The sequence below is a fragment of the Microbacterium sp. Z10_103 genome, from assembly GCF_058310455.1.
This window is the reverse complement of sequence record NZ_JBZEGK010000001.1, coordinates 628,017-681,371: the sequence shown is the minus strand read 5'-3', so window position 1 is coordinate 681,371 and position 53,355 is coordinate 628,017. Positions and strand designations below refer to the sequence as shown.

59 protein-coding genes, 1 tRNA gene and 1 riboswitch (2 of these 61 running past the window's edge) are annotated in these 53,355 nt (G+C 68.7%); of the genes, 32 read left to right on the top strand and 28 right to left on the bottom strand.

Going from position 1 to position 53,355, the window contains the following annotated elements; translation table 11 throughout:
• Positions 1–319, bottom strand: partial view of a sugar ABC transporter ATPase gene (locus AC4FS2_RS03065; protein ID WP_491153617.1) — the 5' portion only. It extends 20 nt beyond the left edge of the window; 319 of the gene's 339 nt are visible here — the first part of the coding sequence; its start codon is at positions 317–319; its stop codon lies off the left edge, out of view.
• Positions 320–481: 162 nt separating this feature from the next.
• Between AC4FS2_RS03065 and AC4FS2_RS03060 the strand changes: the two genes are divergently transcribed.
• A complete protein-coding gene (locus tag AC4FS2_RS03060) occupies positions 482–1,321 on the top strand; it encodes an SDR family oxidoreductase (protein WP_491153618.1) in 840 nt (279 codons plus the stop codon).
• Between the two features lie 45 nt (positions 1,322–1,366).
• On the opposite strand, the gene AC4FS2_RS03055 is transcribed toward AC4FS2_RS03060, so the two are convergent.
• Entirely contained in the window at positions 1,367–2,125 is a 759-nt protein-coding gene (locus AC4FS2_RS03055; RefSeq protein ID WP_491153620.1) for a LuxR C-terminal-related transcriptional regulator, read from the bottom strand.
• Between the two features lie 221 nt (positions 2,126–2,346).
• Here AC4FS2_RS03055 and AC4FS2_RS03050 point away from each other — a divergent pair, with 221 nt between their 5' ends.
• The 4 genes from AC4FS2_RS03050 to AC4FS2_RS03035 all read left to right on the top strand — a co-directional run bounded on the left by AC4FS2_RS03050 (position 2,347) and on the right by AC4FS2_RS03035 (position 6,785).
• The gene (locus AC4FS2_RS03050) at positions 2,347–3,879 is read left to right on the top strand and encodes a thioester domain-containing protein (RefSeq protein WP_491153621.1); all 1,533 of its coding nucleotides are present in this window, start codon (positions 2,347–2,349) and stop codon (positions 3,877–3,879) included.
• 86 nt (positions 3,880–3,965) lie between these two features.
• Positions 3,966–5,375, top strand: a complete 1,410-nt coding sequence (locus AC4FS2_RS03045) for a thioester domain-containing protein (protein ID WP_491176361.1) — start codon at positions 3,966–3,968, stop codon at positions 5,373–5,375.
• Between the two features lie 106 nt (positions 5,376–5,481).
• The gene (locus AC4FS2_RS03040) at positions 5,482–6,309 is read left to right on the top strand and encodes a universal stress protein (RefSeq protein ID WP_491153624.1); all 828 of its coding nucleotides are present in this window, start codon (positions 5,482–5,484) and stop codon (positions 6,307–6,309) included.
• 68 nt (positions 6,310–6,377) lie between these two features.
• Positions 6,378–6,785: an HIRAN domain-containing protein gene (locus AC4FS2_RS03035; RefSeq protein WP_491153626.1), complete on the top strand. Its 408-nt coding sequence runs from the start codon at positions 6,378–6,380 to the stop codon at positions 6,783–6,785.
• Between the two features lie 33 nt (positions 6,786–6,818).
• Here the strand turns inward: AC4FS2_RS03035 and AC4FS2_RS03030 are convergent, their stop codons facing one another.
• The 4 genes from AC4FS2_RS03030 to AC4FS2_RS03015 all read right to left on the bottom strand — a co-directional run bounded on the left by AC4FS2_RS03030 (position 6,819) and on the right by AC4FS2_RS03015 (position 12,259).
• Complete coding sequence (locus tag AC4FS2_RS03030; protein WP_491153628.1) at positions 6,819–8,027, bottom strand: Fic family protein; 1,209 nt, start codon at positions 8,025–8,027, stop codon at positions 6,819–6,821.
• A gap of 17 nt (positions 8,028–8,044) precedes the next feature.
• Complete coding sequence (locus AC4FS2_RS03025) at positions 8,045–10,804, bottom strand: cation-translocating P-type ATPase (protein WP_491153630.1); 2,760 nt, start codon at positions 10,802–10,804, stop codon at positions 8,045–8,047.
• 136 nt (positions 10,805–10,940) lie between these two features.
• On the bottom strand, positions 10,941–11,111 hold the full coding sequence (locus AC4FS2_RS03020) for a CsbD family protein (protein ID WP_484509786.1): 171 nt from the start codon (positions 11,109–11,111) through the stop codon (positions 10,941–10,943).
• A 101-nt stretch (positions 11,112–11,212) separates the two neighbouring features.
• Entirely contained in the window at positions 11,213–12,259 is a 1,047-nt protein-coding gene (locus tag AC4FS2_RS03015) for a YihY/virulence factor BrkB family protein (RefSeq protein ID WP_491153632.1), read from the bottom strand.
• A 210-nt stretch (positions 12,260–12,469) separates the two neighbouring features.
• Between AC4FS2_RS03015 and AC4FS2_RS03010 the strand changes: the two genes are divergently transcribed.
• From AC4FS2_RS03010 to AC4FS2_RS02990, 5 genes are all read left to right on the top strand, one after another.
• Positions 12,470–12,652: a hypothetical protein gene (locus tag AC4FS2_RS03010; protein ID WP_491153634.1), complete on the top strand. Its 183-nt coding sequence runs from the start codon at positions 12,470–12,472 to the stop codon at positions 12,650–12,652.
• A gap of 114 nt (positions 12,653–12,766) precedes the next feature.
• The gene (locus tag AC4FS2_RS03005; protein ID WP_491153635.1) at positions 12,767–13,705 is read left to right on the top strand and encodes a DUF1990 family protein; all 939 of its coding nucleotides are present in this window, start codon (positions 12,767–12,769) and stop codon (positions 13,703–13,705) included.
• 142 nt (positions 13,706–13,847) lie between these two features.
• Complete coding sequence (locus tag AC4FS2_RS03000; RefSeq protein WP_491153637.1) at positions 13,848–14,042, top strand: hypothetical protein; 195 nt, start codon at positions 13,848–13,850, stop codon at positions 14,040–14,042.
• A 168-nt stretch (positions 14,043–14,210) separates the two neighbouring features.
• A complete protein-coding gene (locus AC4FS2_RS02995; RefSeq protein ID WP_491153639.1) occupies positions 14,211–14,945 on the top strand; it encodes an alpha/beta fold hydrolase in 735 nt (244 codons plus the stop codon).
• Between the two features lie 101 nt (positions 14,946–15,046).
• Positions 15,047–15,814, top strand: coding sequence for an SDR family oxidoreductase (locus AC4FS2_RS02990; RefSeq protein ID WP_491153641.1), 768 nt, complete (start codon positions 15,047–15,049; stop codon positions 15,812–15,814).
• A gap of 317 nt (positions 15,815–16,131) precedes the next feature.
• Here the strand turns inward: AC4FS2_RS02990 and AC4FS2_RS02985 are convergent, their stop codons facing one another.
• The 4 genes from AC4FS2_RS02985 to AC4FS2_RS02970 form a co-directional block, all read right to left on the bottom strand.
• Positions 16,132–16,875, bottom strand: a complete 744-nt coding sequence (locus AC4FS2_RS02985; protein ID WP_491176359.1) for an SDR family NAD(P)-dependent oxidoreductase — start codon at positions 16,873–16,875, stop codon at positions 16,132–16,134.
• Positions 16,876–16,879: 4 nt separating this feature from the next.
• On the bottom strand, positions 16,880–17,641 hold the full coding sequence (locus tag AC4FS2_RS02980) for an SDR family oxidoreductase (RefSeq protein WP_491153645.1): 762 nt from the start codon (positions 17,639–17,641) through the stop codon (positions 16,880–16,882).
• Between the two features lie 79 nt (positions 17,642–17,720).
• Positions 17,721–18,140: a sigma-70 family RNA polymerase sigma factor family protein gene (locus AC4FS2_RS02975; protein ID WP_491153647.1), complete on the bottom strand. Its 420-nt coding sequence runs from the start codon at positions 18,138–18,140 to the stop codon at positions 17,721–17,723.
• Complete coding sequence (locus tag AC4FS2_RS02970; protein WP_491153650.1) at positions 18,137–19,030, bottom strand: RNA polymerase sigma-70 factor; 894 nt, start codon at positions 19,028–19,030, stop codon at positions 18,137–18,139. The genes AC4FS2_RS02975 and AC4FS2_RS02970 overlap by 4 nt, the downstream gene beginning before the upstream one ends.
• Before the next feature lie 242 nt (positions 19,031–19,272).
• Here AC4FS2_RS02970 and AC4FS2_RS02965 point away from each other — a divergent pair, with 242 nt between their 5' ends.
• The 3 genes from AC4FS2_RS02965 (at position 19,273) to AC4FS2_RS02955 (ending at position 21,788) form a co-directional block, all read left to right on the top strand.
• Positions 19,273–20,019 carry an alpha/beta fold hydrolase gene (locus tag AC4FS2_RS02965; RefSeq protein ID WP_491153652.1) on the top strand — a complete coding sequence of 249 codons (747 nt, stop codon included), beginning with the start codon at positions 19,273–19,275 and terminating at the stop codon, positions 20,017–20,019.
• A 66-nt stretch (positions 20,020–20,085) separates the two neighbouring features.
• Positions 20,086–20,868 carry an SDR family oxidoreductase gene (locus tag AC4FS2_RS02960; RefSeq protein WP_491153654.1) on the top strand — a complete coding sequence of 261 codons (783 nt, stop codon included), beginning with the start codon at positions 20,086–20,088 and terminating at the stop codon, positions 20,866–20,868.
• Positions 20,868–21,788 carry an alpha/beta fold hydrolase gene (locus AC4FS2_RS02955; protein ID WP_491153656.1) on the top strand — a complete coding sequence of 307 codons (921 nt, stop codon included), beginning with the start codon at positions 20,868–20,870 and terminating at the stop codon, positions 21,786–21,788. Before AC4FS2_RS02960 ends, AC4FS2_RS02955 begins: the two co-directional genes overlap by 1 nt.
• Positions 21,789–22,670: 882 nt before the next feature.
• Here the strand turns inward: AC4FS2_RS02955 and AC4FS2_RS02950 are convergent.
• From AC4FS2_RS02950 to AC4FS2_RS02935, 4 genes are all read right to left on the bottom strand, one after another.
• Positions 22,671–23,909, bottom strand: a complete 1,239-nt coding sequence (locus AC4FS2_RS02950) for a Fic family protein (RefSeq protein ID WP_491153658.1) — start codon at positions 23,907–23,909, stop codon at positions 22,671–22,673.
• A 179-nt stretch (positions 23,910–24,088) separates the two neighbouring features.
• Complete coding sequence (locus AC4FS2_RS02945) at positions 24,089–24,490, bottom strand: hypothetical protein (protein ID WP_491153660.1); 402 nt, start codon at positions 24,488–24,490, stop codon at positions 24,089–24,091.
• Positions 24,491–24,931: 441 nt separating this feature from the next.
• Positions 24,932–26,131, bottom strand: a complete 1,200-nt coding sequence (locus tag AC4FS2_RS02940) for a hypothetical protein (protein WP_491153661.1) — start codon at positions 26,129–26,131, stop codon at positions 24,932–24,934.
• On the bottom strand, positions 26,094–26,693 hold the full coding sequence (locus AC4FS2_RS02935) for an RNA polymerase sigma factor (protein ID WP_491153663.1): 600 nt from the start codon (positions 26,691–26,693) through the stop codon (positions 26,094–26,096). Before AC4FS2_RS02935 ends, AC4FS2_RS02940 begins: the two co-directional genes overlap by 38 nt.
• Positions 26,694–26,892: 199 nt before the next feature.
• On the opposite strand from AC4FS2_RS02935, the gene AC4FS2_RS02930 reads away from it, so the two are divergent.
• The 4 genes from AC4FS2_RS02930 to AC4FS2_RS02915 all read left to right on the top strand — a co-directional run bounded on the left by AC4FS2_RS02930 (position 26,893) and on the right by AC4FS2_RS02915 (position 29,335).
• A complete protein-coding gene (locus AC4FS2_RS02930) occupies positions 26,893–27,255 on the top strand; it encodes a PadR family transcriptional regulator (RefSeq protein WP_491176358.1) in 363 nt (120 codons plus the stop codon).
• Positions 27,256–27,560: 305 nt separating this feature from the next.
• Entirely contained in the window at positions 27,561–28,613 is a 1,053-nt protein-coding gene (locus AC4FS2_RS02925) for a hypothetical protein (RefSeq protein ID WP_491153667.1), read from the top strand.
• A gap of 154 nt (positions 28,614–28,767) precedes the next feature.
• Entirely contained in the window at positions 28,768–29,223 is a 456-nt protein-coding gene (locus AC4FS2_RS02920; protein WP_491153669.1) for a DUF6578 domain-containing protein, read from the top strand.
• On the top strand, positions 29,141–29,335 hold the full coding sequence (locus tag AC4FS2_RS02915) for a hypothetical protein (protein ID WP_491155736.1): 195 nt from the start codon (positions 29,141–29,143) through the stop codon (positions 29,333–29,335). Before AC4FS2_RS02920 ends, AC4FS2_RS02915 begins: the two co-directional genes overlap by 83 nt.
• Before the next feature lie 145 nt (positions 29,336–29,480).
• Here AC4FS2_RS02915 and AC4FS2_RS02910 read toward each other — a convergent pair whose 3' ends face one another.
• Both AC4FS2_RS02910 and AC4FS2_RS02905 read right to left on the bottom strand, forming a co-directional pair.
• Entirely contained in the window at positions 29,481–30,182 is a 702-nt protein-coding gene (locus tag AC4FS2_RS02910; protein WP_491153670.1) for a hypothetical protein, read from the bottom strand.
• Positions 30,183–30,201: 19 nt separating this feature from the next.
• Positions 30,202–30,381: a DNA-binding protein gene (locus AC4FS2_RS02905; protein WP_474591279.1), complete on the bottom strand. Its 180-nt coding sequence runs from the start codon at positions 30,379–30,381 to the stop codon at positions 30,202–30,204.
• Positions 30,382–30,508: 127 nt separating this feature from the next.
• Between AC4FS2_RS02905 and AC4FS2_RS02900 the strand changes: the two genes are divergently transcribed.
• Entirely contained in the window at positions 30,509–31,093 is a 585-nt protein-coding gene (locus AC4FS2_RS02900; protein WP_491153673.1) for a hypothetical protein, read from the top strand.
• Between the two features lie 63 nt (positions 31,094–31,156).
• On the top strand, positions 31,157–32,281 hold the full coding sequence (locus AC4FS2_RS02895) for a site-specific integrase (protein WP_491153674.1): 1,125 nt from the start codon (positions 31,157–31,159) through the stop codon (positions 32,279–32,281).
• A gap of 25 nt (positions 32,282–32,306) precedes the next feature.
• On the opposite strand, the gene AC4FS2_RS02890 is transcribed toward AC4FS2_RS02895, so the two are convergent.
• The 6 genes from AC4FS2_RS02890 to AC4FS2_RS02865 form a co-directional block, all read right to left on the bottom strand.
• Positions 32,307–32,382, bottom strand: a tRNA-Arg gene (locus tag AC4FS2_RS02890).
• Positions 32,383–32,468: 86 nt separating this feature from the next.
• Complete coding sequence (locus AC4FS2_RS02885) at positions 32,469–33,758, bottom strand: hypothetical protein (RefSeq protein ID WP_491153675.1); 1,290 nt, start codon at positions 33,756–33,758, stop codon at positions 32,469–32,471.
• Between the two features lie 108 nt (positions 33,759–33,866).
• On the bottom strand, positions 33,867–34,187 hold the full coding sequence (locus AC4FS2_RS02880) for a DMT family transporter (protein ID WP_491153677.1): 321 nt from the start codon (positions 34,185–34,187) through the stop codon (positions 33,867–33,869).
• 8 nt (positions 34,188–34,195) lie between these two features.
• Positions 34,196–34,260, bottom strand: a riboswitch (guanidine-III (ykkC-III) riboswitch).
• A gap of 154 nt (positions 34,261–34,414) precedes the next feature.
• Complete coding sequence (locus tag AC4FS2_RS02875) at positions 34,415–35,287, bottom strand: CPBP family intramembrane glutamic endopeptidase (RefSeq protein ID WP_491153679.1); 873 nt, start codon at positions 35,285–35,287, stop codon at positions 34,415–34,417.
• Positions 35,284–36,018: a tRNA (guanosine(46)-N7)-methyltransferase TrmB gene (gene trmB, locus AC4FS2_RS02870; RefSeq protein WP_491153681.1), complete on the bottom strand. Its 735-nt coding sequence runs from the start codon at positions 36,016–36,018 to the stop codon at positions 35,284–35,286. Before trmB ends, AC4FS2_RS02875 begins: the two co-directional genes overlap by 4 nt.
• Before the next feature lie 105 nt (positions 36,019–36,123).
• Complete coding sequence (locus tag AC4FS2_RS02865; protein WP_491153682.1) at positions 36,124–36,957, bottom strand: DUF3097 domain-containing protein; 834 nt, start codon at positions 36,955–36,957, stop codon at positions 36,124–36,126.
• A 114-nt stretch (positions 36,958–37,071) separates the two neighbouring features.
• On the opposite strand from AC4FS2_RS02865, the gene AC4FS2_RS02860 reads away from it, so the two are divergent.
• The 4 genes from AC4FS2_RS02860 (at position 37,072) to AC4FS2_RS02845 (ending at position 41,399) form a co-directional block, all read left to right on the top strand.
• The gene (locus tag AC4FS2_RS02860) at positions 37,072–39,126 is read left to right on the top strand and encodes a TPM domain-containing protein (RefSeq protein ID WP_491153684.1); all 2,055 of its coding nucleotides are present in this window, start codon (positions 37,072–37,074) and stop codon (positions 39,124–39,126) included.
• A 95-nt stretch (positions 39,127–39,221) separates the two neighbouring features.
• A complete protein-coding gene (locus AC4FS2_RS02855) occupies positions 39,222–39,983 on the top strand; it encodes a PspA/IM30 family protein (protein ID WP_491153686.1) in 762 nt (253 codons plus the stop codon).
• Positions 39,984–40,137: 154 nt separating this feature from the next.
• On the top strand, positions 40,138–40,947 hold the full coding sequence (locus AC4FS2_RS02850) for an arginase family protein (RefSeq protein WP_491153688.1): 810 nt from the start codon (positions 40,138–40,140) through the stop codon (positions 40,945–40,947).
• Positions 40,944–41,399, top strand: a complete 456-nt coding sequence (locus AC4FS2_RS02845; RefSeq protein WP_491153690.1) for a Fe-S oxidoreductase — start codon at positions 40,944–40,946, stop codon at positions 41,397–41,399. The genes AC4FS2_RS02850 and AC4FS2_RS02845 overlap by 4 nt, the downstream gene beginning before the upstream one ends.
• Positions 41,400–41,806: 407 nt before the next feature.
• Here the strand turns inward: AC4FS2_RS02845 and AC4FS2_RS02840 are convergent, their stop codons facing one another.
• The 3 genes from AC4FS2_RS02840 to AC4FS2_RS02830 all read right to left on the bottom strand — a co-directional run bounded on the left by AC4FS2_RS02840 (position 41,807) and on the right by AC4FS2_RS02830 (position 43,549).
• Complete coding sequence (locus tag AC4FS2_RS02840) at positions 41,807–42,271, bottom strand: SIP domain-containing protein (RefSeq protein WP_491153691.1); 465 nt, start codon at positions 42,269–42,271, stop codon at positions 41,807–41,809.
• A gap of 79 nt (positions 42,272–42,350) precedes the next feature.
• Positions 42,351–43,076, bottom strand: a complete 726-nt coding sequence (locus AC4FS2_RS02835) for a tyrosine-protein phosphatase (protein WP_491153693.1) — start codon at positions 43,074–43,076, stop codon at positions 42,351–42,353.
• A complete protein-coding gene (locus tag AC4FS2_RS02830; protein WP_491153694.1) occupies positions 43,073–43,549 on the bottom strand; it encodes a carboxymuconolactone decarboxylase family protein in 477 nt (158 codons plus the stop codon). Before AC4FS2_RS02830 ends, AC4FS2_RS02835 begins: the two co-directional genes overlap by 4 nt.
• Before the next feature lie 79 nt (positions 43,550–43,628).
• Here AC4FS2_RS02830 and AC4FS2_RS02825 point away from each other — a divergent pair, with 79 nt between their 5' ends.
• The 8 genes from AC4FS2_RS02825 (at position 43,629) to AC4FS2_RS02790 (ending at position 51,172) form a co-directional block, all read left to right on the top strand.
• Complete coding sequence (locus AC4FS2_RS02825) at positions 43,629–44,576, top strand: alpha/beta fold hydrolase (RefSeq protein WP_491153696.1); 948 nt, start codon at positions 43,629–43,631, stop codon at positions 44,574–44,576.
• 128 nt (positions 44,577–44,704) lie between these two features.
• Positions 44,705–46,219 (top strand): ABC transporter substrate-binding protein, encoded by a 1,515-nt coding sequence (locus AC4FS2_RS02820; RefSeq protein ID WP_491153698.1) that lies wholly within the window; start codon positions 44,705–44,707, stop codon positions 46,217–46,219.
• Positions 46,216–47,166: an ABC transporter permease gene (locus AC4FS2_RS02815; protein ID WP_491153700.1), complete on the top strand. Its 951-nt coding sequence runs from the start codon at positions 46,216–46,218 to the stop codon at positions 47,164–47,166. Before AC4FS2_RS02820 ends, AC4FS2_RS02815 begins: the two co-directional genes overlap by 4 nt.
• Complete coding sequence (locus AC4FS2_RS02810; RefSeq protein WP_491153702.1) at positions 47,163–48,050, top strand: ABC transporter permease; 888 nt, start codon at positions 47,163–47,165, stop codon at positions 48,048–48,050. The genes AC4FS2_RS02815 and AC4FS2_RS02810 overlap by 4 nt, the downstream gene beginning before the upstream one ends.
• Entirely contained in the window at positions 48,047–48,850 is an 804-nt protein-coding gene (locus AC4FS2_RS02805; protein WP_491153704.1) for an ATP-binding cassette domain-containing protein, read from the top strand. The genes AC4FS2_RS02810 and AC4FS2_RS02805 overlap by 4 nt, the downstream gene beginning before the upstream one ends.
• Entirely contained in the window at positions 48,847–49,638 is a 792-nt protein-coding gene (locus AC4FS2_RS02800; RefSeq protein ID WP_491153706.1) for an ATP-binding cassette domain-containing protein, read from the top strand. Before AC4FS2_RS02805 ends, AC4FS2_RS02800 begins: the two co-directional genes overlap by 4 nt.
• Before the next feature lie 126 nt (positions 49,639–49,764).
• Positions 49,765–50,826 carry a M4 family metallopeptidase gene (locus tag AC4FS2_RS02795; protein WP_491153708.1) on the top strand — a complete coding sequence of 354 codons (1,062 nt, stop codon included), beginning with the start codon at positions 49,765–49,767 and terminating at the stop codon, positions 50,824–50,826.
• Complete coding sequence (locus AC4FS2_RS02790) at positions 50,807–51,172, top strand: protealysin inhibitor emfourin (RefSeq protein WP_491153710.1); 366 nt, start codon at positions 50,807–50,809, stop codon at positions 51,170–51,172. The genes AC4FS2_RS02795 and AC4FS2_RS02790 overlap by 20 nt, the downstream gene beginning before the upstream one ends.
• Positions 51,173–51,174: 2 nt before the next feature.
• Here the strand turns inward: AC4FS2_RS02790 and AC4FS2_RS02785 are convergent, their stop codons facing one another.
• The 3 genes from AC4FS2_RS02785 to AC4FS2_RS02775 form a co-directional block, all read right to left on the bottom strand.
• The gene (locus AC4FS2_RS02785) at positions 51,175–51,786 is read right to left on the bottom strand and encodes a GNAT family N-acetyltransferase (protein WP_491153712.1); all 612 of its coding nucleotides are present in this window, start codon (positions 51,784–51,786) and stop codon (positions 51,175–51,177) included.
• Between the two features lie 141 nt (positions 51,787–51,927).
• Complete coding sequence (locus AC4FS2_RS02780) at positions 51,928–52,623, bottom strand: uracil-DNA glycosylase (protein ID WP_491153714.1); 696 nt, start codon at positions 52,621–52,623, stop codon at positions 51,928–51,930.
• Position 52,624: 1 nt separating this feature from the next.
• Positions 52,625–53,122 carry a phosphoribosyltransferase gene (locus AC4FS2_RS02775; RefSeq protein ID WP_491153716.1) on the bottom strand — a complete coding sequence of 166 codons (498 nt, stop codon included), beginning with the start codon at positions 53,120–53,122 and terminating at the stop codon, positions 52,625–52,627.
• Between the two features lie 179 nt (positions 53,123–53,301).
• Between AC4FS2_RS02775 and AC4FS2_RS02770 the strand changes: the two genes are divergently transcribed.
• A protein-coding gene (locus AC4FS2_RS02770) for an MFS transporter (RefSeq protein WP_491176356.1) crosses the window boundary here: on the top strand, positions 53,302–53,355 show its 5' end (the start). The gene runs 1,440 nt beyond the window's last position; 54 of the gene's 1,494 nt are visible here — the first part of the coding sequence; its start codon is at positions 53,302–53,304; its stop codon lies off the right edge, out of view.

Here is a 53,355-nt window from a genome sequence, read left to right as displayed (position 1 = left end):
GGTCGCCGTTGCCGTCTTCGCCGAGCTCGGCGATCTCGGGGTCTTGGCCCTGGGTCTCCGGCCGCTGCCACCCGGCGGCGAGGTCCTCGGCCGGGATCTGGTCGTCCGGGCCGGGAATCTGCGCCGGGTCGTCGCCCGTCGCTGTCGCCGGATCGAGGTCCTCCGGCGCGACGCCTTCGTCGAGAGCAATCGTCCGGTCCCACTCCGCCTGAGCGGGGTCGGCATCCGGATCGGCCTCCAACGATGCGTCGCCGTCCTGCAGCGGCTGGATGCCCACGTCCTCGGTTTCTGCGAACGAATCTGAACTGCTGTCGCTCATGGTGCTCCTCTCGTTGATTCCATCGAACGAGGTCGCAGCCTGGCGGAGGGGGGCCTTGACAAGGAGCGGGGCCGTGCGCCCTGTCAACCCCGCTGAAGAAATCCGGCGGATGCGGTCGAGTCGACAGGAACACACGTTCCGATCATTTTCAGGAGGTCGCGCATGAACCAGCCCGCGCAGCAGCAGCCGGTACCCGGATCCGACCAGAAGATGGACCCGAAGCCCGACTACGGCGAGGACAGCTACCGCGGTTCCGGCCGGCTCGAGGGCAAGGTCGCGCTCATCACCGGTGGCGACAGCGGCATCGGCAAGGCCGTCGCACTGGCTTATGCCCGGGAGGGCGCGGACGTCGCGATCAGCTATCTCAACGAGCATGAGGACGCCGAGGAGGCGAAGAGATTCATCGAGGACGCCGGCCGCAGGGCACTCCTCCTCCCTGGCGACATCTCCGACCCCGCGCATTGCCGATCGCTGGTCGCGAAGACGATCGAAGAGCTGGGCGGCCTCGACATTCTCGTCAGTAACGCCGCATTCCAGATGGATCACCCGAGCCTCGAGGAGGTCTCCGACGAAGAGTGGGACTACACCTGGGCGACCAACGTCAGCGCCTTCTTCCACCTGGTGAAAGCGTCGTTGCCACACCTCAAGGCCGGGGCATCCATCATCGGGTCGTCCTCGATCCAGTCCGATCAACCCTCGCCGAACCTGCTGCCCTACGCCGCGACCAAGGCCGCGATCGCGAGCATGGTCGCCTCCCTCGCCCAGATGCTCGGCGACCGCGGCATCCGTGCCAACAGCGTCGCGCCCGGGCCGGTGTGGACGCCACTGATCCCCGCCACGATGCCGCCCGATACCGTCGCCAGCTTCGGGGAGCAGACACCCCTGGGTCGCGCCGCACAGCCGGCCGAGCTCGCGCCGGTGTACGTGCTGCTGGCGTCGGATGAGGCGAGCTATGTCTCCGGTGCCCGCATCGCTGTGACCGGCGGCAAGCCGATCCTCTGAGGCCGGTCGGCGGCGGTACAGGTCGAGGTCCCGCCGCCGACCTTTTCAGAACGACGCGCCGGGTCGACGCACCAGGTCACCGTTCCCCACCGGCTGAGTTTCACGCGGACTCTCGTTCGCGTTCTGTCTCATCTGGTAGATCGCTGCCTGAGTGCGGTGTTCCACGTGCAGCTTCGCCATCAGCGCGGAAACGTAGTTCTTCACCGTCTTCTCCGCCAGGCCGAGCCGCCCACCGATCTCCCTGTTCGTCAGCCCGGTCGCGATCAGGCCCAGCACCTGTTTTTCGCGGGTGGTCAGGTGTGGATCCTGTGCCGAGACGGCCGCGGGTGTCAACGGGGGCTGCACATCGCCCGTCGGTCTCGTCGTCATGCGCTGACCGCGTGCCACCCTGCGGATGACCTCGAGCAGTACGCGCGCTCGCACGTCGTCCGTCAGGAAACCGTCAGCACCGCTGGCGGCCGCGGCGCGGCGTGTCTCCTCCCGGTCGGTGCAGCCGATGAGCACGCACCGGATACGCCGATTCTTCAGGCGGATCCCGCGCGCGAGATCCACCACGTCGTCATCGGGCGGACACGCGTCGATGATCACCACGTCGGTGCGGGTCTGGGCGATCCGCCGGCTGCTTCCGCTTTGGAGCGGGGCCTCTCCGACCAGCACGAGGCCGGGCGTGCTCTCGACGAGCTGTCGCAAACCGCGCCTCATGAGCTCTCGCGCGTAAACGACGAAGATCCTCACCGTCGGTGTTTCGGGGCTCGATGAGCACACATCTTCGGCCGTCCGTGCGACCTCTTCGTCTCCGAACATGGGGGCACCCTCCCGTCCAGGTGGGCACAGAGTAAGCGCACATCCGGCGCCCGTCTAGGGGCAGGTGCGGCACGTCGTTTCGTGCCTTAAGTCCTCAGGACCTTCGACCCTTCTACCGCCGTACCGCCCGCGATTCACTGAGGATGCGTCATCAATCTCCCTGGATGCGAACGACGCGGAATCGCCTCCGTCGCCCCTCGTCACCGACGAAAGGTCGCCCCGTGACCGGACAGCGCCGCCTTCGGTCCCGTCGGCCCCGTCAACGCACCACAGCCACAACCGCCTGGCTCTCCGCGATCACCGCGGTGGGTGTTCTCGCCTTGGCGATCTTCCCCGCCGGAGGAGCGGCGAACGCGTGGATCGAGGACGGGGCGCCGGTCATCGAGTCGCCGGACGGGCCGGACACCGCGATCGAGCTGGCGTCGACCGGCGCGGGCCAGAGGATCAGCGGCGGATATCCGGCCACCGCCGTCGTGCCGGATCCGCAAGCGGACTACCCTGCCGCACCCCCCGCGGGGTATACCGTGCGGAGCGGGTTCGCCGGCGTGCTCAACGTGGCCCGCGTCTCGGATCTGAGCCAAAGGGGGCAGGTGTTCTGCATCAGCGCTCGCACCCCCGCGTACGTCGGTGTCGGGTACGAGTCCGGCTCCTGGAGCGAGTCGGAGGTAGCGAACCTCGGGCAGGTGGCCTACATCCTGAACAACTACTACCCGGCCGTCCCCGGCGCCCCGGCCACGCTGGGCACGCCGAACCAGCGCGCCGCCGCGGTACAGGCGGCGATCTGGTACTTCACCGACGGCTTCGTGCTCGACCCTGCCGACAGCGTCCGTGCCGCCACGGCCGAGATCATCGCCGACGCGCAGGGGAACTCCCCGGCCCCGGAGCCTGAGCTCCCGCTCGCCATCACTCCGGCCTCGAGCTCCGTGGGGGTGGGCTCCCTCGCCGGACCGTTCACCGTCACCGCCGACGCCGCGGCGGTGACCCTCGCTGTCCCCGCCGGATACGCCATGTACGGCAGTGCGGTCGGGGGCACCCCTCTCCCCAACCCGTACACCACCACCTCGGGCGCACAGGTGTGGGTCGGCAGCGACTCCGGCGCGGCCGATACGACGGTCCTGACCGCGACCGCATCGGTCGCCGTGCCGCGTGGCCGGGTCTACCTCTACGACGGCCTGGCACCGGGCCTCCCGGAGTCCCAGCCTCTCATCCTCGCCGAGACGGCCCAGCTGGAGACGACGGCGACGGCGCAGGCGACCGCCGAGTTCTTCGCCGTGGCCGGCCTCACGATCACCAAGGTCTTCGCCGGTGACGCCGTCGGCCAGCAGGGAGCGATGGAGCTGGTCGTCGACTGCGGCGACGGGGTTCCGCGTTCGACGACCATCCCAGCCGGCGCGTCCACGACTCAGTCGTTCCCGTTCCCGGGTATTCGGGTGGGGGCCACGTGCGTCATCACCGAACCGACGACGGGTGCGACCACCGCGGTGGATGTGACCAGCGACGCGCCTCAGCAGGTCGTGATCACCGACACGGGCGCGACGGCGACGATCACCAACACCGTGACACGGCGTGGGGATGTGCCCGGAGTTCTCCCGGCGACGGGCACGGAAACTCCGTTCCCGCTCTTGTGGGGCGGCCTCGCGGGGCTGCTGGGGGGCGCCCTCCTGGTGGCCGCGCGTCTGACGCTCCTCCGCCAACCCGGGGCGACCGCCTTGGTCGTAGCCGCGCCCCCACACCGACGAAAGGCCTCCCCGTGACCTACTCGCGCCCCCGTCTTCGATCCCGGAACCCCGGCAGACGTCTCCCCGCGTCCGTCCTCTGGGCGACGGCCGCGATGGCCGGGATGGCCGCTCTCACCTTCGTCTTCTTCCTCCCGGTCGGGGGGTCTGCCCAAGCGAGGCTCACCGAGGAGTCTCCCATCATCGAATCGCCGGACGGACCGAACACCGATATCGAGGTGACCGGCGTCGGAACCGGAGCGAGGTTGACGGGAGGGTATCCGGCCACTCCGACGCCGCAGGATCCGACGGCGCCCTACCCCGCTGCACCCCCCGCGGAATACACCCAGGGCGGCGGCCTCACCGGGCTGATCAACACCGCGAGCGTGACTAATCCGGCACTGACCGCGGAGATGTACTGCATCGACGTCCGCGTCGGGACCCTGATCGGCGGCGGTTACGAGAACGCAACGTGGGACGAATCGAACGTCCAGAACCTCGGGTACGTCGCCTACATTCTGAACAACTTCTACCCCGCGGTCCCCGGCGAACCGGCGGGTCTGTCCGAAGGCGAACAGGCCGCCGCCGTGCAATCGGCCATCTGGTACTTCACGGACGGCTTCATCCTGAACGCAGGCTTGCCGATGCGGGCAGCGACGGCAGAAATCATCGCGGCCGCGCAGCTCAACGGCCCTGTGACCGAGCCGCCTCCCCCGGCGGTGTCCATCACTCCGCCCGCTGCCGCCGCGCCGGTGGGGTCGGCGGCCGGCCCGTTCACCGTGGCAACGGACGCCCCCAGCGTGACCCTCTCAGTACCCGACGGGTACACGATGTACGGTGACGCGGCGGCCACCGCTCCTCTCCCCAACCCCTACCCGACCACCTCGGGGGCCCAGGTGTGGGTGGGCAGCGGAACCGACGCGGTAGACGAGACGCTGCTGAGCGCTCGAGCGGTCGTGACCGTCCAGCGCGGGCGGGTGTACCTCTATGACGGTCTGGCACCGGGCGTCGATGAGTTGCAAAAACTCGTCCTTGCCGAGACGGCCACTTTGGAGGCCACCGCCCAAGCGCCTGCGGAGTTCTTCGCGGCGGCCAGTCTGACCGTCAACAAGGCCTTCACGGGCGCCGGAGTGGGCCAACAAGGGGCAAGTCAGCTGACCGTCGATTGCGGTGACGGCGTGGCACGGGTAGCGGACATCCCCCAGGGCGCGTCCACGACCCAGGTCTTCACCTTCCCGGGCATCGCCGTCGGCGCAACCTGCGTCATCGCTGAGCCCGCGACCGGTGCGACGTCCATGGTGGAGGTGACGACCGACGCGCCTCAGGAGGTCTTCATCACCGAGACGGGGGCAACGGCGACGATCACCAACACGGTGACGCGCCGCGCAGAGGTGCCCGGGGTGCTCCCGGCCACGGGAGCGGACACTCCCGCGCCTCTCCTCTGGGCCGGCGCCGGCGGCCTGGTGGTCGGCTCGCTGCTGGTCCTCGCCAGCCTGACGCGACGCAGGCCCTCCGCGGCGGCCCCGCCGCGGTGACACGGGACTCGGTGACGCGCGACGGAGCGGCTGAGCACCGTCCCGGCGCCCCGCGCTGCACGGGGTGTGGATGTCACGCCGATACGCTGGCAGCGGAGGCATACGCATGAACGGAACGATCCTGGTCGGGATGACCGACTCCCCAGCGGCGCGCGCGGCGGCGGAGTGGGCTGCCCAGCGCGCGTCCGATCGCGGCGATCGGCTGGTGCTGATGTCGGTCGTCGGCGGCGCGCTCGGCGTGGTCGGCGAGGGTGACGTCCTGGAACACGCCGTCGAGACGACCCGGGCGCAACTGGAGCGTGAAGCCGAACGGCTCGGCGCCGCGGAAGTGCGCGTCACGCGTGGCAAGCCGGTGGAAGAACTCCTGACCGCGTCCGAGACTGCCGACCTCCTCGTGATCGGCAGCGACTTCCGCGGCCCCCGATCAGGGATCACTCGTGGCCCCCATGGCGTGCGGGTCGCCGCCGCTGCATCGTGCCCTGTCGTCGTGGTACCCCAGTTCGACCTTGCCGGCCGCACCGGCGTGGTCGTCGGAGTCGACGGCTCCGAACTGTCGGAGGCCGCGATCCGATTCGCCGCCACCGAGGCGGATCGGCTGGGCGAGCCGCTGATCGCGGTCAGCGCGTGGACGCCCATCACCGCGACACTCGGCGTGATCACCTACCCCGACGACTATCGCGAGAACGCGCGGCGGCTGACAGAGGAGGCGATGGGGCTCTCCCTCGCCGGTCTTGCCCAGGACTACCCCGACCTCGAGGTGCGACGAATCGTCGAAGCCAGCGATCCCGCGATGCTCATCAATCGCGTGGCAGCCGACGCCCGCCTGGCAGTCGTGGGGTCTCGTGGGCGGGGAGCCGTCGCGCGCTTCCTGCTCGGGTCGACCAGCCACGATGTGCTCCTGACCCTGTCCACGGCCACCGCAGTCGTCCGCTGACACGCCGCGCGGTGCCTGCGGACGGCAGGCCGGGTGGTCTCACAGGCGCCGGCCGATACCGTCGATACATGCCTGTCTGGTGGGAACGCGTCCGACACCTGCTGTCGATGCCTGCGCTCGACCACGGGACGCTTCCCGACCTGCGCGCACTCGAGTCGACCCGAGTGCGGGTCAAGGGCACCCCGTACCGCGTTCACGATCCGGAGCGGGGCATCGCCGGTGATCGTCTGTACGTCCTGCGGCGGGAGCCCGGCAATCGACGCCACTCCGCCGCCATCGCGGTGTATGCGGAGGGCCGTGGAATCGGCTATGTCTCGACCGTGCGAGCCGAGCGGATGGCGCCGTTGCTGGACCGCATCGGTGGTGCTGCCCTGGTGAACGGGGTCGGCGCGGACACGGACAGCATCCGGTTATGGGTCGATCTCCCCGACGAAGATGCCCTCCGGGACTTCGTTCATTCCTACCCGCGGGATTGAGCCCTCACGCCTCTGTTGCCAGACGGTCTCCTGTCACCGGCCGGCGCGCATGCGCTCTTGAATACGGCGGTCGAGGTCGTCCAGCTCGGTCAGCACATCGGTTGCCACCCACACTCGGCCGCGCTTGCGCGCGGTGACCTCGCGGATCACGCCGGCCGCCTCGAGCCGCTCCACCGCCTGGTAGGCCTGCGCGCGCCCTGCCCCGGAGAACTGTTCGACCTCCGCAGCGCCCATTGCCGGGTGCTCCGCGAACGCGGGGATGAGCGCGGCAGCGGCAGACCCGCGTCTCGGCTTCGCCGCGGCGCCCCACGTCTCGGGGAGTTCCTTCACGCGGACGGCACCCACACGCGATTCGGTCGCGGCGACGCGCGCGCAGTTCGCGACCAGGACGATGATCGGCGAGGGGTCGCCGTCTCGGTACGCCACGAGCGATTCGAGGTACTCCGCCGGCCGCGCAAGCAGGCCGCAGGTCACCGGTACGAGCGCATGGCTGCTCACTCCCCTCCGCCGTAAGGAGGCGCCGAGGAGTGCGCGACCGATGCGGCCGTTACCGCGCACGAACGGACGGATCGAGAGGAACTGCGCGTGCCCGATCGCAGCCTGCACGATCACCGGGACGTCGTCGCGGTTGAGATACGCCACCAGATCCGCCAGCAGCGCCGGTACCCGGGCCGCAGTGGGTGGCATGTACGCCGCGTCTCGCGGAGCCCCGGCAGAGCCGATCCAGGTCTGCGTGTCACGCACCTGGCCGGCGACGAAGGCGCCCTCCGCAGCGCCTGCGAGAAGCACCGCATGGGCAGACCGGATGCCGTCGACGGTGAAAACCCCGTGGGCGTCGATGCTCCGGAGGAGGGCGTCCAGCGCCTCGCCGGCTCGAACCGCCCGCGTCGCGTTCTCGTCGTCGCCGAGCCCCGCCTCCGCCTTCGCGTACTCAGTGGGGCTCACCCCGATGCCGTCGATGCGTGAAGAGGCGATCGACTCGCATCGGATCATGAATCGCAGCACGGCCGCCGGCGCGCCTGCAGCTCCGGTGTCTGCCTGCGCGACCGCGATGAGCGCAGCCTCGCAGGTTCCGACGGTGCGCAGCGACGGAGAGTAGTCCAGGGCCGCGATGGTCGGAGGGATCGCGGCATCGACGGGGGCGGTGCCCGAACCATCTGCGGGGTCCTCGTACGCGTCGCGCGGAAGGGTCTCCGATCGGTGCGCCGGCCATACCTCAACGAATTCACCGAAGGAGTTCATAGCCGTACTCTGTCACGTTATTCCGGCTTAGCAGTCCTAACCGAGACTGAACCGCCCCCGGGAGCGTGCCGCCGCGGTCGGCGCTCCGCTGCGATGGCGAACGCCTTCTCCACCTCGACCGCGACGAAAATGGCCGCCGACAGTGCTCCCACGCGGAGCCACTCCTCCGGGCCGAGGGGTGCCGTGTGGAACCAGGACTGCATGAACGGCGCGTAGATCAGAAGCAGCTGAAGAACCACCAGCACACCGATCGAGTACCACACCACGGGGTTCCCGCTCAAGACGCGCCACGTGAAGCCGCTGCTGCGCAGGAACCTCGAATTGAAGAGGTACGCGACCTGGGCGAAGACGAGGAGCGTGACCGCGCTGGTCTGGGCCACCGCGAACGGCGAACCGGTGTTCATCTCGTAGAAGAACACCCCCGTGGATGCTGCGGCGATCAGCAGGGCCGCCCACCCCACGCGAGGAAACAGAATGCGATCGATCACCGGCCCCTTGGCATCCCGGGGTGGACGCTGCATGATGCCCCGCTCAGCCGGCTCGTACGCGAGAGCGATCGACAACGTGACCGCCGTGACGAGGTTGACCCACAACACCTGCGTCGGTTGCAGTGGCGGGACATACCCGACGAGCACGGCGGTGAGGACGACCAGCGCCTGCCCGAAGGTCGTCGGCAGGATGAACATCAGCGACTTCTGGATGTTGTCGAAGATGCGGCGGCCTTCCGACACCGCGCGCTCGATGGTGGCGAAGTTGTCGTCGGCCAGGACGATATCGGCGGCGTCCTTCGTCGCCTCGGTGCCATTGACGCCCATGGCGATCCCGATGTCGGCGCGGGCGAGGGCGGGCGCATCATTCACGCCATCGCCGGTCATCGCGACGACCTGGTCGCGGGATTGCAGCGCCCTCACAACCCTGATCTTGTGCTCGGGGCTGGTGCGCGCGAACACGTCGACGTCAGGGGCGATGTGGGCCAGTTCGGCATCGCTCATGGCGTCCACCTCCGCGCCGGTCACCACGAAGGGCGTAGCACCGAGCGCGATACCGAGGTCTCCGCCGATCGCCGCGGCGGTCACGGCGTGATCGCCGGTGATCATGGTGACGCGGATGCCGGCATCCCGGCACTCGTGGATCGCGCGGATCGCCTCGGGGCGTGGCGGGTCGGCGATGCCGACCAGTCCGAGGAAAGTGAGATCGCGGACCGTAGCGGGGCCGAGCACGTGCGAGGGGGACGCCGGAGCCGAGGCCGCGGCCAGGGTACGCAGACCTGCGCCGCCCAGCTCTGCGATCACGGCGTGCCATCGGCCGGCGTCCAGCGGCCGCACCGTTCCATCGGGGGCGAGCTCATCGCGGCAGCGCTCGAGCAGACGGTCGGGAGCGCCCTTGGCGATCACGTGCACCACGCCGTCGGCATCGCGATCGAGCACAGCCATGAACTTGAGCGCCGAGTCGAAGGGCAGCTCGTCGAGCCGGGTACGGCCCGCCGGGTCATAGCCCAGCTTCCGGGCGAGCACCACCAGGCTGCCCTCGGTCGGCGCGCCCACCACGGTCCACGCGTCGCCATCACGCCGCACCGCCGCGTCGTTGCACCGCGCCATGGCCGATACGAGCTCACCGAGGTCAGGCGCATCCGTCAGCGTCACCACGTCGCCGTCCGAACCGCGCACCTCGCCCTCCGGACGATAACCCTCGCCCGCGACGGCGTAGGTGTCGGCCGGTGTGACGGCAGCTCGCACCGTCATCTCGTTGAGCGTGAGCGTGCCCGTCTTGTCCGAGCAGATGGTCGTCACGGCCCCGAGCGTCTCGACGGCGGTGAGCTTGCGCGTGATCGCCTGCCGCTTCGCCATCTGCTGCACGCCGAGCGCGAGGGTGATGGTCACGATGGCCGGCAAGCCCTCCGGAACCGCGGCCACCGCGAAGGTGATCGCCGAATCCAGCAGCGACTCAGGGGACTGGTCATGCAGAACCAATCCGACGACCGTCATGACCGCCGCAGTGACGAGGATGAGGACCGCGATCTGCGTGCTGAGCGCCGCGAGCTGTCGGGTCAGCGGCGTCGTGAGGGGCTGCGCCTCGGCGATCAGGCTCTGGATGTGTCCGATCTCCGTGTCACCGCCCGTCGCGGTGACGACGCCGTCCGCGCTGCCACGCGTCACGAGCGTCCCCGAGTACGCCATTCCGACACGATCGCCGAGCCCGGCATCGAGGAGCGTCGCCTCGGTCGATTTGGCTACGGGCACCGACTCGCCCGTGAGCGCTGACTCGTCGATCTCCACCTGCGACGCGGACACCAGGCGCATGTCGGCGGGCACCTTGTCGCCCGCCCGGACGCGGACGATGTCCCCAGGCACCACGTCCTCCGCGGGGATCTCTGCCCAGCGCCCATCACGGCGAACGCGCGCAGACAGCGAGAGCATGTCGCGGATACCGGCGAGCGCCCGCTCGGCCTGCCCCTCCTGGAGGAACCCGATCAGTGCCGTGACGACGGCGACGGCGAGGATGACGCCGAAGTCCAGCCAGTCGCGGTAGACCACCTTGATGACCGCCGAGGCGAGCAGGATGTAGATGAGGATGTTGTTGAAATGGCCGAGCAGCCGCACCAGCGCTGGGCGGCGTCGCTGCTCGGGCAGCCGGTTCGGTCCCCCCTCCGCCAGCCGTGCCGTCGCCTCTGACGTCGACAGGCCCGCGCGGGACGAACCCAGCTCCTCCAGCACCGTCCGGGGAGCCTGGGCGTAGGCGTGGTCCGCAAGAGTACGGACACGTGCATCGAGGGCCATGGCCTCTGCACCCTACGCGTGCGGGGAGTCCGCGGGTAGGGTCCACGGTGACTTCGTTGCCCCTCGCCGGCCCGTGCTGAGGCGAAAAAGAGGAACGCCCCGACCGCGTGACGGTCGGGGCGTTCCTGGCTTCTGCTTACTTGAACGCGTCCTTGACGTTCTCGCCAGCCTTCTTCAGGTTGGCCTTCGTCTGGTCGGCCTTGCCCTCACGCTCCAAGTTCTCATCGTCGGTACCCTTACCGGCGGCTTCCTTGGCGTGACCGGCGGCGTCCTGGGCGGCGTTCTTGATCTTGTCATCGAGTCCCATGTGGTCTCCTCTCTCTGACGGCCGGGGGTGTATCCCCCGCGCTCTTACGCTACCCGCGGCAGACGTGCCGAAGATAGGCTCGCCAACCGGGGGATCGTGCGCTATGAGTCGTGATGCTCGCCGTGCTGCAGGCGGATGCGGCGGCCCTCCTCGATGTCCTTCTTCTCCTTCTCCGCCGCTTTGTCGCTCTTCTTCGTGTCGCGTGGCGGGAGCTGGATGTCCTCCTCCGCAGCGATCCCGGACTGCAACTGCCGCCCCCGCTCGAGCTCCGCGTCGAACTCGGCGCCGAACAGGATGGCGAGGTTCGCGATCCACAACCACAACAGGAACACGATCACGCCCGCGAGCGATCCGTACGTACGGTCGTAGTTGGAGAAGTTCGAGATGTAGAAGAGGAAGCCCGCCGTCGCGATGGCCAGGACGACGATCGCGATGATGGCCCCGATACTGATCCACCGGAACTTCGGCTGCTTGGCGTTGGGCGTTCCGTAATAGAGGAGCGCGATCGTCAGGACGACGATGATCAGCAGGACGGGCCACTTCGCGATCTGCCACACCGTCAGGGCGACCTCCCCCAGCCCGATGGCGCCGCCGATGGCTTCGGCGATCGGCCCGGAGACGACCAGAATGAGGGCGGAGAGGGTGACCAGGATGACGATGACGACGGTCAGCAGGAGCTGAACGGGCTTGAGCTTCCAGAAGGGTCGGCCCTCCTCGATCTCGTAGATCCGGTTCATCGCACGACTGAAGGCGCCGACGTACCCCGAGGCAGACCAGATCGCCAGCACGATACCGCTGACGAGAGCGAAGCCGGCGCCGGGCGAGGACGCGATCTGCTCGATCGGCCCGCGCAGGGCGTCGGCGGTGCCTCCCGGAGCGACCTGCTCGACGATGTCGAGCACGGCGTTGGCGGTCTGGTCGCCCTGCCCGAACACCCCCAGGAGGGAGAACACGGCGATCAGCCCGGGGAAGATCGCGAGCACGCCGAAGTACGTGAGCGCCGCCGCGATATCGAGACATTGATCCGAGGAGAACTCCCGGATCGCCTTGACGAAGACGTACTTCCAGGAACGCTTCGTGAGGTCGTTCGGAGAATCCGGCTTGGCGTCGCTCTCGGGGTGGGGTGCTGTCTTCTGGTTTTCCGACATGGTGGTCCTCTCGGATGCCGGTGGGGGCACCGGGCGTATCCGGTTTACGCGGAGCGAGCCCACTCGTCGGGCGGGTTGACTGCGCGCGAACGGTGTGTAGCGAGAAGGAGGGACCAGGCCGCACGCGGGAGACCGCTCGCGCAGTCGTCCGCAAGCCCCCCTTCACGCCGCGCGACGTGCGGTTGGCTGGGGCGAACCGAAAGGAGCACCATGACCGAATCCACCTCGCCCGACCGCCCCCAGAACGCCGGAGGCCAGCAGGACGACTCCTCCGCCGCCGACGACACTGCCGCCGAGACCGGCTCCGAGTCGCCCGAAGAGGGCGCCGCCGCCGAGGAGGCCGCCGCGGATGCGGTCGTCGACCCCGACACCGGGGGCGCCACGAGCATCTAGGCGCCGATCGGCCCCGTCATGTCCCGCTTTTGCAGCATCAGGCCATTGGAAAGCTGCAGAGACGGGACATGACGGGGCCGCCGGGGGGACGGGAGCGGGTGAGAGGATCCCAGGGTGCCGAGTCGATTCACCCTCCACACCGCAACCGATGCGGCGCAGCAGCGGTTATTCGACGCCTCCCTCAGCATCGACGCCCATGTCGACTCGATGAGCGGATCCCGCGAGCGCGCCGTGGGTGGCGTCACGAGCGGGAACATCGGGCTCGGCGAGTACGTGACGTGGCGGGCGCGGCACTTCGGCGTCTGGTTCCGGATGACGTCACGCATCACTTCGCTCGAGTCACCGAACCGCTTCGTAGATGAGCAGGTGAGCGGCCCCTTCCGGTCCTTCCACCACGAGCACGTCTTCGATCGATCCGGCGAGGTCACCGTTATGACGGACACGCTGACGGTCGCCTCTCCCGTCTTCGGACGGCTGGCCGAGGGGCTCGTCCTCGTCCCGTACTTGCGCCGGCTCATCCGCCGCCGCAACGAACATCTCGTTGCCTCCCTCGGCGCCAACATCCGCCACCGAGCCGACACCGCCCCCGGCGTGGAACCCTGGCAGGTCCCGGCATCCCGGCTCCGCAGGTATCAGCGCACGGTGACCCTCGGAGCCGGTGAGGAACTCTGGTCTCGCGCATCGGCCGATCTCCTTCGATGGAGAGTCAAGACGCGGAGCGGATTCGACGTCGCCCCCTCCGCCCCCGCGCAGGTGGGCGCACGGCCTACCATCACGGTGCGGATCGCAGGTCTCCGCATCCGCGAGCCGGTCGAGGTGGTCGACGTCGTGGAGCGGCCGGATCGGGTGGGATTCGCGTACCGCACGCTTCCGGGGCATCCGGTGCGCGGAGAGGAGGCGTTCATCCTGGCACGGGCCGGAGATACGGTGACCCTGACGATCCGCTCTCTCACCGGCCCTTCCCGCTCGCCCGGGTGGTTCGTGCTCTACCCGCTGCTGCGGGTCGCGCAGCTGATCGCCCGTCGCCGGTACCGGTCTGCGCTCATCCGGTGAGGCCGGCGGGCGAGCCGCACGGCCTCGGATGCGCGGCGAGACCGGCGTGCCGAGGCCGGCTCGGCCACCGGCCTCGGCTTCGTCAACCCGTTGCCGGTCTCCAGCCCGAAATGACACGCTTCAGGAGACGAAAGGGAGCGCCATGAGCAACTCAGCCGACGCCGACGAACAGCGCAACGACGACGACATGCCCTCGACGGACGACCTTCAGGAACCGAGCGTCGCCAAGGAGCCCGGGGAGGAGCAGAAGGCGGACAAGCCCCTCGACCCTGAACCCGACCACGAGGCCGTGGGGATCGGCGTCATCGACAGCGCCGACCCGGATGGGGAAGCCTGAGGCCGCCGGGGCACGAAAGGTCAACCGAACACCTCGCTCGTCCACCGCGCTCTGGCGGCGGACGGCGCGAGGCTCTATCGTGACGGCCAAGCGCCAGGGGACATTGACACGACGCGACTCGCACCATCCACACTCTCGCCGCTCGGCGACGTCATGGAGGAAAGTCGAATGTCTTCGAACACCAAGCCCACGATCGTGCTCGTCCACGGCGCCTGGGCAGACGCATCCAGTTGGAATGCCATCGTCCGGCCGCTGCAGGCGGAGGGCTACACCGTTCTGGCGCCGCCGAACGAGCTTCGGGGGCTGACCGCGGATGCGGCCTACATCGCGTCCTTCCTGGCGCAACGCACGAGCGGCCCGGTGGTCCTGGTCGGTCATTCGTACGGGGGTGCGGTGATCACGAACGCCGGTGCGCAGGCGGGTGATGTGCGGGCGCTCGTCTATGTCGACGCTTTCATCCCCGATGAGGGCGAGACCGTGGTCGGCATCCTGGAGGGCTCCGGATCGGCGCTGGCCGTGGCCGACCCGACAACGGTTCTCGATCTCGCCGGCTACCCCGGCGCCCCCGAAGGTGCCGCGGATGCGTTCCTCAAGCCCGACGCCGTGCACACGGCGTTCGCTCAAGACCTCCCCGAAGCCGACCGCTGGCTGATCGTCGCGACACAGCGGCCCGCCTCGCTCGTCGCGAACGTCACCCCGTCCGGCCCCCCGGCGTGGAAGTCGATCCCCAGCTGGGCGGTGCTCGGCACTGACGACCTCACCATCCCGATCGAGACGCAGCGCCGCATGGCCGAGCGCGCCGGCGCGACCATCACCGAGGTGAACGCGTCCCACGTGTCGATGGTGTCGCAGCCCGAAGCCACCCTCGCTGCGATCCGGGCGGCTGCCGACTCCATCGCCTGAGCGACAGACGCTCCTGTCACAAATCCAGCCCGCTTCCGGTCAATACTTCCGAGAGGCGAGCGCTGCCCACCGGCGCCGCCGAGAGCGGAGGGGCGTGCGTCATGAAGGTCGTCGTTGTGGGAGGAACAGGGTTGATCGGCACGCGCACAGTGGCACAGCTGCGTGCGCGAGGACACGACGTCGTGGCCGCATCGCGCGCCACGGGTGTGAACTCCTTCACCGGAGAGGGACTCGACACGGCGCTGGAGGGCGCCGCGACCATCATCGACGCATCGAACTCGTCCTACGCGGACGAGGCGGGTGCCCGGGAGTTCTTCTACGGCTCCACGCTGAATCTGCTCACATACGGAGCCGCGCACCGGGTGGGCCATCACATCACGCTCTCGGTCGTCAATACGGATCGTCTCGCGCGTGCTGAGGGCGCGTACTTCCAGGCGAAGGCCGAGCAGGAGAGGCTCGTCGTCACAGCGGGCCGCCCCTACACCCTGGTGCACGCGACGCAGTTCTTCGAGTTCATCCGCAGCATCACGGATGCCGCCACCCGCACCGGCATCGCCCATGTCGCCGACCTTCGCTTCCAGCCCATGGCCGCGGACGATGTGGCGGCGGCGCTGGTCACGGCCGCGGAGGCAGGCCCCGGAGACGGCATCGTCGAATACGCCGGTCCGGAGATCTTCGAGCTACGGGATCTGGCCGAGCGGGAAATGAGGATCGGCCGAGACGAGAGGGAGGTGGTGGCGGATCCCCTGGCCACCTACTTCGGCGCCCGACTCACCCGCGACGACCTGCTCCCCTCCCCTGCCGCGCACATCGCGCCGACCCGATTCGAACAGTGGCAGCGGCGGGCGCGTCCTGTGCCCGCCGGATGATCCGAGATCGCTGCGGCCCTCCCCGGTGGTCTCCGCCGTCGGGGCGCGAACAGCAGCGTGACCGCCGACCCAGCCGACCTCGCGGCCCCCGCTCCTGAGCAGATCGCAGGGATCCTCGAGGTCAGCCCGGCGAACGCCCGACAGCTCGTCAGCCGCGCTCGACAACACCTCAAGAGGCGAGGCGACGCCGGGTGGGCGGGGAACAACGCAGCCGCCTGTTCCGCGCCTTTCTGGAGGCTGCCCGCGGTGGTGACCGCCAGCGCTTGGAGACCCTGCTCGCCGAGGATGCGGTCAGCTACACCCTGACCGCCACCCGGTCAACGCGTCTGATCGGTGGGCCTGACGAGTATCTCGTTCACGGCCACGTGGTCGGGCTGGGTGAGGGCGTACACGATCGCGTTCGCGATGTCGTCCGGCTGGAGGCGCCGCATCCCGGCCGCCAGCTCCGCGGCTGCCGCCCGCATCGACGGGTCTGTGATGTGCTCGGTCAATTCGGTGTCGACGAAGCCCGGCTGCACGACGATGACCCGGACGCCGCGCTCGGTCACCTCCTGTCGCAGCGACTCCGTGAAGGCGGAGATGCCGAACTTCGTCGCGGCGTACACGCCGCTGCCGAGGGACGCGATCCGGCCGGACGTGGAAGACACCTGAACCACTGCGCCGCGGCTGTCGAGAAGATGGGGAAGCGCCGTGTGGACTGCGTACATCGACCCGAGGAGGTTGGTGGCGACCATCCGGTCCCACTCCCCGAGGTCGCCGCCCAGGATCATCCCGCTTTGCATCAGCCCTGCGTTGTTGACCAGCACGTCCAGTCGGCCGAATCGGTGAACCGTGGCCTCGACAGCTCTACGCACCGACTCCCTGTCGGTCACGTCCAGCGGGAGTGGCAGGATCTCCCCGTCCACGGCCGCTGCGATCGAGGAAAGCCGGTCCGACCTCCTCGCCCCCAGCGCCACGGAGGCGCCCTGCCGTGCGAGCGCCACGGCGGTGGCACGGCCGATTCCTGATGACGCTCCCGTCACCAACGCCACCTTCCCCTTGAGCGGGTGCCCCGCACTCACCTCGTCACCCGCGGGGCGGGTTGGCCGGGAGCCAGTCCTCGAGCCGGGTCTCGAAGATCTGCGCGCCGTCGACGGGGATGAGGGTGCGCTCGTCGATGTGGGCGCCGTAGTACTGCGCATCGGGGTCCTGCACGACGCTGCGCGCATCGTGGCGGAAAGCCAGCCCGCGACGGACGAATTCGTCCATGGTGAAGGTCTCCGGGCCGGCGATCTCGATATCGCCGTTGACCGGCTCGCCCGCCGCTGTGCGCGCGACAGCGGTCGCGACATCCTCGGCGGCGATCGGCTGAATCAGAGCGCCCGGCAGGTGGACGGCGCCATCATCCTTCATCGAGATGTCGGCGATGCTGCCCAGGAACTCGAAGAATTGCGTCGCGTGCACCAGCGAGTACGGGACTCCCGATTCGCGAATGAGCTTCTCCTGCGCCGTCTTCGCGTGGAAGTACGGGATGTTCTGCGGGCGATTGGTGCCGACGATCGTCAGGGCGACGTGGTGCCCGACTCCCGCTGCCGCTTCCGCCGCCAGCAGGTTCTTCGTCGACGTCGTGAAGAAGTCCATGACGTCCTGTGCCGCGAACGAGGGCGAGTTCGAAACATCGACGACCACCTGCGCCCCCTGCAGCGCTTCGGCGACGCCCGCGCCGGTGATGCTGTCGACTCCCGTGTTGGGTGAAGCAGCGACAGCCTCATGTCCGTGTTCCGTGAGTTTCGCGACGACCTTGGACCCGATGAGCCCCGTGCCGCCGATGACGACGATCTTTGCCATGTCCTTGCCTTTCGTTCCGATGGCACCCAGTAGCGCCTCGATAGTTCTGACCAGGAGCAGGACACATGTGTGACGGTGGCTACTGCCCGTTCCAGTGGTGCAGTTTGTCGGGGTTCGCGACCACCCAGACGTCGGAGATGCGGGGACCGTGCATGTGAGCGACGACGACGGCGACGGCAGTGTCGCCTCGCCGATAGACCAGCGCCGGCGAGCCGTTCACCGAGGCCACCGTCGAGGAGCCGCCGAGGGCTCCGCCCAGCATCTGGAGCAGGATCGCGGCCACTTCGGAGCGCCCGCGTACGGGTACCGGGGGTGCGGGTACCCGGCCTCCGCTGTCAACCACGAGCGTCACGCGGCGGCGGAGGGCGGTCTCCAGACGCGCGCGATCACCGTCTCTGAGTGCACCGCGCAGGTGCTCGACGACGACTCGCAGGTGCCGCGCGGAACGCTCGGTGCGGGAGACTCGGTGCGACCACGGCCGGGCTGGTCGTGGGGTCATGCCCCAGCCGGAACGACGTGCCGCAGTTTCGCGGGACTCATCACCCACAGGAGCTGCGCGATCCCGTCCTCCGCCGCCGTCACCGTGACCACCGTCGTCACGGTGCCCTCCTCGGACAGTGTGGCGGCCGGTTGACCGTTGATCTGCACCCAGCCGATCGTCTTGCCGGTCCAGAAGTGTCCGGAGAACGCCGCGACGAATGTAGCCACCCGCGTTCTTCCCGACACGGGGATGCGGGCAGCCAGCTTCACACCGTTGCCGTCGGTGTAGCTCACGACGTCTGCCGTGAACAGGTTCTCCAACGCAGCGACGTCGCCGCCGCGCGCAGCGACGAGGAACGCCTCGAGCAATCGCTTATGGTCGGTTGGGGGCACGGGAGTACGACGCTCCTCGGCGAGGTGCTTCCGCGCCCGGCTGACCAGCTGGCGGGCGGCAGGAACCGATGATCGTACGATGTCGGCGATCCGCTCGTACGGGTAATCAAGTGCCTCGCGCAGCACGTACGCCGCTCGCTCGGTGGGGGTGAGCTTCTCCAAGAGCAGCAGAACCGCGAACTGGAGAGCCTCCCCGCGCTCCGCGCCGAGCGAGGGGTCGTCCTCCGTATTGACCGGCTCGGGGAGCCACGGGCCGATGTACGTCTCCCGACGGGAGCGGGCCGACTGCATCTCGTTGATGCAGAGCCTCGTTGTCACCGTCGTGAGGAAGGCCGCCGGTTCACGCACCGACTCATGGTCGGCATGCTGCCACCGGAGCCATACCTCCTGCAGGATGTCCTCGGCGTCCGCGACGCTCCCCAGCATGCGATAGGCGATGCCGAACAAGCGTCTGCGCTCGCGTCCGAAGACCTCTGTGGGCAGCGTCCCGAAGCCCGTCGCATCTGCAGGGCGCATGTCAGACCTCATCCTCTTGGCTCGAGGGCTCACCGCACGCCCCTCGTAGGAATGACCGGACAGCGCCCTCAGATGTGACGGAGAGCAGCTCCCGGCTTCCACCCTGACGCACGGATCTCCTCGACGTAACCCACGCGCCGTCACATCGCCGGCGTGGTACCGGTCGTAACTCTCAAGAAGCCTTCTGCTCTCCCGGGCGAAGGACGGAAGCCGCACAACCCGTAGTGAAAGGAACCGAACTCATGTCCGAACCCAAACCCACCGTCGTCCTCGTCCACGGCGCCTTCGCCGAATCGGCCTCCTGGAACGCCGTGATCGCCGAGTTGCTGGCGCACGGCATTCCCGTCGTGGCGGCGGCCAACCCGCTGCGCAGTCTCTCCGGCGACGCCGCATATGTGCGCGATGTCATCGCGTCGGTCGACGGGCCCGTCGTTCTCGTCGCTCACTCGTATGGGGGCATGGTGATCACCGAAGCGGCATCTGCGAACGACTCCGTGGTCGGCCTCGTCTACGTCGCCGCGTTCGTCCCCGATACGGGACAAAGCGCGTTCGACCTTTCCACCAGCGAGCCGGGGAGCACCCTCGGCGACGCCCTGGTCGCCTATCCGGTAACCACCGGGGGCAACGAGTTCGCGATCCGCCCCGATGTCTTCCATCACCAGTTCGCCGCGGATGCCTCGGACGCCGACGCCGCGCTGATGGCCGCGACCCAGCGTCCCGTCACACAGGCCGCGCTCTCCGAAGGGCTCCTCACCGACCGACCGGCGTGGAAGGACATCCCGTCCTGGCACGTCTTCGGCGACCAGGATCTCAACATCCCCGTGGCTGTTCACCGCGCCGGGGCTGAGCGCGCAGCATCCCGCGGCATCCGCGAGATCAGCGGCGCCTCCCACGCCCTGTCGGTATCGCAGGCCGGTGCCGTCGCGGCGACCATCGCCGAAGCCGGCAGGGCGTACATCGCTGAGCACTCTGCGACCGCCAACGTCTGACACCCACCGAGATGGCGCCGCCGGCATGAAGGGAGGCGCCATCTTCCGAAGGAAGGTAAGAAGCTCATGAAGATCGTCATCGTAGGCGGGACGGGGCGGATCGGGTCGCGAGTCGCGGCGAAGCTGACCGGCCACCAGGTCGTGATCGCCTCACCATCGACCGGAGTCGACTCCGTCACCGGCGCGGGGCTTGGTGAGGCCCTCGCCGGCACCGACGTCCTTCTCGACGTGACCCGGCCGCGCATCTACGACGCGGAGTCGGTCCGCGTCTTCTTCACCCGCTCCACCGCGAACCTCCTCCGGGAGGGTGCCGAGGCCGGCGTCCGGCACCATATCGCTCTCACGCCGGTCGGCACTCAGCACCGTCCGACGATCCCGTATTACGCGGCCAAACGGGTGCAGGAAGAGCTCATCCGAGCGTCCGGCCAGCCCTACACCCTTGTCCACGCGACGCAGGTGTTCGAGTTCCTGGGCGAGATCGCGGATGTGGCGACGGTCGAGGACACGGTGCGGCTGCCGGGGATCATCGTCCAACCGATCGCCGCTGACGATGTCGCTGATGCGCTCGTGGAGACCGCCAGCGCCCCGCCGCTGAACGGCGACATCCGCATCGCCGGGCCCGACCGACTCCCCCTCGACGACTTCGTCCGCCGGGGGCTCGTGGCGCGCAACGACTCCCGTCGGGTGCTGCGAGACCCCCGCGCACTGTACTTCGGCGGACGTGTCGGAACGCGCGATCTGCTCCCCGGCCGCGGCGCGAGAGTGTTCCCCACCCACTTGGAGGCCCTCCTCTCACTGCTGCGTGACTCCGCGACGACCGGCTCGAACCCTCTCCCCGAGGACCTGTGATGTCGCTTCCCTTCACGACCGTCGCCGCCGGCGACCTGTCCGTCGGGTACGTGGATACTGGGGACCCGACCGCTGCGCCTGTCGTGCTCCTCCATGGATTTCCCTACGACATCCACAGCTACGTCGATGTCGTGCCGTTGCTCGCCGACGCGGGGTTCCGTGTGCTCGTGCCCTACCTCCGCGGGCACGGCCCCACGCGATTCCTCGACGACACGGGTTTCCGCTCGGGTCAGCAGGCCGCACTCGGCGCGGATCTCCTGGCCTTTCTGGACGCGCTCGACCTCTACGAGCCGATCCTCGCCGGCTACGACTGGGGCGGCCGTGCGGCCTGCGTCGTCGCCGCGCTCCAACCGGAGCGCATCTCCGGCCTGGTGTCGGTGAACGGGTATGTCATCCAGGACATCGCCGCATCCCGCACTCCGATCCGCCCCGACCTCGAAGCCGGATTCTGGTACTTCTGGTATTTCGCGACGGAGCGGGGCCGGGCAGGGCTCGACGCCAACCGTCGACAGATCGCCGAGGTGCTCTGGAGACGCAACTCGCCCGACTGGCGGTTCACCGAGGATGATCTCGCCCGCGCTGCAGCTGCGTTCGACAATCCCGACTACGTCGACGTGGTGATCCACTCCTACCGGCACAGGCTCGGGCTCTCACCCGGGGATGCACGTTATGAGGATGCGGAACGGCGGCTTGCGACGCTGCCTCCGATCCCCGTTCCGACCGTGACGCTCGATGGGCTCGCCGACGGGAACTTCCCGGCGACGGACGGCTCACAGCACGCACGTTTCTTCACCGGCTGGCGGGAACACCGGCAGGTTCCACGCGCCGGTCACAATCTTCCCGCCGAGCAACCGCGCGCGTTCGCCGATGCGATCCTCGCGGTTGCGGAGCCGCCGGGCAACGGCGCCGGCACACCGTGAGCGCCCCGCGTTTCCCATAAACCCGGCACCGCGGACCTGTTCACCGGGTGCTGTAACGAGAAGGGACCGCGGGGTCTGAATGACCCGCGGTCCCTTTTCCGACTGGTGCCCCCGACTGGAATCGAACCAGCGACCTTTGGTACCGGAAACCTCATTCACGTCGGCGAATGGCGGCGATCACCAGCGAAAACCGCATGATTCCGCGGAGCCACAGACCTTTTGGATCATCGGTCTGCGGATAGATTCTCAAAGAGTGTTGTCACGATGTTGTCACGCGTAACAGAGAAAGACGGCGGTCGGCGGCCGTTGAGCACCCCCCGGCTCACCGCCTCTGACGTCGTGCGCCCAACACGGCCTTTCGCTCGCCGAAAAACAGTCGACGAACGAGGGCCAGCTTGTACGAACTGCCGAGTGTGAGCGGCGCTGAGAGGTCATTGGTGGGGCGTCGGCTCGATAGGCGGCTAGCCACGGCCGGAGCGCCGGGGATGTCAATGTGGAGCACGCGCAGCGAAGCGAGCATGAACGACATTGACATCGCCAAGCGCAGGCCGAGGATGGGCCGTCGAGGCGATGGCCTGTCGTGATCACTGCCAGCCCGCGGCGAAAACCGTGTCCGAAACGATGCCGGATCCAAGGGAGCACAGGATCGGGCATTCGAACTCCGATCTTTCTGGGTGCAAATAATGACCCAACTGACTAGGACTGGCTCTGTTCGGGATCCGCTGTCGCCGCCGAGACCTCCTTCGTCACCGCCGGGGCCGTCGCCGAGGTCATGACGACGTCATGACGAGGTCACGGTGTTGATCATGTTGATGACGATGATTGTCGCGACGACGATCATGTCGATCTACACGATGCTGACGTCGTTGACGACGTCGGACCTCATCGCAGCGACATCCGCCGGATCTTCTCGGCGTAGCCGTCGAGCACGTCGAGGATCCCGCGGTGCTGCCACACGCGGTTCCGGCTCTTCCCCGTGCTCTCGGTGAGCACGCCGCGATCGGTGAGGGTGTCCAACGCGCGAAGCGCGCCCATCTCACCCAAGCCGAGGTTGCTCATGAGGTACTTCGTGTTCACCGCGGGTTGACCGACGAGAGCTGGGAGGATCCTCCACGCCGCCGCATCGGAACGCAGACCCTTCAACTTTTGGCGGGAATCGTCGAGTTGTGCAACGAGGTCGTCGACGAGCTGGGTCCCTGTGGTGGCGGCGATCCGACTGGCCGAGGCGAACTCGCTAACGATCGGCTCGGCATCTCCGGACCGGAACGCGGTGAGCGCAGCGAAGTAGCGCTCGGTATCGACCAGGAGTCCAGCCGATATCGGCACGGCAGTGGACCCGACGAGTCCCTTGTTACGCAGGATCGACTGGGCGAGCGCACGCCCCGTCCGGCCGTTGCCATCGGGGAAGGGGTGGATGGTCTCGAATTGGGCGTGCGCGACGGCGACCTGCACAAGCACGGAGATGTCCTGGCGCTTTGCGAAGTCCACCAGGTCCGCGATGGCGCCGGGAATGCGGTCATGGTGGGGAGCTACGAACTCTGCGAGGCGGGGGCCAGCCTCACCGGGGCCGATCCACACTTGCTCGGAGCGGTAGCGGCCGGCGTCCTCCTCGAAGCCCGGTTGGTGGAGCATCAGCGCCTTGTGCATCGCGAGGATCGAGTCCTCGCTTATGTGATCCGAGAGTCGCAGCGCTGCTTCCATGGCGCGGACGTTGCCGATGACGGTGAGCGCGTTTGCCTTGTCGCCCTCGTCGATCTCGGCGAGGGCGAGCTGCTTCGCCGACGTCGTCAATTGCTCGATCTGCGAACTGGACGCCGACTCTGTGCGCAGCAGGATCGCCGTCATCGGCCCCAGCGCCGGGTTGTCGGTACCCAGCCGGCTCTTTGCGTGCTTGTCGAATGTCACGAGCTCCCGTGTCGCGTCCTCGACGTCAGCGGAGACATCACCAGGGATGCGTGGATTCCAGTCCAGGATCGGTGCCGTGACGGTGGCGTCATACGGGCCGGTCTGGCGCAGTACCTCAGCACGCGAGTGCATCTCGGGCGCCTGCGGCTTCCAGTCGAATGTCTCGTACGAGACCGCCCCGATGGGAATGCTCGCAGGGGTGGAAGGTGTGGGCATAGATCAATCCTACCAACACTTATGACGCTAAATGTTGGTAATGGCCTTGCCCCCCGACAGAACTCAAGGTCAGCGCGCTGTGGCGAAGTGTTGATACCACCAACCGATACCAACATTTAGCCGTGTAGCTGTTGGTGCCGTCTCTGATACCCCGCACTTGCGGTGTCACCATGCGTCCACTATTGGAAGTCTTCGGGGCCCTCTTTGGACGATGGTCGGGTCGAAATCGGTCGCTTACTGAGCGCCTGGCGGCTCAGACCCGACCACGTGGATAGCAGCGCCCACGAGACGTCGACTCGTCGCAGAGCGTGCACCAACTCGTCGCGTTCCCGAAGAAGGGCGAGTTCCGCTCGGTGCAGCTTCTCGAGCTGGCGTGAGATGTCACGAAGCCGCGAGAGTCCGTCTTCGCGGCCACCCCACACGAGTCGGAGATCTCGCTGTGCTGCGACCGAGCGCTCCGCTTCCACCAGCGCCTTTGCTCGCTCACGTGCCACCTCGGCGGCCGCGTCGTTCGCCTCTCGTTGCCGGCGATATGCTTCCTCGCGTCGCGCTCTTGGCTTCGTATACCTGCTTCGTGCCATGCAACCTGGTTTACACGGCATCCCAGACATTGCAAGGAATCAGGAGTCGCTCACTCAAAGTGCCTGCGTGCATTGCTCATAGGGCTGCTCTCAACTTCTGCCCGCTGTCGTCGTGCGTCGTGGTGGAGGATCTTGCGGTCGCCGATGTTGTCTTGACTTGGTGCGACCAGTTCGTTCTCGTGCCATCGCATCTTGTTGCATATGACGCACCTTGCCGCGAATCAGGTTCGGGCAGGTCTTGCGGACATCAGCCCCGCCACTGGTGCGCCTCTTCATGAACGCCAGCGATGAAGGACCCCTCTGCGGACGTTTGGACGGGGTCACCTTTCCCTGTGGCGGACAGGAGTCAGGTGAGGTCGATCTGGGCGGTGGGCGGAAGCGTGATGTCGGACGGGCTGATGGGCTGCACGCTGGATTGGTTGTTCACCGACACACCCTCGGTCACATGCTGCAGGTGGACACGTCGGTCGGCGCAGCGTCGACGATCTCGGTCGTGACAGCCGTCCATCCAACAGTGGTGCCAGCGGCTGGGTCGTCGCCCGCGGCTATGGCGCCGTAGCCTTCTAGCGCTATCGTCCGCTCTCCGATGAATTGTCCGGTTGCGGGGTCGATGATGATCTCTTGTCGGAAGCTATTGTTCGTTTCATCACGCCCGATGGCCGTGCCGGTGCTTCCGTTGAGGGTCGCCTGTTCGTCTGTGATGGTCACGCCCGGGATCAGCGCGGCCGCCTGATACATGGCGGCGCGGTATTCAGCCGGCACGGCGCCCCCCCGGAGGGTGTCCGCGATCCAGACAAGTGCTTCGCCGTCGGGGGACGGGCCTTGCCCCGTGGTCAGACGATAGATCTCGGCAAGTAGCTCGCTTGGTTCCAAGGGAAGCTGGCTGAAGTCATCGCTCGATCCACCCGGGACGGAGAACCCGTTCCACGGGTCGCTGATCTTGACCCCCCCGTCTGGCAATTCGTACTTGATTCTCCCGGCGGGCAGTTCAATCAGGTTCCCGATGGGCCCTTCCGTAAATATGGGGCTCTGCTTCGCCGCTAGCTCGGATTTCGGGCCGAAGGTCTGGGCCACGCTAGTCCGGCACTGGATCCGCCACCAGGTGTCGTTGCGATCCGCGGGGCGGAACAATTCCAACTGCTCCCGTGCCATGAAGTACTGAGCCTCGACCGTGTTGAGATCCTCCACCGCGCCGTCCACGCGAGCGGCGTCTACGTCCTCGTCGAGATATGCCTGTGTCATGTACACGGCGTCAGTGCGCACGCGCAAAAACTGCCCGGGGCTCAGCGTGGGGTCGGTGACTTGGAGGGTGGCGATGGCGGCGGCGTTCAGTGCGTCGGCGGCTGCCGGATCGGCTCCGCCATGCCAGCCTCCGATTCCGAACAAGTTGCCGCTAACGAGCGCGACGGTCAGGGCGCCGGCGCCCAGAGCAGAGAACCCGGTCCACGCCACAGTGCGGCGTCGACGGCGCCGCAGCGGCAAAGGGGTGAAGGATGTGTCGTCCCCTACAGCTGAAAACGGCGCGTACGGTGTTTCTGCCTCGATCTGAGCGAACAGCGCCGCCCGCCCGCGAGCAACACTCGCCGGAGTGCGCTCGGGGATATCAGTCCGCGCTCGGCGCAGGAGCGAGATTTCGTCCATGGCTCTGTTCCTTCTCTTGATTCAAAATCGGTTCGACAGCAGCGCGCAGCTTGCGGCGCACGCGGTTCAGTCGTGAACGGACGGTGCCGACCGGAACGCTCAGCGCTTCGCTGATGCCCTCGTAATCGAGATCCCCGAACGTGTGCAGCAGAAGGGTGTCGCGGTCGCCGGCAGGTAGGCGGGCGAGTGCTCTGCCGAGGCGGCGGGTGAGGCGCTTCGCGTCGAGGCGAGCGTCGGCGGCGTCAATCTGGTCAATGTCGGTGCGGGCCAAGTCCGACGCGAGCATGCCCCGCCACGCCTTCGCTTCCGTCCGCGCGTGCTGCCGCATCAGTGTGGTGGCAATCCCGAGCAACCACGGGCGCGCGTCCTCGCTGCCCGTGAAGGCTCGCCGGCGCGTGAACGCGACGAGAAACGTCTCCGAGGCGATGTCATCCGCCTCGCCCGCACCGATCCGACGGGCCGCATAGCGAAAGATGACGCGCTCGTGCCGGTCGTACAGCTCGGCGAACGCCGCTGGCTGCTCGAGGGAGCGGCGGATGATCTCGCCGTCGTGGGTGGTCACACTAAGTATTGTCCGATTCGGCCACTTGAGTTCACGGCAGATTTCTGCGGCCCGGCCGAGGTGACTCGTTCGCGGTAGCCGATCGGTCACCGCGACGCTCCCGATTTTGCCTCTCGAGGTCAGATCGAACGTGGATGACTTGAGTCCTTCTCGTCATTGGTGCATAGAGGAACGGCTAGCATATTCTTGTTTCTGGAATATGCTTGAGTTCATGAGCGCTTCCTTGTCGCAACCATCGTTCTGGATCCTTACTGCTCTCGCTTCGGGGCGGCGGCACGGTTATGAGATTCTCAGGGAAACGACGAAAGCTACTGGCGGTCGGGTCTCGTTGAAGGTGGCTAGCTTGTATGCGGCACTGGAGAGGCTTGAGTCGGAAGGTTCGATCGCACCGGACGGTGAAGAGATCGTGGCTGGCCGCGCGCGTCGGTACTTCGTGATCACGGAGGGCGGCGCAGCGCGATTGTCGGCGGAGGTCGATCTCATGGAACGGTCTGCTCGAGCGGCGCGGACGCGACTCGCCGTGCATGGGTTTGCTCAGACGCCGGCGGGGGGATTCGCGTGACAAGCCCCCAGAAGCAGGACGAGTTTCAGCGACCGTTGCGCTGGTATCCGGCATGGTGGCGGCGGGCAAATGGTGACGTGTTCGTCGATAGCTTGCGGGATCACGCGGATCACGAACGCCGCACCGCTCCGTCACGGGCCGACCGGTTCTCTGCGTTCGTCAACGGAGTGGGTCTCCGTTTGGATGCGCGGGTGGCGTTGTGGACGTCGTTGCTAGCAATAGCGCTCGGTGCTTTGTCCTGGATAGGACTCTTGGCAGGCGTGAGCGGTGGGCCCGGCCCCGGTTGGGTGGTTTGGCTTGCAAGCATGAGCGTGGCTCCGATGCTGGCCGCGTTCGGGTTGGTCGCGGTCGCCAGGGAGCGACGGTGGGTCACGCCGCCACGTGCACTCCTTGTTCTCCCCGTACTTCTGTTAGCGCTGTTGCTCGCCGCGTTAGCGCAGTTGTCCTGGGCGTGGGGTTTCCGCCTTGCTGACGCTAATCAGCCCGAGACCGGTCTGGCAGCGGCGTGGGGCGTGCTCTTCGTATCGGCTTGGGTCGTCGGGGCTGCGGGCATTGGGCTTGGTGTCGACGGACTCTTCTACCGAACCCGTTGGCCATGGTTCGGCCGGCTCCCTCTGGCCGCCCTCGCCGGCGCGGTGGCCGCACCCGCCCTGGGCCTGTCCCTCATCAATCCCACGTTGTCGACCGTAACTGCGGCAATCGTCGCGATCGTGGCTCTTCGGACGATCAGCAGCCGGCGCGTCCCACTCTCTTCTCCGTCGGTCGCACCGAACAGATCGCGGCCTTCCGAGGTTCGAGGCGCAGTCCGCTGGCTCACCGTCATGAGCGCTGTCTTCGGCGCGGTGGGAGTCGCATATGCGTTCACTGGTGCCGGGTGGTCGGCGGGCGCCGTTGACACAACCATCGCGATGGGCCAGGGCATCACGATTCTCCTCGCCGCAGCGATCCCGCTTCTGACGGCGATCGCTCTTATCGTCCCGACACGCCACCATCGGGTAGCGGTTTGGGGGCCGCTCGGCCTCGTAGTCCTCGGTCTCACAGCCGTCGCCATCGCATACGTTTACGCGCCCGCGGGCCCGCAGATGCCTCTCTGGATGAGCTTGTCGGCTGCCCTTGTCGGCGCTGCTGTCGCCTGGTGGAGCATCCCACGCCTGCGCGGAGCCCTTTCCGTCCGAGTCACTGTCGGCGCCGCCCTGGGCCTCGGGTACGCGGCACTGTTCGGCATGACGGTCGTTCCGATGCTCGCCTTCTCCGTCCCAATCGTGGCGATCATCCTCGCGATCGTGTTCGCCAGATCTCGTCCGAAGACCACGCAGATCGCTCTTCGCGAGCAGGCCGAAATGTCCACCCCATTCTGATCAACCCGCTGCGATAGGCAACATGCAGTTCGCCTGAGTCATCCCCAAAGATGCCCCCGACCCATCGCTAGAACGCAAAAACTGCTGGCGCGCATGCCGATCCGCGAATGCGTCAACCCTGTGCGAACGAACGGGTCGGGTTAGCGTTGCGGCTATGACGCGCGTGTGGCTGACCGAGTGGGAGTGGGCGTGCTGCGGTGATCCGTTCGCCGTGGGAGACGAGGTCGAATTCGGTATCGAGTCGCGGACCGCGTACCCGGCCCTGACTGACGTCCTCGGTCCGGAGGTCCTCGCCACGGTGGATGCGATGGAGTCGCACCACGAGGAGGAGTTTCCCGATCGGGTGCGCGGCCGAGTGGTGGCGGTTTACACGGTTACGCGCGAGGTCATAGAACGACCGTCATTGCGCAGACCCGGCCACGGCGCACCGCCGGACGCGACCATGCCCGCCCGACGGCGGCGAGTGGCCGATGGTCGGTCGCGCGTCCGGAGAAGGCGTGTTCTGGGGTACGCGACCGTCGCGGTACATGATCGAGATCGTGCCATTGCCCGGGACTGCCATGCTGACGCCGACGCGAGGCGTCGGGCAAGCCATCACCGATCAAACTGAGCAACTCTCGTCAGCCGTGGACCCCGCTGCCGATCCACCACCCGAGCAGCGTCGACGCACGCTAGCGGGCTGGCTGGTCGACGTCCAAGAGCAGGCGCAAGAAGTTCGCTGACCGATCCCCTTGCGGCATGGGGACTCGCGATCGACTGAATAGCCGCGGTCGTCGGCCGCTTGCTTCGCCTGCGCTCTGCTAGCGATTGCTCACTCGTTGCTGACCAGAGATTCCTCGTCGGCCACTGGGGTGCACGTCGATGCGGCTACGCGGCGTTTGCACGGGGACGGTAGTCGCATACTGCGCAGGTGCCGTCGACGACGAGCTTGTGGCCATCGACGGCACAGTCCCAACCCAAGCCGGGGATCGTGTTCTGGCGGGCCTCGTGTGCCGTTCTGGCGCGCGCACAGGCACCGCAGGGGTTCGATGTGCCGGTCGGATGCTTCGAGCAGAAAGAGGAGTCTGCGTGACGCGTGACGTGACGCGTCACGTAGGCACCCCTTCTTGTTGTCTCGCTTAAAGAGCCTGAGCCTAGGTTCGCCGTCACGTCACGCGTCGCGTTATGCGTCACGTCACGCATGGCTCGTGGCTCGTGTGCGGTCGCTCGGTCGGACTCGAGGTTCGGACCCCTCAGGCGGTCGCGATACGCCTGCTGGCGGCGCTTGGCGGCGTCTCGGTAGCGGTGGATCTCTTCGGCGGTGGACTGGTGGAGATCATCCGACCAGCCGGCCAGGAGGTAGCCGTCCTCCACACGCGACCACAGGCCGGCGGCCTCCAACTCGTCAAAGGCATCCTGGTCATCGCCGTCGGGATGAAGGTACTTCGTGTAGCGAGCTGGTACTGCTCCGTCGGTTCCTTGCCCGTTGCACCACATCAGTGCGCCGGCGAGGACGCGGAACGCGCGGTCGCTCAGCTTGTCGATTCGGAGGCTGCCCAGCCACTCGGCGGGCAGTCGCGCGTCGACCATGACCGTCGGGTGGTCCGGATCAGGGCTCGACGCCGAAGATCCTCAGCAGCGCCGCGCGGGGGATCATCCGGCGCGGCCCGAGCTGGACGGTGGGGATCGTGCCGCGCTCCACCCCGAGCTTGATGGTCCGATACTCGACGCCTACCAGCAGGGCAGCGTCCTTGTACGTGAGGGCGAGTGAGTTCTGCGAGCGGTTCATTTCTTCTCCTTCGTGAGCCACCTTTGTCAGCGCATGCGCACACCGTAGCACCGAACTGAACCATATGTGTCATGAATGCGTCATGTCATACCTTGTTCGGCAAGTGGATGCCTGAGATACTGGGCGCATGGTGCACCTCGAGAACGTCGACGTCAGCGACGAGCGCGTCGACGTGGGCAACGGGGTGAGTGTTCCGGCGTCGTGGACGATCGTGCTCCGCGGCGAACCGGGGGTGCCCGGCGCCGTTCGTGTGCACGTCGCCTTCGACGCACGCCTGAGTCGCACGGTCGCCGCGGAGGTGAGGGTTCTCCGCGAGGGCGACGGGGATGAGGTGACCAGCCTGACCTTGCGCGAGGTGCGTGTGCAGTACGCGCTCCAGGCGAGCGGTTTGCAGGTATCCGCAGTCGCTGAGCCAGACCACCCGGTCGCAACAGGCGCCGACTATCTTCGACGCATGCAGGAACGCGAAGACCGCGACCTGACGGCCAGTGTTGTGGACGCGTCGACAACCTATCGGCTGGCGGCGGTCATCAATCTGCCGCCACTGAAGGCAGTGGCCGACTGCCTGGGCGTGAGTCAGAGCACGGCAACACGACTGATGAACCGGGCGCGCTTCGAAGGACTCGCACCCGGAATCGATCTCCCGGATACATCCGCGACCGGACCCTTCACGGGCGCACCAGCACCCGGCGGACCCTCAATCGGCAGGTAGGTGGACCGGTGCTGAGTCGCCCCAACGAACACACAACCGTTCAGTTCAAGGAGGTGTGGGGCGATGGGTAGCATTCACCCCTACACAACCGCGGCGGGCAAGCGCATGTACCGGATCAGCTATCGAGCGCCCGACCAGTCGCAGCGCACCAAGCGCGGATTCCGGACCAAGCGCGACGCGGAACTCGCGCTCGCCCAGGTCGCGATCGCCAAGAGCCGCGGCGAGTTCATCGATCCGACCGCCGCCGCGGTGACCGTCGACACGATGGGGGAGGAGTGGCTCCAGCAGCGGCGGGGTGTCCTGAAGCCGTCTTCGTTCCGGCCGCTTGAGTCTGCGTGGCGGAAGCACGTCCAGCCGAAGTGGGGCGCGCGCACGGTGGGCAGCATTCGACACTCCGAGGTGCAATCGTGGGTTTCCGCGATGACGGGTGGATCGACCACAGTGAGGCGTGCGCAGGGAATTCTCGCTGGCATTCTCGACGGCGCAGTCCACGACCGCCGCCTCTCGCGCAACGTCGCCCGCGATATTGCTCTGCCGATCAAGACCCGCAGTGGACGCAGGCACTACCTCGATCACGCTCAAGTGCAGACCCTCGCAGACCACGCCAGACACCCCACGCTCGTGCTCTTCCTGGCCTACACGGGCCTGCGATGGGGCGAGGCCACCGCACTCCGCATCCGGCACGTCGACACGCTCAGGCGTCGCGTGAACGTCGAGGAGAACGCGGTGCTCGTGTCGTCCGAGGTTCACGTCGGCACTCCCAAGACGCACCGCTCCCGCTCTGTGCCCTATCCCGAGTTCCTCGCATTGCCACTCGCGCAGCTCGCTGAGGGAAAGGCCCGCGATCAACTGCTGTTCGGCAATGGGTCAGAACACGTCAAGCTGCCGGCGTCGCGCAACGGATGGTTCACGGTCGCCGTCCGTGCGGCGCAGGAAGACGATCCGACATTCCCGAGGGTCACACCCCACGACCTGCGACACACGGCCGCGAGCCTCGCTGTGCAAGCCGGGGCGCACGTGAAGGCGGTACAGCGGATGCTTGGCCACGCGTCCGCCGCGATGACTCTCGATGTGTACGCGGATCTGTTCGATGACGATCTCGACGCGGTCGCGGCAGCTCTCGATCAGGCGAAGCGCTCCGCAAATGTTGTCACCGCGTTGTCACGAGAAAGGGATCGCAAGGCCTGAACGGCCCGCGATCCCTTGTCCCGACTGGTGCCCCCGACTGGAATCGAACCAGCGACCTTTGGTACCGGAAACCAACGCTCTATCCCCTGAGCTACGGAGGCGTACTGATCGAGGTTATCACCGGCGCAGGGCCGGTCCCGTCCGCGGGAGGGTTCACGCCGCCTCCCCCCGGCGCGCACCTCACGCCTCACGGGTGGTTGATCGTCCACAGCAGCCACACGGCGACCACCTGCAGCGCGAGGCATCCGGCAAGGATGCCGACGCGGCGGCGTGGCGTCGCCGTCAGGCGCTCGTCGCCCAGCAGGGGCGACAGCGGCGCCAGCAGCCGGAACGTGCTGCTCTGCGGCAGGAAGACCGCGAACAGATACAGGCCGTAGCTGAGCGTGTACGCGACGATGACCACCCCGAGTCGGCGCACCGACCGTGACCACAGCAACGCCGCGAACCCGGCCAGAAGCGCTACGACGAGCGCGATCCCGATCACCCCCAGGTGGGTGCCGGCCTGACGGAACCACGGCGTGAACGGCACGAACGGGTCATTGCCGACCGACCCGAGCCACCATCCGAGCTCCGTGCGGATATAGGCGTTGTCGACACCGGTCTTGCGCTCCGCGATCACCGTCCACGCCAGCCCCGCCGCCGCGGTCGACGTGCCGGCGAGGAACAGACCGATCACCTGCGCGGGAGGGAACGGGTCGACACGGCGGCGCAGCATCCGCACGGCGAACAGGATGCCGAGGGCCAGCGCGAGCGCGAGCGCCCCCGGCCGCGTGAACGCGGCGATCACGCCGAGCGGGCCGATCCACACGTAGCGGCGGTCGACGGCGAGGACGAGGGCGGCGAAGGTCAGCAAGAGCGCGAGCCCGTCGCTGTACCCGAGCACGTAGACGAACGCCAGCGGCGCGAAGGAGAAGAACGTGACCCCCCACCAGGCCGCTCGGGGATTGGTCACCCGGCGGAGGAGGACGAACAGCATCCACGTGGCGCCGAGGCTCGCGATGATCGCTACCGTGACGGCTACGAGTTGCCACGGCACTCCCGTGGCGTCGTGCCCGTACCGCGTCAGGTAAGGAAACACGGGGAGAAAAGCCCAGTTGTTCGGCATGATGTCGCCGGATTCGTTGACGGGCAAGCGGTCGGGGTAGCCCTCCATCGCGATCGTGCCGTAGCGATCGGCGTCCCAACCGGTGAGGAAGTCGAGGAACGTGCCGACGCGGCGGTCGTCCGGTCCGAACCCCCAGCGGGCGGCGCGGGCCATCGCGTAGAAGCCGAACAGCAGCGAGAGATTCACCGTGCGGGCGGTCACCCACAGCGTCACGATCCGCGCGACGTCCCGCCGCTCGATCGGCTCCACGCCGCGCGGCGACCGCAGGAGGTCCGCGGCGGCGAGGCGCAGCATCCGTACGGGGCGGGACCGGCGGGGGGAACGGAGCGGGGATCGGACAGAGGCGGGGCGGTCGCTCGGCAGGGTGCTCACACGGAACCTTTCGCGGGGGTCCGCCGCATCCTGCCAGCGGCGTGTGCCCGACCGGTGAACCGCGGGTGGCGCGACGGTGACGCGGTGCGGAGTCCCGGATGCCGCGGGTCAGTGGTCGCTGACGAGCTTGAGCCCGACGATGCAGCCGACGAGACCCAAGATGAGGAGGACCTTGATCAGCGACACGGCTTCGGCGCCGGTGAGCATGCCGTAAACGACGGTGAGGGATGCTCCGATCCCGACCCACACCGCATATCCCGTGCCCGTGGGGATCTCGCGCAACGACCACGCCAGCCCGCCCATGCTCGCTACCACGGCGACCCCGAAGATCACGGTGGGCCACAGTTTCGTGAAGCCTTCGGACTTGCCCAGTGCGGTCGCCCAGACCGCTTCGAGCACTCCGGAGACGATGAGAACGATCCACGACATGACAGCTCCTCGGCCAGTCTTGTCGCTTACCGGGTACTGATCCCTCGTCCGGGGATGCGGTCGGCATCCGCTCCCAGGCTACCCACGTGCCCTGTGCACCCCCTGCGCGCCCGTCGCTGAAGCGAGAAACGACGTTCGGGGTGAGACACAACGCCTCGCGTCGTTTCTCGTCCGGAACGTCGTTTCTCGCGGGCGGGGCGGGGGCGTGCGCGCGGGCGGGGCGGGGGCTAGAGGAGGAAGATCGGGAGGAGGCCGGGGTTGTGGGCGTGCACGAGAACGCCGAAGACGACCGCGTCGAAGAGCAGATGCACGGTGACGACGTATCCGAGGGAGCGGGTGCGGAGGAAGAGGACCGCCTGCACGAGCGCGAACGGGATGGTGAGCGCCGGCCCCCACGCCTGGTAGCCGAGCTCCCACAGGAACGACACGAACACGACGGTCTGCAGCAGGTTCGCCAGCCAGTCGGGGAAGTGCCGGCGCAGCAGCACGAACACGGTGCAGATGAAGAACAGCTCGTCCCAGATCCCTACCGCGCCGACACCGACGAACAGCCGCGCGATCATCTCGGGGGTATCCACGACCGGCCAGTTCATGTACACGCCGGAGGTGATGAAGTAGAACGGCAGGATCAGCCACCCGAGCGCGAGCACGGCGACGAGCCAGCCCCACTGCAACGGCGTCCATCGCCCGCCCCCGCGCCAGGGGAAGCGGATGGCGTAGTCGCGGTACACGTAGCGCGAGATCACGTAGGGCACGACCACCGCTCCCCCGAGCGCCAGACCGAACCTCACCATCGCGAGGTTGTCCAGCTCGGCCTTCAGCGGGATGGCACTGACGATCAGCTGCCCGAGAGCGATGAGCGACAGGTCACGCAGCAGGCTCGGCGGCTCGTCGGCACCGCCGCGGCGAAGGGATGCGGTGCCCGCACGCCGGTCGACGAGCCAGGCGCCGACGAGGGCTGCGGCCAGGAGAATCCACCCCAGCCACGCGATCTGCAGAACGAAGAACGCCGGCGCCGCGAGGCATACGAGAAGCGCGGGGCCGAGCGCCCACGACAGGGCCGGCCGGACCGGGACCGCCGCGTCGGCGTGCGCGGTCATGCTCCCACCCGGCGGTAGGTCAGGTCTCGGATGTCCCGCCCCGCGCGCGCGCCCTTACGCTCGAACGCCGTGAGCACGCGTGCCTCGAACCGCTCCGCCCAGTCGCCGTCGAAGGCGCGCTCGAACAGGGGCGACGCGTCGAGGACGTCGCGCATCTGGCGTGCGTAATCCTCCCAGTCCGTTGCGAGGCGCAGCATCCCCCCGGGCTTCAGGGCGGAGCCGACCACAGGAGGGAATTCGGGGGCCACCAGGCGCCGCTTGGTGTGCTTGTTCTTGTGCCACGGGTCGGGGAAGAACACCCACACCTCGTCGACGGATGCTGCGGGGAGGAGATGCGCGAGCACCTCCGGCGCGTTCGCCTCCACGAGGCGCAGGTTGCGCACGCCGGCACGGTCCGCGTCGAGCATCGTGCGCGCGAGGCCGGCCTTGAACACCTCCACGGCGAGGAAGTCGGTGTCGGGGTGCGCCGCTGCCGCGTGCACGATCGCGTGACCCTGACCCGAGCCGACCTCGACGATCAGGGGCGCCGTCCTCCCCCACACCACCGTGGGGTCGATCTCGGAGCCGGCGCGTACGCTCGTCGCCGCAGCATCCCGCGGCGCCTCCAGAAGGTAGAACGGCGACAGGTCGGCCCAGGCGCGTTCCTGCCCGTCGGACATGCGGCCGCTGCGGCGTACGAACGACACCGGACGGTCGCGGAAGACGCCGGGCGCGGCGGGAGGAGCGGGCATACCGTCCAGGCTACCGAGGCCGCCCGTGGCGTCCGCATCGGCTGCTGCCGCCCGTGCGGCGGAGGGTGAGACCGCCGAGCGGCCGGACGCGCGACCGGCCATCGCCTACGCCGTCACGAAATCGATGAGTTCCTCGACCCGGCCGAGGAGCGCGGGCTCCAGGTCGCGGTACGACGAAACCTTGGCGAGGATGCGCTGCCACGCGCGCCCGAGGTCGGCCTGGTCGTCCGCGGGCCAGCCGAGGGCGCGGCAGACGCCGACCTTCCACTCGATCGACCGCGGCACCTCGGGCCAGCGTTCGATCCCGAGCGAGGACGGGCGCACGCACTGCCACACGTCCACGAACGGGTGCCCGACGATCCGCACGTGCGCCCCGTGCTTCCCCCGCGCGATCGCCTGGGCGACGCGCGTCTCCTTCGACCCCGGAACGAGATGGTCGACCAGCACCCCGTAACGACGCTCGGCGCTGGGCGGTTCGGCATCCAGGACGTCGGCGAGAAGATCGACACCTTGCAGGTACTCCACGACCACGCCCTCCACGCGCAGGTCGTGGCCCCACACCTTCTCCACGAGTTCGGCATCGTGGCGACCCTCGACGAGGATGCGGCTGGGCCGGGCCACACGCGCGCGGGCATCTTCGACGGCGAAGGAACCGGATGCGGTGCGCTTCGGACCGGCGGGCGCGACCGGTTTCGGCGCCGTCAGCACCACAGCAGCGCCATCCACGAGGAATCCCGCGCCTAAAGGGAACAGACGCCGCTTGCCGTGGCGGTCTTCCAGTTCCACCGTTCCGGAGGCGACCTTCGTCACCGCTCCGCAGAAGCCGTCGCCGGCCACTTCCACCACCAGCTCGCGCTCCGCCGGTACCTGGGGCACCACCTTGCGCCCGGCATCGCGCCATCCTTTGGCGAGCACGTCGGTGCCGTAGCGATCGTCCATTGCACCCCTCCTCGAATCCCCGACCCTAACCCGGGCGACCTGGCGGCCGACAGGACCACGCCGCGCGCCAGCGCAACCGCTATCCGCATATTCGTGGTCCTGCATAGACTCGAAGTGGCTGTTTCCGCCCACACCAGGAGAACGATGCGCGCGCGCTGGTCTGCAGTACTGGTCTCGACGCTCGCCGTGGCGATCGGGCTGGCGGCCGCGCCCGCCGCGTCAGCGACCGACCCCCTCCCGCTCGGCAGCGAGTCGGTGCTCGACCAAGCCGGTGTGCTCAGCCCGGGCGCGCGGGATGAGGCCGAGAGCCGCCTCGCGCAGCTGTCGGACGAAACCGACGTCGATCTGTGGGCGGTTTTCGTCGACGACTTCACCGACCCCTCCGACGCGGAGGACTGGGCGAACACGACCGCCGATCTCAATAACCTCGGCCCCAACCAGTACCTCCTGGCGGTCGCCGTCGACGGGCGCGCCTTCTACCTCTCCGGATTCTCCGAAGGGCCGGTGTCGTTCGATCAGCTCGGCGCGATCGAGCAGCAGCGCATCCAGCCGATGCTGAGCGACGAGAACTGGGCCGGCGCGATCGACGCGGCCGCCGACGGACTCACGGACGCGGTCGGCGGGGGCACCGGGGGCACCGGCGCCGCCGCATCCGGCGGGATGAACTGGTCGCTCATCGGACTGGTCGTCCTGCTCGTCGCCGTCTTCGCCGGCGTGCTGATCTGGCTCGCCGCTCGCCGGCGCAAGGGCGCCGCATCCGGTCCGCCTCCCGCGGAGCAACTGAGCCTGGAGGAACTCGAACGACGTTCCGGCTCGGCGCTAGTCGCCACCGACGACGCGGTGAAGGCGAGTGAGCAAGAACTCGGGTTCGCCCGCGCGCAGTTCGGCGACGAGGCCGTGACGGAATTCGCGAGCGTGCTCGCCAAAGCGAAGGCCGACCTCGATCGTGCGTTCTCCCTGCAGCAGTTGCTCGACGACGCGACCGCCGACACCGAACAGCAGGTGCGGGCCTGGCGCGGCGAGATCCTCGCCCTGACCGCAGCGGCCAACGAAGCACTCGACGAGAAGGCCGAGTCCTTCGATGCCCTGCGCGATCTGGAGCGCAACGCCCCGCAAGAACTCGCCCGGACCCAGCAGGAGCGAGCGGCGGTGGCGGATGCTGTCGCCGCGGCCGAGGCACGGCTCACCGCGCTGCACGCCGAATACGCCGACGAGGCCCTCGCCACGGTCGCGGACAATCCCGCCCAGGCGCGGGAACGGATCGCGTTCGCCGACGCGCAGCTTGCCGAGGCGCAGTCCGACCTCGGTGCGGGGCGTGCCGGTGAGGCCGCGGTGGGCATCCGCGCCGCCCAGGAAGCCGTCGCGCAGGCGAAGCTCCTCGAGGACGCCGTGGAACGGGTCGGCGCCGACCTGGCCGCCGCGGGCACCCGTGCCGCGACACTCCTGCGCGAGGTGGAGAACGACATCACGGCCGCATCGGGTCTGCCGGACCCGAACGGGCAGATCGCCGTGGCCGTGGCCGCCGCCCGCGAGCAACTCGTGCGGGGACGTCAGGCCCTGTCCTCCGCCGGCCGCAGACCGCTGGAGGCTCTCGCCGGGCTGGATGCCGCGAACGCGGCGCTGGACGCGGCCATCGCCGAGGGCCGGGATGCGGCCGAACGCCGGCGCCGTGCGGAGCAGCAGATCGACCAGACGCTCCTCCAGGCACGCGCACAGGTCTCCGCGACGGAGGACTTCATCGGCGCTCGCCGCGGGGCCGTGGGCGCCGAAGCGCGCACGCGCCTGGCCGAAGCGAACGCCTCGCTTGCACAGGCCGAGCAGTTGCGCGCATCGGACGCGGCTGCTGCCCTTGCCGCGGCGCAGCGCGCCGCGCAGCTCGCCGCATCCGCTGCCCGCGCCGCACAGGACGACGTCGGGGCCTTCGGCGGCGGCTACGGGCAGGGCTCCGGCGGTGGTTCCGGCGGCGACGGCATGATGGGCGCCATCCTCGGCGGCATCGTGCTCAACTCGATCCTGGGCGGCGGAGGCAGCCGAGGGGGCGGGTTCGGCGGTGGCTTCGGCGGCGGGTCGTCTCGCGGAGGCGGCTTCGGCGGCGGCGGTCGCAGCCGGAGCGGAGGCGGCGGTTTCGGCGGAGGATCCCGTTCTCGCCGAGGAGGTGGCCGCTTCTGACGTCCCGCCATGCGTTACTCATCCGCCGCATCCCACGAATCCCATAGGAAACGCCGACAGACTTGATACGACGTCGACAGGAAAGGAAATCCGCGATGGCCAAGCAGTCCATCTTCGGTCGCATCTCCACCCTCATGCGGGCGAACATCAACTCACTCCTCGACCAGGCCGAGGACCCGCAGAAGATGCTCGACCAGCTGGTGCGCGACTACACCAATTCGATCGCCGACGCCGAGTCGGCCATCGCCGAGACGATCGGCAATCTGCGCCTCCTCGAGCGCGACCACCAGGAGGACGTTCAGGCCGCTGCCGAGTGGGGCAACAAGGCCCTCGCCGCCAGCCGCAAGGCCGACGAACTGCGCACCGCCGGTAACGCCGGCGAGGCGGACAAGTTCGACAACCTCGCGAAGATCGCTTTGCAGCGTCAGATCTCCGCCGAGGGCGAAGCGAAGTCGGCCGAGCCGACCATCGCCTCGCAGACGGAGGTCGTCGACAAGCTCAAGGACGGCCTCAACGGCATGAAGGGCAAGCTCGAGCAGCTGCGGTCCAAGCGCAGCGAACTGCTCGCGCGGGCCAAGGTGGCCGAGGCTCAGATCAAGGTGCACGACGCGGTCAAGTCGATCGACGTCCTCGACCCGACGAGCGAGCTCGGCCGGTTCGAAGACAAGATCCGCCGCGAGGAGGCGCTGGCCGCCGGCAAGCAGGAGCTCGCCGCATCCAGCATCGACGCGCAGTTCAACAGCCTGGAAGACCTCGGTGAGCTGACCGAGGTGGAGGCCCGCCTGTCGGCGCTGAAGTCCGGCGGTTCGGCCCAGCCGCAGCAGGCCATCACCGCGCCGAGCCCCGACACGGTCTGACCCGCTCTCCTTCGATGGGACGCCGCTTCTGCGGCGTCCCATCGTCGTTCATCCGGAGGAATGCCACGGCGGGGCGCGGGTCGGTGCGGGTGAGCGGCCAGCTCGCACCCCGGGGCGGCGAGTCCGTGCCGTCCAACGATGGCAGGATGAACCCGTGACCCGGTTCGTAGTGGTGCCGCAATGGCAGGGCAGTCCGTCGACGCGTGCGATGCTCCTGCACGACGGAGCGGAGGCGATCGCGGGAGACCTCCCCCGCGCGGCGACCGTCGTGCTGGACGTGCCGATGGAAGCCGGCGACTCTCAGGGCACCGGCGTCGCCCGTCTGAGCGCGCTGCGCCGCACCGCGGCCTTGATGGATGACGCGCTCTCCACGACGACCGATCGCGTCGTGGTGGTCGGCGGCGACTGCAGTGTCAGCGTGGCCGCCGCCGCGCGTCACACCGCTGACGATCTCGCCATCGTCTGGATCGACGCGCACGCCGACCTCAACGATCCCGGCAGCTCCCCGTCCGGGTCTCTGGCCGGCATGGCCCTGCGCGCGCTCGTCGGCGGCGTGCCCGACGCTCTCGGCACGGCCGCGGTGCCACCCGCACGGGTCATCCTCGTCGGGGCACGCGAGCGGGATGCGGCGGAGGACGCGTTCATCGCCGAACACGGCGTGCGCCACCTCACCGAGAACGACCTCGCCGACCCGGGAGCGCTGGCTGCCGCGGTGGCCGCGACCGGGGCATCCCGCGTGTATGTCCACCTCGACCTCGACGTCCTCGACCCGTCGGAATTCAGCGGCTCGGCCTGGGGCATCCCCTTCGGTGTCCCGGTAGCCGACCTCGTCGCTTCGCTGCAGCGGCTTCGCGCCGATTCCGAACTCGTCGGTGCGACGATCGCCGGGTTCGCGCCGGTGAGCCCGGCTGCCGTCGTCGACGACCTCGGGGCGATCCTGCGCCTCATCGGAGCCGTCGCGTGAGCCCGATCGCCCGCCCGCCGGCCGGCTGGCGAGAACGGGCCGACGTCGCGGTGGCGCGGAGCCGTCGGATCGAGAGGCTGCTGCCGCAGGTGCTCCTCGACTCGCCGATCAGCCACCTCGGGTACCTATACGGCAGCGCCGTGGGATGGGTCTGGGGGTCGCTCTGGAGCACGGGGCGCGTCGAGCGCCGAGAGGGTCTCTGGGTGTTCCGCGGGATGCCGCGCTGGACGCATGCCCGCGGCGGCGTGACGGTCGGCGGATGCTTCCTCACCGGCTCGGGGCAGGTCACCCCCGCGCTGCTCCGACACGAGGCCGCACATGCACGACAGTGGCGCCGATTCGGGTTCTTGATGCCCGTGCTCTACGGGATTTCGGGCCGGGATCCGCTCCGCAACCGCTTCGAGATCGAGGCCGGCCTGGCCGACGGGAATTACATCCCGCGCGACGCCTGAGCGCGCGCCGCGGCAGCACCCGGGTCCGTCCCGGCCCCCAGCGACCGAGACGAAGGGCGCCACCGGGCCGGTCCCGGCCCCTGAGCGAGGGAGCGCAGCGACCGAGACGAAGGGCGCCTCTGCGGCCTTGACGCTTCGTCTCGCTACGCTCGCTCAGCGTCCGGGGCCCGACGCGCGCGTAGGTCTGGGGGCCGACGCGCAGCGTCCGGGGGCGACGCTCGCGCAGGGTCCGGGGGCGGACGCTCGCTCAGCGTCCGGGGGAAGGGGCGCTCGAGTGCCGTCAGGGGCTCAGCCCGGTGAGCGGAACGAGGAGATCTCGGAAATCGAGGACTGCCGGAGGCGCTGGCGTCCTCGATCCGCGAGATCTCCTCGATTTCCGAGGGGAAGGGCCGGGGGCGACCCGCGGGTCAGCGGGCGGTGGCGAGGCCGAAGCGCTCGGGCGTGTGGATCGAGTCCGACGCCACCCCGCGGCGCTCGACGAGCTCATCGACGATCTCGGCCGTGCCGAGATAACCACCCAGGAGGATCACGCGCGTGGCGTCGTCTTCGGAGCCGAGCATTTCGCCCGCCCAACCGGAGACGGCCCGGGCGAGGGCCTCCCCTGCCGCGCAGCCACGGCTCGTGCCGGGGGCGCCGCTGCGGCGTGAGCGGTCGAGCCACGTCACGGTCATGCGTGCCGGCGCGGAGACGGCACCGACCCAGGACTCGTCGGGAACCTCCACGAAGACGCGGCCGGTCGAGCAGATCGGCAGCGTCGCGAGAAGCGCCTCCAGCTCCGCGAGCGAGTTCTCGTCCGCGGTCACCAGGTGCTGCACGCGCGTGTGACGCGACGCGCGGCAGACAGTCGGGTTGTGTTCGAGGGAGGCAGACATGGCAACATCACTATAACCGAAGCAAAGGGTTGCCTAACCTTGCCTCCACCAACTCGCAGTCGTTGCTCGGGTAACGAACTCAGCCCTCGATGACGAGGATGCGACGCAGCTCCGCGATCTCGTCCTCAGCGAGTCCGTGCGCGCGCAGGTAGTCCGTGGGCGAGCCGAACACCGCATCCAGCTGTCCCAGGAGCTCCCGCATGACCGGAGCGGGCGAGCGAGTCGCCAAGTCTTCGAGATGTATGGCCTCGGGATGCATCGCCCGGAGCCGCGCGACGACGTCCCGGTTGCGGGACGCCGGGAGAAGCGCCTCCGTCCGCGCATAGTCCGCGACGATCGCGTCGGTGTCGACGCCGGCCGCCGCCAGGGTGAGCGCGACCGTCACACCGGTGCGATCCTTGCCGACCGTGCAATGCACGAGCACGGGCTGGTCGTTCAGCACGCCTCGCACGACCTCGACCACCTGATCCGAGGAGTCCTCGATGAGGCTCGAGTACAGCCCCGGGAGGCTCACGTCGTCCTCGAAGAACGACGTGACGGATCCGAGGAACAGCGGCACACGCTGGGTCACGAGGTCGAGTCCGTCGAGGCGGCTCGGCGCCCAGCGCACCTCCTCGTCGTCGCGGAGATCGATCACGCGGCGAAGACCCAGCCCGCGGAGAGCCTCGAAGCCGGCGTCATCCACGTGCGCGAGATTACCCGAGCGGTAGAGCACCCCGGAGCGGGTGCGGCCCCTGCCCGCGGGGAGGCCGCCCACATCGCGGAAGTTCATGGAGCCGGAGACGAGCGACTGCCCCTCCGTCATGGCGTGCGGTCCTCGAGCCGCGGCACCGCGTAGCGCCCGGCGGTCGCGACCCGGTTGAACGCGTTGATGGAGATGAGCACCCAGCTGAGGGCGACATACTCCTCCTCGGTGAAGATGCCGCCCACCCGGTCGTACACCTCGTCGGGAATCCCGGCCTGTGAGATGAGCGTGAACGACTCCGCGAGTTCGAGCGCGGCACGCTCCCGCTCGGAGAAGACGCCCGATTCACGCCACACCGGGATCTGCGAGATGGTGTCCGGCGAGACACCCGCCTCGACGGCCCGATCGAAGTGGATGCGGACGCAGTAGGCGCACTTGTTCAGTTGCGATGCGTGGATCTGGACGAGCTCCTTCAGCGCTGGGTCGATGCCCGCCTCGGCCGCCAAGTATCCCGCCGTCTTCGCTACACCCGACAGCGCGAGGTACGCCTTCGGGGCCGAGCGCGACAGATGCACCCGCTCCTCTTCGCTCATGCATCCAGGGTAATGTGCGCGCGCCCGCTCGGAGCGGGTACCACAATGGTGCCCAGACCTCTGGCCCGAAGGATGCTGCGTGACCGAATCCACCGATGTGTTCGACGAGTTCTCGTTCCTGCCTGCCCAGGCGGCCGACAACGCGATCCCGGGCCCCCTCCCCCGGGTGGAGCGACTCGCCCTGACGCTTGACGACGGGCGCACGCTCAGCGCCCTGCGGTACGGGGATGCCCCACCCCGGGTGACCTTCCTGCACGGCGCAGGGCTGAACGCCCACACGTGGGACACCACCGTGCTCGCGCTCGGCCTCCCCGCTCTCGCGCTCGACCTCCCGGGACACGGCGACTCGTCGTGGCGCACCGACGCGGCCTACGCGGGCCGCGTCCTCGCGCCCGATGTCGTCACCGCGCTCGACGCATGGACCGACCGGCCGCAGCTCCTCGTCGGGCAATCGCTCGGCGGACTCACCGCAGCCCCGGTCGCCGCTGCGCGCCCCGACTCGGTCGGGCAGCTCGTCATCGTCGACATCACGCCGGGCGTCGACCCGGACGCCGGGCCGACGCAGATCCGGTCGTTCTTCGCCGGGCCGACCGACTGGGCCTCGCGCGACGAGCTCGTCGACCGGGCGCTGTCCTTCGGTCTGGGCGGCGGGTCACGCCGAACGGCCGAACGCGGGGTGTACCTCAACTCGCGCGTGCGGCCCGACGGTCGCGTGGAGTGGAAACATCACTTCGCGCACCTGGCCGCGGCCGCGGCCAACGCGAGCGCGGCGGCACCCGCATCCGATGACGCCGTGAGTACCCTCCTGTCGGCAACGGGATGGGAAGACCTCGCCGCCGTGTCCGCGCCGATCACGCTCGTCCGCGGCGAGCGCGGCTACGTGACCCCGGCCGATGCCGACGAGTTCGTGCGCCGCATCCCTGCGGCGCGTGTGGTGACACTCGACGGTGGACACAACCTCCAAGAGGACGCACCGCTGGCTCTCGGACAGCTCCTGCGGGACCTCGCCCGGCCCGGGGAAGAATGACCAGTCCGCTGGCGTTGGGTAATACAACGACCCCGGCGGAAGAGCCCGCAATAGGCTGATAGCACCGAGTTGCCTCCAGCGGCGTCCGACATCATCGATGGCGCCGCTGGCCTGCGAAAGGATTACCCATGCCACGACGCACCGCCCTCGCCGCGTCCGCCCTCCTGCTTGCCGGAACGCTCGCGCTGGCGTCCTGCGCCGGAGGCGGAGGCACCGCCCCGTCCAGCTCATCGGCCGGCGACCCCGACCCGAATGCCACGCTCACCGTCGGCCTGGTGCTGGAGCCGACCAACCTCGACATCCGCCGCACCAGCGGTGCGGCGCTCGAACAGATCCTCATCGACAACGTCTACGAGGGCCTGGTGACGCGCACGCAGGAGAACGAGATCGTGGAATCGCTTGCCAGCGAGTACACCGTCTCCGACGACGGCCTCACCTACACCTTCACCCTCAACGAGGGGGTGACCTTCCACGACGGCACCGCGCTCACCGTCGATGACGTCGTGACCTCGCTCACGCAGGTGAAGGATGATCCGGAGATCGCCGGGAACGCGGAATTCGCCGGCGTCGCCTCGATCACCGCGGCCGACGACTCCACCGTCGTCATCACGCTCACCCAGCCGGACCAGAACTTCCTGTTCTCCCTGACCGGTCCTGGCGGCCTGGTGTTCAAGACGGGTGACACCACCGACCTGCAGACCGCCGCCAACGGTACCGGCCCGTTCACGCTGACGGCCTGGAACCAGGGCGAGAGCATCGAGCTCGCCCGCAATGACGCGTACTGGGGCGACCCGGCCGGCGTCGCCGAGGTGGTGCTGCAGTACATCCCCGACTTCACAGCCGGAGTGAACGCGGCGCTCGACGGTTCGCTCGACGTGCTGACCGCCGTGCAGCCCGACCTCGCTGCGCAGTTGGAGGGCACGGAGTTCACCCTCACGACGGGGCAGACCACCGACAAGGGCACGCTCGCCTTCAACAACACGCGTGCTCCGCTGGACGATGTGCGGGTGCGCGAAGCGCTGCGTCTCGCCATCGACCACGAGGCGCTCGTGGAGGCCCTGGGTGCGGGCGAAACGCAGTACGGCCCCATCCCGGCCCTCGACCCCGGGTACGAAGACCTGTCGGACGTCGCACCGTACGACCCGGCGCGGGCGGTCGAACTCCTCGAGGAGGCCGGGGTCGACGACCTCGATCTCACCCTCACCATCCCGTCGTTCTACGGGACCACGGTGCCGCAGGTGCTCGTCTCGGACTTCGACGAGATCGGCGTCACCCTCGAGGTGGAGTCGGTGGAGTTCCCGACCTGGCTGCAGGACGTCTACACCAACCATGACTACGACCTCAGCTTCGTGCTGCACGTCGAGCCGCGGGACCTCGGCAACTTCGCCGATCCGGAATACTACTTCGGTTACAACAACCCCGACGTGCAGGCGCTGTACGCGCAAGCCCTCAGCACGGTGGATGCGGAGGAGTCGGCCGCGCTTCTGGCCGAAGCCGCACGCCTCGTGTCGGAGGACCATGCCGCTGACTGGCTGTACACCGGCGCGACGGTCACGGCGGTCGGCGCCGGGGTGTCCGGGTTCCCGGAGGACTCCATCAACTCCCGCATCGACCTCGCCGGTGTGACAGTCTCTTCGGAGTGATCCGGTATGCGCTGACCCGGCTGGCCCTGCTGATCGTCGGGCTCGTCGTGGCCAGCGTGCTCATTTTCGTTTCGCTGCGGGTCCTTCCGGGTGACGTCGCGCAACTGATCGCCGGGACCGATTCGTCACCGGAGCAGGTCGCCGCGATCCGAGAGCGTCTGGGCCTCGATGTGCCGCTGCCCCTTCAGTACGTCGAATGGATCGGCGGGATCTTCCGGGGGGACCTCGGTTCGTCGCTGCTCTCGGGCGCGTCCGTGATGAGCGAACTGGCCGACAAGGCCCGTGTGACCGTGCCCCTCGGCATCCTCTCGCTCGTCATCGCCGTGCTCATCGCGGTGCCCCTGGGCGTCCTGTCCGCCGTTCGTCGCGGACGTCCCGACGGCACCGGGATGAGCGTGATCGCGCAGGCTCTGGCCGCCGTCCCCGTCGTCTGGGCGGGGATGATGCTGGTGGTCGTCTTCGCGGTCTGGCTCGGATGGCTTCCCGCGCAGGGCTTCCCGCGCGCGGGGTGGGGCGACCCCGGAGCGGCGATCCGCGCCCTCGTGCTGCCGGCGCTGACGATCGGCATCGTCGAGGGCGCGATGCTGTTGCGGTTCCTGCGCAGCGCGACGCTGCAGGCGATCGGCCAGGACTACGTCCGGACCGCAGCGGCCAAAGGCCTCACCCGCGCTCAGGCGCTGATCCGGCACGGGCTCCCCAACGTGGCGTTGTCGGTGGTCACCGTCCTGGGCCTGCAGATCGCGGGCATCCTCGTCGGCGCGGTCGTCATCGAGCAGCTGTTCACCCTGCCCGGGATCGGGCGGATGCTGGTGACCGATGTCGGCGCTCGCGACCTCCCCAAGGTGCAGGGCGAGCTGCTCGTGCTGACGGGATTCGTGCTCATGATCGGATTCCTCGTCGATCTCCTTCACCGCGCCGTCGACCCCCGCCAGCGGGACAGCGCATGAACGGGCGTGGACGGATGGCGTGGCTCGGGCGACTGTGGGCACTGGGAACCGGGCGTTTCGGGCTTGTGGTGGTGGCCGTCATCCTGATCACGGCGGTCGTGGCAGCGTTCTGGACCCCCTTCCCCCCGCAGCGGGTCGAGCTCGGCGATGCCTGGGCGCCGCCCGGGTGGCCGAATCTGCTGGGCACGGACAACCTGGGTCGCGACATCCTGAGCCTTCTCATGGCCGGGGCGCGCACGACCATCGTGGTGGCCGTCGGCGCCGGCGTCATCGCGACCCTCCTGGGCCTCTTCCTCGCCGCCCTGGGCGCCCTGACCCGACGCTGGGTGCGCGAGAGCGTTGCGGTGCTCGTCGACATCCTCATCGCCTTCCCCGTGCTCATCATCGCCATGATGATCTCCGCGGTGTGGGGCGGGTCGCTGTGGGTCGTGATCTGGGCCGTGGGCATCGGGTTCGGCGTCAACATCGCGCGCGTCACCCGCCCGGAGCTTCGCCGGGTGTTGCACAGCGACTTCGTGCTCGCCGGACGCGCGAGCGGCCTGACCCCCGCCCAGAACCTCTGGCGGCACCTGCTCCCCAACGTCGCTCCGGTGTTCATCGTGCAGTTGTCGTGGGGCATGGCGGTGGCGGTGCTGGCCGAGGCGGGCCTGTCCTACCTCGGGTTCGGCGCTCCCGTGACGGAGCCGTCGTGGGGCGTACTCCTGGCCGATCTGCAGCGGTACATCACGGTGCATCCGCTGTCGGTCGTGTGGCCGGGGCTGGCCATCACGCTCACGGTCCTGGGGCTGAACCTCCTCGGCGACGGGCTGCGTGAGGCCACCGATCCCACGCTCTCCCAACGCTCCCCCACTGCGCGCATCCACGTGCCGGAGGTGGTGGCATGAGCCTCGAAGTCCGCGACCTCGCCATCGAGATCGGCGGCCGCCGTGTCGTGGACGGCATCTCCTTCGACGTCCCGGACGGTGCGCGGCTGGGGCTCATCGGAGAATCCGGCTCCGGCAAGTCGCTCACCGCCCTCGCGATCCTGGGGCTCCTGCCCGACGGGGCCCGCGCGACCGGCAGCGTCCGCTGGGATGACCGCGAGATCCTCGGCCTTCCCGACCGCGAGCTCGCGCACCTCCGTGGGAACGAGATCGGCATCGTGTTCCAGGAGCCGGCGACGGCTCTGAACCCGATCCGCACCGTCGGCCGCCAGATCGCCGAGTCCATCCGCATCCACGAACGCGTTTCCCGCGCCGAGTCGCGGCGCCGGGCGATCGCCGAGGCGGAGCGTGTGGCCCTCCCCGACCCGCAGAGCATCGTGGCGCGCTATCCGCACCAGATCTCCGGCGGGCAGCGTCAGCGGGTTGCGATCGCCATGGCTCTCGCCTGCGGCCCGCGGCTTCTCATCGCCGACGAGCCGACGACGGCGCTGGATGTCACCATCCAGGCCGGGATACTGCACCTGCTCGGGTCGCTCACGGCCCAGGCCGGCATGTCGCTGGTGTTCATCACGCACGATCTGGCGGTGCTCAGCGAGGTCGCCACCGACGCCGTCGTGCTCGAGCACGGTCGCGTGGTCGAATCGGGACCGCTCACGCAGCTGCTGACAGCCCCGGCGAGCCCGATCACACAGGCTCTCCTGCGCGATGCCACGGCCACGCTGTGGCATCCCGAGAACGGCCACCGGGGGGCGGGCGCATGAGCGAAACGCTCCTGCGGGCGCGGGGGCTGACCCGCCGCTTCGTCGCGCCGCGCCGGACCTTGTTCGCCGCTCGCACGGTGACCACGGCGCTGGATGACGCCGATCTCGATGTCGACGCCGGCTCCTCGGTCGGAGTCATCGGAGAATCCGGCTCGGGGAAGACCACCCTGATGCGCCTGCTCCTCGCGCTGGATGTTCCCACCGCGGGCACCGTCCACTTCGACGGGCGCGCCGTCGAGGCAGGCCGCAGCGCCCGGTCGCTGCACTGGTTGCGCCGCGATACCGGAATCGTCTTCCAGGATCCCTATGCGTCGCTGGATCCGCGGATGAGCATCGGCCGGATCGTGGGTGAACCGCTGTGGGCGCTGGACATTCCCGGTGACCGCCGCGCCCGGGTGCGCGAAGTGCTCGAAGAGGTCGGGCTGGAAGCCGGGATGGCCGAGCGGTATCCGCACGAGTTCTCCGGCGGCCAGCGGCAGCGCATCGCGATCGCGCGGGCGATCGTGCATCGGCCGCGGCTGCTGGTCGGCGACGAGCCGCTGTCGGCCCTCGATGTCACGGTGCGCGCGCAGATCCTGCGGCTCCTCGGCGACCTGCGTGCGCGGACGGGGCTGACGCTCCTGATGGTGAGCCACGACATCGGGGTCGTGCAGAACCTGTGCGACCAGGTCGTGGTGATGAAGGACGGTCGCATCGTCGAGGAGGGCCCCACCGAGAAGGTCCTGCTGCAACCGCAAGCCTCCTACACCCGCTCGCTCCTCGCCTCGATCCCCCGCATCCGGACGTAGCGCGCCAACCGGCCGGAGGGCAATGGGCCCGCACGCGGGCAATCGCGTCCGAAGAACCCGCGCCTCGGCCGAAAGCCCGCGTTTCGCGAACGCGACGGAGTCGGGGGTCGGTCGTAGGGTCGGGTCATGACCCCCGGTATCGTCCCGCCGTATCTGCTGACCCGCATCGCGTCTTCGGGCGAACCGCACTTCGCCCGTGCCGCCGCCGCGGCCGCGCGCACCCTCGCGCTCCCACGTCCGCCGCGCGGGCGCACCCGGCTGCGGCTGTCGATCGAGGAGTCCGGCATCCTGGTGGCCGAGACCTCCCCCGCCCCCGACCGGGTGATCTCCGACGCGCAGAACCGGGAACAGCTCCCCGGAGTGCGTGTGCGCGGCGAGGACGACCCTGCGACGGGGGATGCTGCGGCGGACGAGGCGTTCGACGGCCTCGGTGCGACCTTCGACTTCTTCTGGGATGCCTTCGCCCGCAACGCCATCGACGGCGCCGGAGGATCCCTGCTCGCCACCGTCCACTACGGCATCGAGTACGACAACGCCTTCTGGGACGGCGAGCGCATGGTGTTCGGCGACGGCGACGGCGAGGTGTTCACGGGGTTCACCCGCTCGCTCTCGGTGATCGCGCACGAACTGGCCCACGGTGTGACCGAGGCGGAGGGCGGCTTGGAGTATCAGGGGCAGTCCGGTGCGCTCAACGAATCGCTGTCCGACGTGTTCGGCGTGCTGGCCGAACAGCATGCGGCGGGCCAGACCGCCGACGAGGCGTCGTGGCTCGTGGGAGCGGGGATCTTCACGGATGCGGTGGAGGGGGTCGCGCTCCGGTCGGTCAAAGACCCCGGCACCGCCTACGACGACGACGTCCTCGGCCGCGACCCCCAGCCGGGGCACATGCGCGATTACGTCGACACCGCGGAGGACAACGGCGGAGTGCACATCAACTCCGGCATCCCCAATCGCGCGTTCTCCCTCACGGCGGCGAGGCTGGGTGGCAACGCCTGGGAGCGTGCCGGGCGCATCTGGTACCGCACACTCACCGACGGGCTGAGCGCCACGATCGACTTCGCCGGCTTCGCGCGCGCCACGCTCGACGCCGCGGCGTCGGAGTACGGTGAGAACTCGGAGGAGGTCGCCGCGGTCCACGACGGATGGGTGGGCGTCGGCGTCATCGAGGATGGATCACCCGCAACCTGACGACGGATCGCGCGCCCACGACGGTGCGGACGGCCGCGCCGACCCGCCCCACGGGGGCGAGACGCGCATGGTCGTGATCACCGTCATCCGCTCCGGCGGGATCGCCGGGAGGCGGCGCCAGTGGCGCGCCGAGCCGGCGCCGGATGACACCCCGCGCTGGCGGACGCTGGTCGACCGCTGCCCGTGGGACGACGCCGGAGGCGGGTCTGCCGGAGCCGACCGATACGTCTGGATCATCCGCGTCGAGGACGGTCCCACTCCCCTCCACGAGGCGGAGCTGCCCGACGCCCGACTGGACGGCCCGTGGCGCGAACTCGTGGATGCGGTGCGGGCCGCCGCATCCTGACCTCAGCCGCCCAGGAGCGATCGCTTCTTGCGCTTGGGGATGCTCTTCTGCAGGTAGATGACGCCCAGCCAGCGGTTGAACTTGAAGCCGACCCGACCCATCCGGCCCACTTCGGTGAATCCGTACTTCTCGTGCAGGCGGATGGACGCGTCGGCCCCCTTGTCGCTGATCGCCGCCACGACCTCGCGGATGCCGGCATCCTGACACGCGTCGAGGAGGGCTGAGAGGAGGGCCGACCCCAGCCCCTTCCCGGCGGCGGCCTGCCCGAGGTAGATGGAGTCCTCCACCGTGTAGCGGTAGGCCGACTTCGACTTCCACGGCTGCACCAGTGCGTACCCGAGGATCTGACCGGACGGGCTTTCCGCGACGAGGAACGGCATCCCGAGCTTCGCGAGGTGCCCGAATTTCTCTCGCCAGGCGCCGACCTTCCACGGCTTCTCGTCGAAGGTCACCACGGAGTTCGTCACGTAGTAGTTGTAGATCTCGCGGATGTGCGGGATGTCCCGTTCCTCGGCCGCGCGGATCGTGTACGCGAACGGCGTCTCGGGCTTCGGCGCGGGCCGCAGGTGCCGCGGAAGACGGCGGCGGCTCTTGTCGTACTCGTCCTCCAGCACGGCTGCCACTCTAGCCCGCCGCCCGCGTCCCCCCCCGTCGCTCCCGCCCGCTCCTGCCTCGAGAAACGACGTTCGGGACGAGAAACCACGCGCGGCGTTATGTCTCGCCCGCATTGTGGTTTCTCGCTTGAGCGGCGGCGGTCACGCCGCGGGCACGCGCCAGTCCACCGGAGCAGCACCCTGGGCTTCGAGCAACGCGTTCGCGCGCGAGAACGGGCGCGAGCCGAAGAACCCGCGGCTCGCCGACAGGGGCGAGGGATGCGCCGACTCGACGATCGGCGTCTTCCCGAGCATCGGCCGCAGGTTCGCCGCATCCCGTCCCCACAGGATCGCGACGAGGGGGGCGTCGCGCTCGATGAGAGTGCGGATGGCGTGTTCGGTGACGCTCTCCCACCCCCACCCGCGGTGGGACGCAGACGCCCCGGGTGCGACGGTGAGGACGCGGTTGAGGAGCATCACCCCCTGATCGCTCCAGGCCGACAGGTCGCCATGGCCCGCGGGCGCGATGCCGAGGTCTGCCTGCAGTTCCGTGTAGATGTTCGTCAGACTCCGCGGGAGGGGACGGACGTGCGCGTCGACGGCGAACGACAGACCGATCGGATGCCCCGGCGTGGGGTACGGGTCCTGCCCGACGATCAGGACCTTGACGTCGGCGAGCGGACGCTGAAAAGCCCGCAGCACGCGCTCGCCCGCCGGAAGGTAGCTGCGCCCGGCGGCGACCTCGGCGCGGAGCCGGTCGCCGAGAGCCGCAATCTGCGGCGCAACCGGTTCGAGCGCCGCCGCCCAGCCTGCATCCACGAGCCCCGCCTCAGCGAGTTCGGCGAGGCTCATCGCCACCTCAGGCCCCGACGGCCTCATCGAGCACCGACCCGCGGGCCGACCACGGGAAATCGATCCACAGCGGGGTGTCCTTCCACGCGTAGTCCGGCCGCATGATGGTCGTGGGCTTGGTGTAGATCACGACGGAGCGCATGTCGGCGCCGCGGTCGCGCAGCAGCTTCACGGCGAGCGCCAGGGTCCGGCCGCTGTCGGCGACGTCGTCCACGAGCAGCACGCGACGGCCTTCGAGGTAATCGATGTCCAACGCCGGAGGGATCACCTCCGGAGCATCCAGCACCGTCCCGATGCCGGTGTAGAACTCGACGTTGAGTGCCCCGCAGTTCTTGACCCCCAGGCCGTAAGCAATGGCGCCGGCCGGCAGAAGCCCGCCGCGCGCGATCGCCACGACCACCTCCGGTACGAACCCGTCCGCGAGGATGGCGCGAGCCAGATCGCGCGATGCCTCTCCGAACTGGTCCCACGTCAGGATCTCGTGCTCTCCGCTGACCTCGCCCACATGCCCTCCCGGTGCTGCTGTGTTTCAACTCTAGGTCCGGGGAGGCGCACGTCATTCCCGATGCCTCGGCCTCCCGGTGCCGACACGCTGCCTGCGGTCGCGAGCCCCCCCACGAATCCCCGGAGTGTCGTGCGGAGCCGTCGCCGGGCGCCCCGCGAGGCGCGGTGTATCCTCGGCGCGTGACCCGAGCTTCCACGTCTGCGGCCGTGCGCCGCTCCGGGCTGGGCGTCACC

Excerpts from the sequence above, each read along its gene's own strand:
- AC4FS2_RS02915 (WP_491155736.1), top strand. The coding sequence starts at position 29,141 with ATGATCGAGATCGTGCCATTGCCCGGGACTGCCATGCTGACGCCGACG.
- AC4FS2_RS02965 (WP_491153652.1), top strand. The coding sequence starts at position 19,273 with ATGTCCGAACCCAAACCCACCGTCGTCCTCGTCCACGGCGCCTTCGCC.
- AC4FS2_RS02940 (WP_491153661.1), bottom strand. The coding sequence starts at position 26,131 with ATGGACGAAATCTCGCTCCTGCGCCGAGCGCGGACTGATATCCCCGAG.
- AC4FS2_RS03010 (WP_491153634.1), top strand. The coding sequence starts at position 12,470 with ATGACCGAATCCACCTCGCCCGACCGCCCCCAGAACGCCGGAGGCCAG.
- AC4FS2_RS02790 (WP_491153710.1), top strand. The coding sequence starts at position 50,807 with ATGGATCACCCGCAACCTGACGACGGATCGCGCGCCCACGACGGTGCG.
- trmB (WP_491153681.1), bottom strand. The coding sequence starts at position 36,018 with ATGCCCGCTCCTCCCGCCGCGCCCGGCGTCTTCCGCGACCGTCCGGTG.
- AC4FS2_RS02950 (WP_491153658.1), bottom strand. The coding sequence starts at position 23,909 with ATGCCCACACCTTCCACCCCTGCGAGCATTCCCATCGGGGCGGTCTCG.
- AC4FS2_RS02800 (WP_491153706.1), top strand. The coding sequence starts at position 48,847 with ATGAGCGAAACGCTCCTGCGGGCGCGGGGGCTGACCCGCCGCTTCGTC.
- AC4FS2_RS02945 (WP_491153660.1), bottom strand. The coding sequence starts at position 24,490 with ATGGCACGAAGCAGGTATACGAAGCCAAGAGCGCGACGCGAGGAAGCA.
- AC4FS2_RS02910 (WP_491153670.1), bottom strand. The coding sequence starts at position 30,182 with ATGGTCGACGCGCGACTGCCCGCCGAGTGGCTGGGCAGCCTCCGAATC.
- AC4FS2_RS03060 (WP_491153618.1), top strand. The coding sequence starts at position 482 with ATGAACCAGCCCGCGCAGCAGCAGCCGGTACCCGGATCCGACCAGAAG.
- AC4FS2_RS03040 (WP_491153624.1), top strand. The coding sequence starts at position 5,482 with ATGAACGGAACGATCCTGGTCGGGATGACCGACTCCCCAGCGGCGCGC.
- AC4FS2_RS02810 (WP_491153702.1), top strand. The coding sequence starts at position 47,163 with ATGAACGGGCGTGGACGGATGGCGTGGCTCGGGCGACTGTGGGCACTG.
- AC4FS2_RS02820 (WP_491153698.1), top strand. The coding sequence starts at position 44,705 with ATGCCACGACGCACCGCCCTCGCCGCGTCCGCCCTCCTGCTTGCCGGA.
- AC4FS2_RS02880 (WP_491153677.1), bottom strand. The coding sequence starts at position 34,187 with ATGTCGTGGATCGTTCTCATCGTCTCCGGAGTGCTCGAAGCGGTCTGG.
- AC4FS2_RS03035 (WP_491153626.1), top strand. The coding sequence starts at position 6,378 with ATGCCTGTCTGGTGGGAACGCGTCCGACACCTGCTGTCGATGCCTGCG.
- AC4FS2_RS02835 (WP_491153693.1), bottom strand. The coding sequence starts at position 43,076 with ATGACGGAGGGGCAGTCGCTCGTCTCCGGCTCCATGAACTTCCGCGAT.
- AC4FS2_RS03055 (WP_491153620.1), bottom strand. The coding sequence starts at position 2,125 with ATGTTCGGAGACGAAGAGGTCGCACGGACGGCCGAAGATGTGTGCTCA.
- AC4FS2_RS02980 (WP_491153645.1), bottom strand. The coding sequence starts at position 17,641 with ATGGCAAAGATCGTCGTCATCGGCGGCACGGGGCTCATCGGGTCCAAG.
- AC4FS2_RS02920 (WP_491153669.1), top strand. The coding sequence starts at position 28,768 with ATGACGCGCGTGTGGCTGACCGAGTGGGAGTGGGCGTGCTGCGGTGAT.
- AC4FS2_RS02895 (WP_491153674.1), top strand. The coding sequence starts at position 31,157 with ATGGGTAGCATTCACCCCTACACAACCGCGGCGGGCAAGCGCATGTAC.
- AC4FS2_RS02865 (WP_491153682.1), bottom strand. The coding sequence starts at position 36,957 with ATGGACGATCGCTACGGCACCGACGTGCTCGCCAAAGGATGGCGCGAT.
- AC4FS2_RS02875 (WP_491153679.1), bottom strand. The coding sequence starts at position 35,287 with ATGACCGCGCACGCCGACGCGGCGGTCCCGGTCCGGCCGGCCCTGTCG.
- AC4FS2_RS02930 (WP_491176358.1), top strand. The coding sequence starts at position 26,893 with ATGCTTGAGTTCATGAGCGCTTCCTTGTCGCAACCATCGTTCTGGATC.
- AC4FS2_RS03020 (WP_484509786.1), bottom strand. The coding sequence starts at position 11,111 with ATGGGACTCGATGACAAGATCAAGAACGCCGCCCAGGACGCCGCCGGT.
- AC4FS2_RS02925 (WP_491153667.1), top strand. The coding sequence starts at position 27,561 with ATGAGCGTGGCTCCGATGCTGGCCGCGTTCGGGTTGGTCGCGGTCGCC.
- AC4FS2_RS02975 (WP_491153647.1), bottom strand. The coding sequence starts at position 18,140 with ATGACCCCACGACCAGCCCGGCCGTGGTCGCACCGAGTCTCCCGCACC.
- AC4FS2_RS03015 (WP_491153632.1), bottom strand. The coding sequence starts at position 12,259 with ATGTCGGAAAACCAGAAGACAGCACCCCACCCCGAGAGCGACGCCAAG.
- AC4FS2_RS03030 (WP_491153628.1), bottom strand. The coding sequence starts at position 8,027 with ATGAACTCCTTCGGTGAATTCGTTGAGGTATGGCCGGCGCACCGATCG.
- AC4FS2_RS02995 (WP_491153639.1), top strand. The coding sequence starts at position 14,211 with ATGTCTTCGAACACCAAGCCCACGATCGTGCTCGTCCACGGCGCCTGG.
- AC4FS2_RS02955 (WP_491153656.1), top strand. The coding sequence starts at position 20,868 with ATGTCGCTTCCCTTCACGACCGTCGCCGCCGGCGACCTGTCCGTCGGG.
- AC4FS2_RS02960 (WP_491153654.1), top strand. The coding sequence starts at position 20,086 with ATGAAGATCGTCATCGTAGGCGGGACGGGGCGGATCGGGTCGCGAGTC.
- AC4FS2_RS02970 (WP_491153650.1), bottom strand. The coding sequence starts at position 19,030 with ATGCGCCCTGCAGATGCGACGGGCTTCGGGACGCTGCCCACAGAGGTC.
- AC4FS2_RS02795 (WP_491153708.1), top strand. The coding sequence starts at position 49,765 with ATGACCCCCGGTATCGTCCCGCCGTATCTGCTGACCCGCATCGCGTCT.
- AC4FS2_RS02830 (WP_491153694.1), bottom strand. The coding sequence starts at position 43,549 with ATGAGCGAAGAGGAGCGGGTGCATCTGTCGCGCTCGGCCCCGAAGGCG.
- AC4FS2_RS02855 (WP_491153686.1), top strand. The coding sequence starts at position 39,222 with ATGGCCAAGCAGTCCATCTTCGGTCGCATCTCCACCCTCATGCGGGCG.
- AC4FS2_RS02990 (WP_491153641.1), top strand. The coding sequence starts at position 15,047 with ATGAAGGTCGTCGTTGTGGGAGGAACAGGGTTGATCGGCACGCGCACA.
- AC4FS2_RS02840 (WP_491153691.1), bottom strand. The coding sequence starts at position 42,271 with ATGTCTGCCTCCCTCGAACACAACCCGACTGTCTGCCGCGCGTCGCGT.
- AC4FS2_RS02805 (WP_491153704.1), top strand. The coding sequence starts at position 48,047 with ATGAGCCTCGAAGTCCGCGACCTCGCCATCGAGATCGGCGGCCGCCGT.
- AC4FS2_RS03045 (WP_491176361.1), top strand. The coding sequence starts at position 3,966 with ATGGCCGCTCTCACCTTCGTCTTCTTCCTCCCGGTCGGGGGGTCTGCC.
- AC4FS2_RS02905 (WP_474591279.1), bottom strand. The coding sequence starts at position 30,381 with ATGAACCGCTCGCAGAACTCACTCGCCCTCACGTACAAGGACGCTGCC.
- AC4FS2_RS03025 (WP_491153630.1), bottom strand. The coding sequence starts at position 10,804 with ATGGCCCTCGATGCACGTGTCCGTACTCTTGCGGACCACGCCTACGCC.
- AC4FS2_RS03000 (WP_491153637.1), top strand. The coding sequence starts at position 13,848 with ATGAGCAACTCAGCCGACGCCGACGAACAGCGCAACGACGACGACATG.
- AC4FS2_RS02900 (WP_491153673.1), top strand. The coding sequence starts at position 30,509 with ATGGTGCACCTCGAGAACGTCGACGTCAGCGACGAGCGCGTCGACGTG.